This is a genomic window from Fibrobacter sp. UWT3, from assembly GCF_900230125.1.
GTDB lineage: Bacteria > Fibrobacterota > Fibrobacteria > Fibrobacterales > Fibrobacteraceae > Fibrobacter.
In genome coordinates, this window is record NZ_OCSS01000002.1 from 111797 (window position 1) to 169467 (window position 57671).

Here is a 57671-nt window from a genome sequence, read left to right on the forward strand (position 1 = left end):
GGACAGCGATGGGGTTTGCGTTTACCGCATCGACACCCGTACTCTTCTTGTTCTTTACTGCCGCAGGGCTCGGGCTTGCGCTCCCCTACCTGCTGGTGTGCGCCTTCCCCGCCGTGCTGAAGGTCTTCCCGAAACCGGGCCCGTGGATGGTCAAGCTCCAGAAGGCGATGGGCGTGCTGCTGCTCGCGACTGTCGCTTGGCTCCTGTGGATTGTGAACCAGCAGGCCGGCAACACGGGTGTAGTACTATTCCTGGGCATTGTCCTCGTGAGCGGAGTATTCAGTTTCATCATCGGGAAATTCGCTCCGCCGGGTGTTGCGTTCTGGCGCGAAGCGGTCTTGTTTGCCGCGGCGGCCATCGCCCTTGCCACAGGCTGGTTCGCCTTCGCCGCACCGCAATACGAAAAAGTCCTGAGCGACCGCTTCAATGCCCGCATGGCACAGCAGGTTCTCGAAGACGGGTGGTACCGCTACTCCCCGCAGCTCGTCGCCGAATTTGCGAAGGCCGGAAGGACCATCTTCATAGATGCGACCGCCGACTGGTGCCTTACCTGCAAGGCGAACGAGGCAGCCGTCCTTAGCGACCCGGCGCTGTTGCAGAAGCTGGACAGCGCGGGAGTCGTGCGCATGAAGGCGGACTGGACCCGCGAAACGCCCGAAGTGAACGAACTGCTCTACAGCATGGGAAAGTCGGGCGTGCCCGCATACGCCATTTACCCGAAGGGTGACAAGGGCAAGCAGGTCGTACTGCCGGAACTCTTGACGAGCGGGCTGATACTGGAAGCGATTGTTCAATAAGACTAGGGAGGGGCTCGTTCGACGGCCCCTCCCTAAGACCCTCCCAGCGCGCACATAAAAATTTATGTGCACGTGCGCCTTTCGGCGCGTATAACTCGGGGCAACTTCAGTGGGGCTCGTACGTCAGCGCGCCTTCGCGCCGTTCAACTTGTAGCGCTTTTCGCCGTCACGGATAATCACGCTGTTGCGTTCCCTCTGAACGAAGGGAGCGTTTTGCTTTTGCTCAGTACTCGACGGAATAACGCGGGGAAGACCTGTCCGTTCGCATTCTCCCATGAGAAAACTTCCTATATAGGCATCGCTTTCTAAATTGCCCACATAAGGATTTTTATTTGCAAAATGGATGCAATCCTCAGGGTTCTTTTCACTGCAAACTTTTAATTCAACATCCAAACGGACTCCAGACCAGTTCGAAAAACAGCCCACATCCGCCTCGATAGAAAGCTCGTTGTTTCCGTCGAACGTCATCACCGTATCCGCACCCTTGATTTCAATTTTACGGCTATATACCTTCATAAAATCGACATGCTCAAGCGGTTTATTGATATTGAGTGCAGCGATTGTATCTAGCGGTCCGATATTAGTCATTCCGTGAACATATAACGACACCTTCATCTTCCGCGTCAAGTTGCCAAAGCCCACGTTCTGGATGCGCAGTTTCGCACGTAAAATTCCGTCGGCGCCCACCGTATCGCTCAGCCACGATTCGCGCAGCACGAAGCGATAGCCCAGGTGGTCGTTGATATACTTGAATCCCGAAAGCGAATCGACACGCGCCGGGTCATAGTCGAAATCCTTCTGCTTGAACGGCGTCTTTTTCCAGCTGTCAATCAGGTTGTTGTTCCACTGGATGTTCAGGTAACTTGTATGCGTACGGAAGCCCTCGTACGCAAGAAACTCCGGCGTATTGATGACCTCGTAACCGCTCGCCGTTGTGAGAGCCTCGCCACCATAGGGCGTGTTGATGCTGTACTTTTCAAGCCAGGCCACTCCCTCTTCGCGACAGATGGAAGTCTTGCAATCCGCGCCCCAGGTACCGTAATCGTACTGCGTTCCCAAATAGCCGTCGTTGAACATTCCCACGCGATACATCGTATCACCCTTCGCCTTCGCAATCTCCGCAAACTTCTCGCCATCGATGTGGAAGTCTACACCCCAGTTGTCAAAGCCCAAGACCTTCGCGGAGTAGTTTCCTGTGCGGGTCAGAATTTTCAATTCCGGTGGAGTGTTGCGCAGCATCATGTTCACCGCTTCGGCAACGCGATCATAAGTGATGCTCGTGTCGGAATGCATCTCGCCGTAGGCGCCGTGCATGCCCATCTCGAGCGCTACAATCACGTCGGTATTCTTCGAGAGCACAGGAGCGAGCTGTTCCACGTGCTTCAGCACCCACTCGTGAGCCGGCGTCACGTTGCTGCGACCATTGTACCACGGGTCGTAACAGATGCGCACGATTACGTGCCCGCCAAAGCTGCGAATGTTGTCAAAGGTCTGCTGCAAAACATTCAGGGCGTCCTCGGTCAAGTCCTGGCTAACGCCGCGCACCGTATCGCGCTTTCCACCCGTCGTGTCAATCGAGAGCCACGCATTGCTGCTGAATTCCGAAATTTCGGCACGCAAGTGCAACAGCTTGCCATACGGTTTTTCAATCGGCTTGCCGCCCGAAGGTTTTAAATGCAACACCTGCGGCGTATAGAACCCGCGGTCAAAATTTTCGAGCGTCGCCATCGCATCCGTCGTATCGATAGACTGCTTCACGAGGCCAGCCGCAAAGAGCGGTGCCGTCGCAAACAAGAATATGCCGAGCACGGCAATCTGCACGACATTCCGCGTAATCTCAGAAATCTTCTTCATCGACACCCCCTAATAAAAAAAACGGACACGGCATCAAGCCATATCCGTAATATATATTTTTTTCTCTAAAGAAGATGCCCAGTCAAGCCGGGCATGACAATCTTCTAAGTTCTACCCGCTAAATAGATCCTGCTCCTTCGAACCTAATTCAACTAACGCTCTAAAGAGCGAAGTTTCATATATCGATTCCGTGCTTCGCACTTCACTCAGGATGACACGGAGCCTGCCCTGAGCATAGCGAATGGGTGTCACTTGTTATAAATCGCCTCGAGCGCGGCGGCCAGGTACGCAAGCGGCGCGTTCCAGTTGATGGCCACCTCGTTGGTCGCGTAGCTGCAGCGGTCATCGATATAGGCAAGCGCAGGCTTGTCGGCTGCGGCATAGTTCGGGCACTTCCAGGGTTCCTTGCCATCCAGGTTAATGTCCTGCTTACCCAGGTGCGGGCCACCCACGAGCATTCCCGGCACGGGGTCGTCCACGAAATCCGATTCGCTCGGGCGGTGGTGCGGGTTGCGCGGGCTCCTGTACCCGAATCCCGTCACGTAGGTAATGTCCATCGGGTTCTTGCCCAGCAGGTAGTCGAGGCACTGCTGCGCGCCATCCAGGTAACTCTTGTCGCCGGTAATCAGGTAGGCATGCACCAGCACCATGCCGTTGTTCGCCATTGCGCTGTTAGAGCCCCAGTTCCAGCTCCACGGGAATGCTGGCAGGCGGTAGGCGCTCGTGTCGCCCACGGCACGCAGGTTGTTCGCCTCGTTCAACACGGTCTTCTTCGCGGCAGCAACCAGGTCCTTGTCAAAGTTCGCGGAATCGAGCGCCACGCGGAACGCGGCAATCATGTTCATGTCGCCCCACCAGGCTCCATTCGGCGAGAATGCGTTGCCCTTCAAGTCCTTCAGGTAACCAGCGGCAGCCTTGTCGCCCTTCGCGCCCGCAACAGCCTTCGCACGGTAAAGTTCGGCAGCGGCCCAGCGGAACTCGTCCTTGCCGTCTTCGTTACCGGGCGCATAGCTACCCGTGTTCACGTCGGAAGGTTGCTTGTAGAACGCCTTCGGGTTCTTCTTCGCCCAGGCATACGCGCTTTCCGCAGCCTTGAGCATCTTGTCGGCATACGCCTTGTCGAACTTGCGGTACACCACGCTCGCCTGCGCCATCACGCCCGCAAAGTCGAGCGACGCGGTCACGTTCTTGATAATCGCATAGCGCGGGGCCGTATCGTCCTCGGGCTGCACGCTCCCGCAGAACTTGAGCGTAGAGACCTTGTGGTACACGCCGCCGTCCTTGTCCTGCATGGTAAGCATCCAGTCCAGGTTGTAGCGCACCTCTTCCAGCAGCAGCGGGAGATTGCCGAATTCACGCGGGATATTCCAGGAGAGCGAATCCGCATACTTCGGGAAGTTCTCGTATATCTCGAGCAGGGTCCATACGGTAATGCCCGAGTTCACGATGTACTTGCCGTAGTCGCCAGCATCGTACCAGCCGCGGTCCGACTTGATTACCTGCGTCTTCGGATTCTTCGCCACGTTCTTCGCGCCGGTCGCCTCGGCAAACGTCTTCGCCGTCGCCGCATCGCTCCCGTAAACAATCACCTTGTCATCCATGTGGCCCGCGGCGCGCGCCCACTTGCCCGCGTACTGCGGTTCGAGTGGCATGCTTGCACGCTGGTAGTAGAACCACTTGAGGGCAGCCTTCACGAGGTCGCCGTAGACGCCCTTCCCGACCGCAATCGGGTTGCCCACGTAGGCGCCGGAACGGAACAGGCGGTAGGTTCCCGGAGTCTTGATGGCAGAGATGTCGAAGGTCTGCACCTCCTCGCCGCTGTAATCCCAGTCATAAACATCGGGAGCATTGAGGGTCAGCACCGTCTTCCCGTTCATGTCGCGCACCTCGAGGCCGCTCGCGTCGTTACCCGGATACACGACCGTCTTCTCGGCATCGGGGTAATACCCGAGCTGGTTCACGAGAGGGCCCGCGAAGGCAGAAACTGCAGACAACGAAAGCGCGGCAACAGCGACCGCGCGCACATCAGACACATTCTTGTATACACTCATACCCAGAATATACCTAAAAATACCAGGCACCGGAACCGTTCAAGGGCATTTCCCGTTTTCAAGTGAAAACATCTCCCCAAACAAAAGAAGCCCGGCTCAAGCGAGTCGGGTTTCCTTAATTGCCTGGATCCTTCGGCTTCCCCTATCGCTACGCTCCAGGGTCCGCTCAGGATGACACTATCGCATTACTTTTTGCTGCGGTGGCTGTTCTTGATCCATTCGGTCTTGTGGACTTCCGGGATATCGTCCAGCAGGCGGAGCGTATGCGGTTCGGTCGTGTTGTCGAGCACTTCTGCCGGAGTACCCTGGTTCACGATCTTGCCATCGTGCATGATGAAGATACGGTCGCTAACGTAGTTCGCAAGGCCGATATCGTGTGTCACGAACACCACGGTCATCTTCAGCTCGTCTTTCAACTTGCGGAGGTAATCGAGGATGTTTGCACGCACGCAGGCGTCCACCATGGAGGTAGCTTCGTCGGCAATCAGCACCTTCGGGCGGAGCGCGAAGATACGGGCCAACAGCATACGCTGCATCTGTCCACCGGAAAGCTCGAACGGGTACTTGCCTTCGATATCGGCAGGCATCACGTTCACGGCCATCAGGCCTTCGTCCACGCGGCGGCGGATTTCGTCCTTGGAGGGCTTGTCCTTCAAGATGTTCAGGGCGTCTTCCAGCTGGCTACGGATAGTAAAGAACTGGTTGAAGCATCCGAACGGGTCCTGGAACACGGACTGGACTTCGTTCCAGTGGTCCTTCAGGTTCTTGATGGGCTTGTCGCGGTAAAGGAACTGGCCACGCGTCGGCTTGTAGAGGCCGAGCATGATCTTTGCGAGCACGGACTTGCCGCAGCCCGAACCACCCACGATGGAGATGAATTCCTCGTCATAGATATCAAAGGAAACATCCTTCACGGCGGTCTTCAGGCTCTTGCCCGCACCAAAGTCCTTGCTGATGCGCTTGGCAGAGAAAACAACGGGCTTATCACTTAGCATAATCGCACCTCACGTCACGATCGCCGACAACGCGGAGATTCTGAGTGTTCTTCTTAAACTGGCAATCCTTGGCCTTGCTGCAACGCGGGGCGAAGCGGCAACCCTCAATCTTGTTCTTGAGGCTCGGGGGAGCGCCTTCGATAGCCACCGGGTGGCGGCCACGCTGGCTTGCCTCGGTACTGAGCATGGCGCCCATGAGTGCCTGCGTGTACGGATGGCGCGGGTCCTTCACGACCTGTTCCGCAGTGCCCTTTTCCACGAATTCGCCGGCATACATGATTGCAATGTTGTCTGCAACGTGGTACAGGAGCGGAAGTTCGTGGGTAATGAAGATCATCGTGCTGAAGATGCCCTTGTCAAGAAGATCGAAAATCATCTTGATCACTTCCTTCTGGGTCGAAACGTCCAGGGCGGAAGTCGGTTCGTCGGCAATCACCATCTGCGGGTTGAGCAGGGTGGAAATACCGATAACGGAACGCTGGCGTTCACCGGCGGTCAGCTGGATGGGGTAAGAATCGAGCACGCGCTTCGTGTCCATTCCGAACAGGTCGAAACGTTCACAGAGGCGGTCGTAAATTTCCTTGTGGTCGAGCTTCTTGCCGGGCTGCTGGTGAGCGGCAATCACGTCGGCGGCGATGTCCTTAATCTTGCGGACCGGGTTCAGGGCGTTGAACGCACCCTGCGGAATCATCGAGACCTTCTGGGCCAAGACGTTCGCACGGACGTCTTCCACCTTGCGGTTCATGAGCGATTCCATCTTGGTGCCGTTCCACACGCGCACGTCGCTCTTGCCTTCGGGGTAAAGCGGCGGGATGCACATGCCCATAAGGCCAGACACGAGAGTCGACTTACCGCATCCGGATTCGCCCGCGATGCCGAGGATTTCGCCCTGCTTCATGGAGAAGCTCACGTTCGTCACGGCATGGGTCTTATCGCCGAAGCGGCCCAAGTAATACAGGCTGAGGTTATCTACTTCAAAAACATTTTCTGCCATTTCGTTACCTCTTACTTGCGGAGCCTGGGGTTAAACACGCCTTCCATCGAAGTATTGATGAGGTAGAGCGCGAAAACCGTGAGAGTAATAATGATGGTCGCCGGGAGGAACGCAATCCAGATACCGCCGGAAAGCGCACCGTTGTCCTTCGCCTGGTTCAGAATGATACCGAGGGAAGTGGAATCCAGAGGACCGAGGCCAATCATGGAGATGGAGGCTTCGGAAAGGATACCCGAGGACACCTGCATGATGAACACCATGAACACGTACGAAAGCAGGTACGGGAGCACATGCTTCAGCACGATGGTGAGCGTCGATGCACCGTTGATGCGGGCGAGCGCGATGTGGTCGCGGCTACGCAAGGAGGATGCCTGCGCACGCACGGCACGGGCAGACCAGCTCCAGGCGGTAAGGCCGATGATAAGGCCAATCAGCGTGAGCGAACGGCCATCCTTCACGGCAGAGCTGATGAGCACGAGAATCACGAACTGCGGAATCACGATAAAGATATTCGTGAGCATGTTCAGGACTTCGTCAATCCAGCCGCCACGGAAACCGCCGAACAAACCAACAAGCACACCAATAGTCGTAGCGATGACACCGGCAACCAGGCCCACATAGAGCGAGGAGCGGAGACCCGCAATCAGGAGCGACACGTAGTCACGGCCGAGGTGGTCGGTACCGAGCAGGTGGTCTGCGCTGGAACCGGCGTAGGGGCCAGCCATCATGTCGCGAGCGTTGATGTCAACGTGATAGAAGAGAGGTCCAAAGAGCGCAATCAAAAGCGACAGCACAAAAATGGACACGCCGATCACGAACATCGGGGACTTGAGAAGATTTCTAAGAAGTTTACCCATGATTACTTACCTCCCATCTGGAGACCGGCCTTGACGCGCGGGTCAAAGATTGCAATCAAAACGTCGACCGCGAAGTTAGCGACGAGCACGCAGGTCGAAATCATGAGCGTGCAGCCCTGAATCGTGGCGTAGTCGTTCTGCTGGATGGCGGTGAGCATCGCCATACCGAGGCCGGGGTAAGAGAAGATCATTTCGGTAATGAGGGCGCCGCCCACCATGGAACCCAGAGACTGGGCAAGACCGGTGAGCTGCGGAAGCATGGCGTTACGGAACACGTAGCTGATAATCTTGCCTTCACGGAGGCCCAGCCACTTCGCGTACTTCATGTAGTCAGTACCGAGTTCATAAATGGACATGGAACGCATACCCGTTGCCTGGCCCGAAAGAAGAATCGGGAACACAGAGAAGAACGGGAGCACGTAGTAGAACCCGACGCTCTTGATGTTGTTCCAGGTGAAGGTAAGTTCCGGAATATCCGGGCTGTAGGCGCCCATGGCCGGGAACCAGCCGAGCGTGATGGAGAAGAGCGCCACCAGGAGCATACCGAACACGAAGAACGGCACGCCGTTGAGGAACATGGCGCACGGGAAGAACACCTTGTCGAAGATGCCGCGCTTGTATGCAGCGAAGGCACCGAGGAGGTTACCGACAATCCAGCCGAGGATAATGGTCGGGGCCTGGATAGCGAGGGTCCACGGGAGGGATTCCTTGATAATCTCGGTAACCGGCTTCGGGTACTGGCTGTAAGAAAGGCCGAGGTCACCCTTGAAGACGTTCTTGATATAGACAAAGAACTGCGAAAGGCCAGAAGCAAGCTTCGGGTCGGTCTTGAGAACGACCTGATCAACCATGACCGTATCCTGATGCTCGGCCTGGACCTGCTCCATGACGGCGACAGTCTCGACCTTCGCGACCTTCTTCTTGGTCTTCGGGTCCTTCTCCATCACGGGCTTGCCCTTCGCGTCGAGAACCGGCTTCTCTTCGAAAACCGGATTGCCCTGTTCGTCAACCTTCTGGCGTTCGACCATAACCGGGTTGCCCTCGGCATCGACGTCCTTGACCACCCTGAACACGGGCTTGCCACTTTCATCGAGCTTGGGGACCTTCACTGTCTTGACCTGGCCGTTTTCGTCGACCTCAGGTTCATAGACAACGTTGCCTTGATCGTCAAGTTCGGCCATGCCGAATGCCTTGAGCAAGGTTTCCTTCTTGAGCTTGGCCTGCTCCGGAGAGAGCCCCTGGGCGGCCTTACCCATGATGATATCGACGGGGTTGTTTTCACCCATGCGCGGCAGGGTGAAGTTGATTGCAACCGCTACGACAAACGTCAGAAAGTACCAGAACGCCTTCTGCAGGACATAGCGTAGCATAGGATACTGTTTAAGCATTTATAGTCCTTTTATTCCTTTGAATTACTTGAGCTTCAGGTTCCAGAGGACCTTCGTGCCAGAAGCGATCCACGGCAGCTGGGCCGGGGCGTAGGCGTTTTCTGCAGAGGGCCAGTTGGTCCAGACCTTGTCGCTGAACTCGTAGTACTGTTCCGGGAGGTAAGCGAGCGGAATCGCCGGCTGGTCTTCCATGAAGATCTTGTTGAGTTCGCGGTAGGCTTCAGCCTTCTTGGCTTCGTCGGTCATGAGCGGGATTTCGGCGAGGAGCTTGTCCACTTCGGGGCGGAATTCCTTGGTGCCCGGCTGGTTGTAACGGCCGATGTTGGTGCCGGCCCAGTCGCCGAGCTTCTGCCAGTCGCGGCTAGACATGACTTCGTTGAAGCGGCTCCACGGGAGAGACGGAGACACGTCGGCAGTCGGCTTGTGCATGATGAGGTCGAAGTTGCCGGTGCCCATGGCAGGCCAGTACTGACCGCCATCCACGAAGCCTTCACGAACGTCGATACCGGCCTTGCGCATGCCTTCGACAGCGATGTTCACGATGGATTCCCAGTCGGTCCAGCCGGCCGGAGAGGTAATGAAGAGGGTCGGGATCTTTTCGCCCTTGGCGTTTTCCATGTGGTCGAGAGAACCGTCATCCTTGAACACAGACTTGTAGCCGGCTTCGGAGAGCATGGCCTTCACGGTGTTGAGACGTTCGGCCTCGTCAACAATGTCGAGCTTCACGCCGACCTTCTGGTCTTCGGCGTTGATGTACTTGCCTTCGAGGTTCGTCGGCATGATGAGGCCCGGCTGCAGCTGAGAGGTGTAACCGGAAAGGGCGAACTGACGGATAGCGTTGTAGTCGATGGCCGTAGCGAGGGCACGACGGAAGCGCTTGTCGTTGAGGGGTTCCTTCATGGTGTTGATCATGAGCATCGGCATAGCGCCCGGAGTGAAGAACGGAGCGTCGTTCAACCAGGTGTGCACGCCGGCGCTCTTGAGGTCGCCGATACGCGGAATGAAGGACATGGAAGCATCGAGTTCACCCTTGCGGAGAGCGATGGTGTTGTGCTCGTTGCTCTTGTAAATCGGGTGGACGATGAACTTCGGAGCCGGGAGCTTGCCCTCGTGGAGAGCGGCGTTGCCCCAGTAGTCGTCACGACGTTCGAGAATAATCTTGTTCGCGGAGTAGTCCTTGATGGTGTACGGGCCAGAAACGACCGGGTTCTTGTCCATCATGAGCTTCTTCACTTCGTCGAGACCCTTTTCGGCAACGAGCGGTTCAAACACGTGAGCCGGCACGATGCGGATGGCCTGGAGGAGGTCCATCACAGAAAGCGGGTTGTTGCGCTTGTCCTTGGCAACGATGAAGGAAATGCGTTCAGCAACGGGAGCGTCCGCCGCTGCCGGTTCGGCCTTGAGGGTATCCACATGGATTGCGGAAATCTGTTCGGTGGTGTTGATGGAACCGTTCGTGAAGATGAACTTCACGTCGTTGGAGTTCACCTGCTTGCCGTCGCTCCACTTGGCGGCGGGGTTCAGGTCAATCACGATGCTGTCGTTGTTGGAAAGTTCGGGAACCAGCGTGCCAAGAAGGGCTTCGACCTGACCGTTCAGGGTGTTGTAGGTGACGAGCGGTTCGTACACCAGGTTGAAGCGGCCACCCACCGGCCATGCAGCCATCCAGCTTTCCGCGAGCGGGTTGAACGTAGCGGGGGCACCCCACTGCTGGCCAGACAAGTAAAGCGTCTGCTGACGGGGCAGGGCGCCTTCGGCGGCCTGCTGCTCGCTGCTGCTATCACACCCGAAAAGGGCACCTGCTGCCGAAACAACGGCCACAGTCTTGACAATCGATTTAATTCCGATCATGTGTATCCTCTTATTGTAAGCCTATTTACGACTTTTGATGAAATTCGGATTCTAATATAGATTTAAACGTTTTGTTTGTTGCCTCCCCGACCTAAAAATTACGTTTACAAGGCGACACAGAGGCCGGTCCAGGGCACAAGTAAGAACCACCGCACAGGCTATCCACAATTCTTTAACAACACAAATGTTTACAGGAATTTACAAAGTAGAGAAAAGGCCGCTTTCTTGCCACAAGAACATCCGGTAGGCCGTAAACCCGCTACAGGTTTTTCGACAAAAGATTTCAAACAAAGTAAACGCGCGATTTTCACCCGCGAACGCATTACATACAAAAGAAGCGTCCCTTGATAGGGACGCCTCTTTCAGTAATTCTAATGGTTTAAGAAATTACTTGGCCTTCTTGCAGCCGCACTTCTTGGCGGGAGCAGCCTTGCAAGCCTTGCGCGGGTCACCGGCGTACACGGCAGCCTTGCCGAGTTCTTCTTCGATGCGGAGGAGGCGGTTGTACTTGCAAACGCGGTCCGTACGGGAGAGAGAACCAGTCTTGATCTGGCCAGCGGCGGTACCGACGGCGAGGTCAGCAATGAAGGTGTCTTCGGTTTCGCCAGAGCGGTGAGAAACGATCGGAGCATAGCCTTCGTTCTGAGCGCGCTTGATGGCGGCGAGAGTTTCGGACACAGAACCCACCTGGTTCACCTTGATGAGGATAGCGTTGGCGATGCCGGCCTTGATGCCTTCGTCGAAGATGGTCGGGTTGGTAACGAACAGGTCGTCACCCACGAGGTTGATCTTGCCACCGAGCTTGTCGGTCATGACCTTCCAGCCAGCCCAGTCAGCTTCGTCGAGACCGTCTTCAATGGAGAAGATGGAGTACTTGTCGATGAGCTTTTCGTAGAGCTTCACCATGTCGGCAGACTTGACAGTCTTCTTGGTGCTCTTCTTGAAGGTGTAGGTTTCCGGCTTGCCAGCCTTGGTGTTCTTGTCGCAGAATTCAGAAGAAGCAACGTCAAGAGCGATCTTGATGTCAGTGCCGAACTTGTAACCGGCATTGGTGGTTGCAGCCTTGAGGGCGTCGAGAGCCTTTTCGAGGGTCATCACGCCAGTGATTTCGTAACCGAACTTGTTCTTAGCCGGCTTGATACTCACGCCAGGAGCGAAGCCACCTTCGTCACCAACGGTGGTGTCGAAGCCGGCCTTCTTCAGCACAGCCTTGAGGGCGTGGAAGATTTCGGTGACCATCTGGAGGCCCTTGGAGAAAGTCTTTGCGCCAACCGGAGCGATCATGAATTCCTGGAAGTCGATCGGAGCGGAGGAGTGAGCACCGCCGTTGATCACGTTGCACATCGGGCACGGGAGCGTGAGCTTCTTGGTGCCATGGAGCTTGGCGATGTACTGGTAGAGAGGCATCTTGGCGTCGTTAGCAGCGGCGCAGCAAACAGCCATGGAAACGCCGAGGATAGCGTTTGCACCGAGCTTGTTCTTGAGCATGCGGTTGCCGTCGAGAGCGATCATGGCGTCGTCGACTTCGGTCTGCTTGGCCGGGTCCATGCCGATGATCTTCTTGGCGATCTTGGTGTTCACGTTCTTCACAGCAGTGAGCGTGCCCTTGCCGCAGTAGGTCTTCTTGTCGCCGTCGCGGAGTTCGCAAGCTTCGCGTTCGCCGGTAGAAGCACCGCTCGGGACAGCAGCGTGACCCTTCACGCCGTTTTCGAGGGTAACATCAACTTCGAGAGAGGGATTGCCGCGAGAGTCGAGGATCTGGCGGGCAACAACGGATTTGATTTTAGAAGCCATTTTTTAGCCTTTTGGTTTAGTGTGAAAAATTTTGCGGTGTAAAATATAGAAATTAGACGAAAGACGAAAGACGAAAGACGAGAGAAAAGGGGGTAAAAAGGGATGGGTTTTGCCATCAATTATCAGAGGCACACTCCTCCTCCGAAAGTATTTCCATAACCCGTTTGTCGTTTTCGTCCCATTCACAACCATTGTCACAACTGCCAACCCTTTGACACCTATCTGCCGTTACATCTTCATGGCTAAGCCAGTGGTTTCGCTCCACTTCAGGGCAATCCCCCACTATCCTAATGCTAAAAGGCAATACCCTCTTTATGTACTCCGAATTGCAAGTCAGGCTAGCCTCCCAACTACCATGGACAACACCCTCAGCAGGCACATCCTGGAGCCTATCCAAAACAATAATTTCCGGAATACCAATATTCACATCTGCATCTACAGGAACATCCCCGTCGCAAGAAAGTTCCTCGACAAACGGCCCTTTTGAAACCTTTCCATTTTTTCCCAAATCCAGCGTAAAAGTCTTTTCGCTCCGGAAGCCTCCATGGCATATATTCCCCGACTTTCCTTCATAAAAAGTCTGGGGTTCGATATAATCCACATTTTCCACCAACCGCAATTCTAGCGTATCCCCGCGAAGAACGCAATACTCGGCCACAGGAGGGAGCGTATCGCAGAAACCGACAATCTTCGCCTTGAATTTTGCCTCCAGATTAGGGCCACCTTGTAAACTCGCGCTCCAAAGCCCATCAAACTCTTTCCCGAAATAAGTGACAAGAGAATCCTTGGCATCGACCATAGGGAACCTTTTCAACGCCCACGCGTAAATATCATTTTTAAGGAATAGTCTCCGCTCCGGCAGCGGAACCTGTATATCCCTAGCCGAACCTGTAGAGGTACAAATGCCTCCACCTCCGCCACCAATCAATGGACACAATTCGCCCTCTACGCACTTAGTTGGCGGACTTACTCTAAAATGATAATCCCAACGGATACAACGTTCGTGAATCACCTTTGGAATATCCCAAGAAGAATCCCAAGGAATTTCGATATTCTTGACAAGATGAAGGTTGTATGTATTTTTTCCGGTGACAACTGCGCAAAATTCCGCCACATTGGACTCCGACTCGACCCTCTCCGAAGAGCACCCGCAAAGGAGCATCGCCATCAATAGAACCGGCAGCCAACACAATTTCAAAATTTTCATACAGCAATCCCTAATTACCAAACAAACTAGAAAAAAGAGGGTGTTCCTATTTGGAGAATCTTATTCGGACAATGTGAATTTGCGGCAGTATCGGGGAACTCCAGGATATTCTAAAACACTAGATACACTTTGGTATAAACATCCGTTTTAGAAAATAGCCCGTGCAGGCTGCACAATCTATCTTTAAGGCGTATGGGAACATTTTGCGGACGGAAGCCCGCCGGAGGCATTTATGAACAAGTTCCTATTCTCGATGATTCTCGCACCCGTAGCGGCAATGGCATTCCAGGTCGGCGCATGGGTCGGCGGCCCCGGGCAATACCCGCAGCCCACACAGCAGAACGTGCAGGCGTTCCAGGATTTGCAGGGCACACACCTCGACCTCATCAGCTACTTCGCACTCTTCGACATCAACGACTGGAACGCGACCGCGCAGTACGCGAACGTCGCGAAGAACAACGGCTCCACGCTGGTGGTGACCTGGATGGCGAACGGCTACAACGCGCAGGAACTTGTGAACGGCAAGGCCGACAACTACATCCGTGAATATGCAAAGGGCGTCAAGGGTTTCGGCGACGAAATCTGGCTCAGGCCGCTCCACGAAGCGAACGGAGACTGGTATGACTGGGGGGTAGGAAAATCGGGCGCCGGCAATACCGACGCGAACGTCGCCGAGGCGTTCCGCCACATCGTGAAAATCTTCAAGGAAGAAGGCGTCACGAACGTCAAGTGGGTATGGACCACCAACGCCTCGAACCAGGGCAGCGGCACCACGCTCACGGGCAACTACCCCGGCGACGACTACGTGGACTACATCTCCATCGACGGCTACAACTGGGGCAAATGCCAGAGCTGGTCCAGCTGGCAGACGTTCTCGCAGGTTTTCAAGAAGGCGTACAACGCGCTTGCGAACATCGACAAGCCGCTCTTCATCGCCGAAATCTCGAGTTCCGAACTGGGCGGAAACAAAGCCGAATGGATTACCGACATGTTCGAGCACTTCGCCACGGACTTCTCGCGCGTATTCGCGGTGATGTGGTTCAGCCAGAGCAAAGAAGCGAACGAGGGCGACTGGGCACTCAACACTTCGCAGGCCGCCGTTGACGCATGGAAGGCGGGCATCGCGAAGATGAAGGCGATGGCGCCCGAATCTTCGAGCAGCGAAGCGGTTATCGAATCGTCGAGTTCGGTCAGTTCCAGCAGCACCACCGCCATACGCACCGGCGGGATTACAGACAAGTTCTCGTTCCGGCAGCAGGGAGGCAAGTTGCTTTTGCAGATTGACCGCGCCATAACCGCGAGCGTCGTGCAATTCGACCATCAGGGGCGCATCCTGTGGCAGAGCACCGTGCGGCACTTTACCCCGGGCGAGCACGCGCTGGACGTTCCCGAGGCAGGCACGCGCAGCATCTACAGGCTAAACGTACTGCGATAAGGGAATCACTTCCTCACGAACCGCAACCCCGCCCAGACGGTGTGGAGGTTGAACATGCTGTATTCCTTTTCCGATTCGACCGGATTTTCAAACGCGGCGGTCAAGGCGACACCCATGTTCCACCTTTCGTTAAAGGCCCACGTGTGACCGACATCGAAGACGATGCTCTGGGTCAACGTTGAAATTTCCATAGCACCGTGATTACGGTCCCTTACGGCGTTCTTTTCCTCGTCTACCTGGGTTTCGATAATGGAGAAGCCGAACGACGCGCCTGCATGGAATCCCGTCAGGGGCGATTCCTTTTTAGCAAAGGGGTAGAACGTAAAGCCGCCTCCAAGGAACAGCCTCGTTGAAAGGGAATGGAGTTCACTGTAACGAATATACTCCTCATGCTCGACCCAATGATTGTGGAATGCATAGCCGTCATCGTCGCCAGTGTATTCCACGGGCTCCCCCACCACATAGCAGTCAAAATTATGGAACCCTTCGGTGTAAGTCCCCTGAATGACGCCAAATACGGCCAGCTTTTCCCAACCATAACCTACCTTCAGGTCAAGCACGGGGCCATAGCCCACGTACTCCACCTTGTCGCGTGGCGCATATTCCCCGCTGGGCCCCGTATCCTCGCAACCCTCAATGCCGAGGCATTCCCCCACATGGTCATAGGCCTGCTGCAACCTGCGGGGGCGTTCCTGCTCAACATAGTCCGCCTTGGCAATGCCCAAGGAGCCCTCCAGATAAAGCCCTTCGGCCGAAGCGCCCGCCGCAACAACACAAGCCGCCAAGATGCAATTCTTAAAAACGTTTCCCATAAATCCTCCTAATGCAATACAAGTAAAGTAAATCTACAAAAAAACAGATCAAATGCCACGACAACTGTATTTTAGTCTGTACGCTGGCCCCAAAGCCCCAATTTCATCGCAAACAAAGTAATTTTATACAGACCAAACGGGCCCGCAAAGGCATTTTAGTCTGTATCGGGCGCGCCAACAAGGAACTTTCCGCAGGCTTAATGCAAAAATGCGCCCTATTCCTTGTTCCGGATGCAGCGCACGTAGCGGTACGCCTTTTTCCATGCCGGGAGCTGCAGGTCAAATATATCGAAGTTGTACAGGTCAAAACCGAAACGGTAGGCGTGATTCACGCTCTCCTCGGTAGACGACCAGAACCCGACAGTGCTATCGGAGAACGACTCCACCGTCGGGTCGTAGATGCCCGACACAAGAATGCGGAATCCGGAAAGGTCAGACCCTATGGTGATATCGTCACGCTTGCTGTCTTCGGGTTTCGCCATCAGGCTTATATACACGGGTTCGCTTCCATTGTGCTTGTCGACGTAGGCCTCCAGCGTCAGCCAGTCCTTCTGGGTCGGGACAGTCCAGCCTTCCGGGCATATCCCCGGCGACAGCGGGAAGTTCCCCTTGCACATCCAGCCCGGGCCACATTCATTCTCGGCGCGGCCCATCGCCTGGGCATACGTGTACAGGCGCCCGAACTTTTCGCAATTGGCAAGACTGTCCCTGATGCACGCGGACCCGGGAACATCGTAGTCCAGGTTCTCCCCCATCCAGGTCTGCGTCCCGATTGTCACCGTGCAATACGTGTGACCGTCGCGGGCATCCACCAGCGACCCGCATTCACGCTCATACGTGAGGGTGGAATCGCCTGCATCCACGGAACTGGAGGAACTTTCGGGCCGTTCCGCAGGAGCGCTGGAACTGCTGGAAAACTGCGGTTTTGATTCGGAAGATGCGACGCTGCTCGAGGAAACGCCCGACTTTTCGCCAGAAGAGGACTGAACCTTCTCGCTGGAAGAGGATCGCTCGACGCCGCTCGACAAATCTCGCGCAGAACATGACGAGGAAAGCGACGAGCTTGATGAAGAACGCCCGGAACCCGAAGTGTCCGAAAGCGCCTCGCTTGAAGAAGACGCATCGTCCGCGTAGGGATTGTCCAGGACGGCGGTCGTGGAGCCGTCATCGCCGCAGGCAAGCAAGAACGCACTGCAGGCAAAACAAAAGATTACAAATAAACTCTTTTTCATACCACCCAATATAACAAATTAGAATTTGATCGTGACATCCAGTCGCCGCGTATTCCTCGTTACGGCTATGTGTATTACGCTATAGCTCGTAAACCCGACAAAACCCGCAAGCGTTATCCAGCCCACGTCCTTCCAGTCGTACGGCTTGTCCATCGCATACGCAATCGGGAATTCGGCAATCATCGCCGCCAGAGCCGTGAAGGCCCCACCCATAATGCCGCCATACAATCCCCAAAGCAAATCCATTTTCTCGTCCTTATACATGTGGATCGACTTCACAGAATTTATCTGGTCCCCCAGTTGCATGTTTATCCAGCCCCTCCACTGGTCTCTAGACAAGTCCCTAGGCATCCCATCCTTGACGTAGGTGTCCCCGACATCGCTCGCCATTATAGGCTTATCGCCAGCATCAAGGAACTCGATGCGACATTCCGGGTCGGAATCGGCCGATGACCAGCATCTATAAAAGTCGACGACGGTCTCTATAGGGTATCTCGCAACCCCTTCCGCATTCCAATACCACAACAGGGACGCCCTAGAAGACGTGTCCATATTCAGGAACGCTTCACGCGACGCATTGAAGACGTACTTGCGGATTTCAACTTCCTTGCCGTCGATGACTGCCGTATCAAGGACAGGTTCCGGCCTGCGGGTAGCCAATTCGGGATTGTGTCCGAACTGCCCCTCGACAAGGTTTGTGTCCGGCATAATCTCGGCTGCCGCCGGCAAGGCCAGCAACAAGGCGCAAATGACTATGTATAAACTAAATCTCAATGCTCTTTCCCTTTAGGTAACACCCTAAATGTAATTCATTTTTCCTGGGAAAGAACACCCCCCGCCCAACCCGCCGACAACAGGAAAAAACACGGGGATAAAGTGCTTATACAAACCGTTTAAAAACTAAATAACAAGCTGTTGTGTGAGCCAAAAGCGACTCGTATCAACGAGCCGCGATGGCGAGAGCGAGTGAGAAACAGGAAGTTCTCTATCTGAAATGACGAACGAGCGGTCGCTTTAGGAAACCCGCAGGGACTAACAGTCACAAGGGTTTCCTCCCGGTATAAACATTCCTGCTCGTGAAAAAGCAACAAACTATTTTCTGCCGGAGCACTCTCTTGTGTTTCTTTGCGTAGATGAGGACCTTGCAAAGCGAACACTGGAACGAAGTGATTGTGTGAGCGTGCAAGGCCGTCATCGGAGCAAACATTATAAAAACCATAGATCCTATCGCCCTATCGCTACGCTCCAGGGCTCCAGGATGACAATACAGAAAAGGCTCGCTTTGTAAGCGAGCCTCTCTCTAGGATAATTCTGTGCTAAGGCAAGAATTAGAAACGGAAGTGGGCGAAAGCCTTGTTGGCTTCGGCCATCTTATGCGTATCGTTCTTCTTGCGGACAGCGTTGCCTTCACCGTTCTTGGCGGCAACGAGTTCGGCAGCAAGGCGGTCGGCCATGTTGGGTTCGTTGCGGTTACGGGCGGCATCGAGGAGCCAGCGGAGGGCGAGAGCCTTGGCGCGGTCCGGAGCGACTTCCATAGGAACCTGGTAGTTCGCACCACCGACGCGGCGGGACTTGACTTCGACGCGCGGCTTGATGTTTTCGAGGCAGAGTTCGAACTTCTCGAGAGCGGTTTCCTTGCCTTCGAGCTTCTTGTCGAGTTCATCGAGGGCGGTGTAAACGATCTGTTCGGCAATGGTCTTCTTGCCCTGCTTGAGCACGACACCGACGAGTTCGGTCACGAGAGTGGACTTGAAACGCGGATCCGGGAGGATGGAGCGATGGAGAGCCTTTCTTCTTCTAGACATATTCTACTTCCTTACTTCTTTGCCGGAGCGGCGCCTTTCTTCTTAACACCATACTTGGAACGACCGTTCTGGCGACCGTTAACGGCCTGGGTATCCAGGGCGCCACGGATGATGTGGTAACGAACACCCGGAACATCCTTCACACGGCCACCGCGGATGAGCACGATGGAGTGTTCCTGGAGGTTGTGTCCTTCGCCGGGGATGTAAGCCGTAACTTCCATCTTGTTGGAAAGACGCACACGGGCAATCTTACGAAGAGCAGAGTTCGGCTTCTTCGGAGTGCTGGTGTAGACACGGGTGCAAACGCCACGCTTCTGCGGGCAGGACTTCAAGGCCACGGAAGCGGTCTTGTTGCTGATCTGTTCACGTCCGTTGCGGACGAGCTGTTGAATAGTAGGCACTATTAATCTCCTAGATTTTGGAGTGCAAATATAGTTTTTTTTCCAAAGTTTTCAAGTACATGGCCAAAATTAGTCCACATCTTCTTCGTCAGAGGATCCCATATCGAAATCCTGCATCTGGATTCCGGTATCGGAGGAACTGTATTCGGCCTGTACATTCTGCAAACGCCGGCGTTCTTCCATTTCGGCATCGGCATCGGTCACCTGGACGTTCCTCAGGTGGCGGGCACCAGTACCGCACGGAATGAGACGGCCCATGATCACGTTCTCCTTGAGGCCCAGGAGCGGGTCAACCTGCCCTTCGATAGAAGCGCGGGTAAGGATCTTGGTGGTTTCCTGGAACGAGCAGGCAGAGATGAAGCTGTCTGTCGCGAGGGAAGCCTTCGTGATACCCAGGAGCATCGGCGTGTAATCTGCAGGCTGCTTGCCCAGCGCACGCAAACGGTCGTTTTCGGCGCGGAGACGAGCCTTGGAAATTTCCTCGCCCGGAAGCAGGTCGGAATCACCGGAAGCGGTAATGCGGACCTTGCGCATCATCTGGCGGACGATACATTCGATGTGCTTATCTGCGATAGCCACACCCTGCAGACGGTAAACCGCCTGGATTTCGTTCACCAAGTGACGCTGCACTTCTTCAGGACCGAGGATATCGAGGATGTCGTGCGGATCGGCGCTACCTTCGCTAATCTTCTGGCCAGCGCGGACGCGGTCACCCTCGTTAACAGCCAAGTGGACACCGCGGGGAACCAGCACTTTCCTTTCCTCGGTATCGCTCTTGATGATAACTTCCTGGTTGTTGCGAACTTCGTTACCCATAGAGACGAGACCGTCCATCGGGGCAAGAACCGCAGTGTTCTTCGGCTTGCGAGCTTCGAAGAGTTCGGCCACGCGCGGAAGACCACCGGTAATGTCGCGGGTCTTACCTGCGGCACGCGGGAGTTTCGCAACCGTAGAACCGACAGCCACCATGTCGCCGTCCTTAACCGTAAGGATGGCGCCATCCGGAAGCATGGAGTTACCGACCTTGTTGCCGGAAGCGTCGAGGACGGTGATAGCCGGACGGAGCTGCTTTGCGCTGCCACCGTGCTTTTCGCTAATCACGACCCACGTTTCGACGTCGGTGTTCTCGTCGCGTTCTACGCGGAATGTCTTGTTTTCAACGAGGTCGACAAGCTTCACCTTACCGGCCACGTTGGTGATGATCGGGCTGTTGTACGGATCCCATTCGAACATCACCTGGTCCTTCTTGACCTGGGCGTTGTTCTCGACGAACATGATTGCGCCATACGGGATCTGGTAACGACCCTTGTTAATACCTGTTGTGTCGTAAATGACGAGTTCCGCCATACGGCTCGTAACGACCTTCTGGCCCTCGTGTTCGACAGTAACGAGCTGTTCGAGTTCCACGCGGCCGTCCACGATAGCCTTCTTGTTGTTCTCGACAGTCAAGCGAGAAGAAGCACCACCAATGTGGAAGGTACGGAGGGTAAGCTGCGTACCCGGTTCACCGATGGACTGGGCAGCAAGCACGCCGACAGCTTCGCCGAGGTCGACGGGGCGACCGGACGCCAGCATACGGCCGTAGCACTTGGAGCACACGCCGGTGCGGGAATCGCAAGTGAGCACGGAACGCATCTTGATGTGTTCGAGACCGGTTGCGGAAATCTTCGGGAGGTCACGTTCGGTGACGAGTTCGCCAGCCTTCACGATCACTTCGCCCGTAACCGGGTGCTTGATATCTTCGACGGGGGCGCGACCGAGCAAGCGTTCTTCCAGCGGGATCACGGTATCGTCGCCGTCCTTGAAGGCGGAAACTTCGATGCCGTTGGTGGTACCGCAGTCAGCTTCGGTCACGACGAGGTCCTGGCCCACGTCCACGAGACGACGGGTAAGGTAACCAGCATCAGCCGTCTTAAGGGCGGTATCGGCAAGACCCTTACGGGCACCGTGAGACGAGATGAAGTATTCCATCACGTTAAGGCCTTCACGGAAGCAGGACTTAATCGGGTTCTCGATAACTTCCTGACCGCCGAGCTGCTTGATAGGCTTCTGCATCAGGCCGCGCATACCGGACAGCTGCATAATCTGCTGGCGGCTACCACGAGCGCCAGAGTCAGCCATCATGTACACCGGGTTGAAGCCGTCGCGGTCGTGGGAAAGCAAATCCCACTGCTTGGCAGCAACGTCGCTAGTGGTCTTGGACCACACGTCAATAATCTGGTTGTAACGTTCACCGTCGGTAATCACGCCGTCTTCGTAGAGGCTGCGGATTTCGTTCACCTTCTGGGTGGCGGCATCGAGCATGGCCTGCTTCTCTTCCGGAATCACCATTTCGGCGATAGCCACGGAGGAACCGGCGCGGGTTGCCCACTTGTAACCGTTGGCCTTGAGGTTGTCGAGGTATTCGACAGTCACGCGGTTGCCGGTACGGCGGTACAGGTCGTCGATGGACTTCGCGATGACCTTCTTGCCGAAGGTTTCGTTCGCGTAGCCCAGTTCGTTCGGAACGAACTCGTTGAAGATGATGCGACCGACAGTCGTCTTGATAACGTTCGGTTCCTTGAGGGTAAGGAACTTGACCTTTTCGCCGGCCTTGACGTTTTCCTCGATATTGCCGTTGTCGTCAGCGATTTCGCGGACGCACACGCAATCCTTCTCGAGGGCGCCCATGTAGATCTTGCGGCCCGCGGGGAGCTTCAGGTACACGGTAGCGTTCAGGTCGACAACCTCGTTCTCGTAGGCGCGGATGGCTTCGGCAGCATCGAAGAAATGCATGCCTTCGCCCTTGCGGCCCGGACGCGGCTTGGTCAGGTAGTAGAGCCCAAGCACGATGTCCTGGCCCGGCACGGCAATCGGCTGGCCGGAAGCGGGGTGCAGGATGTTGTTCGAGGACAGCATGAGCACGCGGCATTCGAGCTGGGTTTCGAAAGAAAGCGGGAGGTGCACGGCCATCTGGTCACCGTCGAAGTCCGCGTTGAATGCGGTACAGACGAGCGGGTGGAGGCGGATGGCGTTACCTTCGATAAGCTTCGGGTAGAACGCCTGGATACCCAAGCGGTGAAGCGTCGGGGCGCGGTTCAGCATCACCGGGTGGTCCTCGATAATCTCTTCGAGGATGTCCCACACTTCGGGGCGTTCGGCGTCCACGTACTTCTTAGCGGACTTGAGCGTGTAGACGATGCCGTCTTCTTCCAAACGTTGGATGATGAACGGCTTGTAAAGTTCAAGGGCCATGCGCTTCGGGAGACCGCACTGGTGCATCTGGAGTTCCGGGCCCACCACAATGACGGAACGGCCGGAGTAGTCCACACGCTTACCGAGGAGGTTCATACGGAAGCGACCCTGCTTGCCCTTCAGGAGCTCAGCGAGGCTCTTCATCGGGCGTGCGCCACCTGCACGGGCACTGCGGCGACCGCTGTCGAACAGCTGGTCCACGGCCTCTTGCAGCATGCGCTTTTCGTTGCAGAGAATAACGTTAGGGGCACGGATGTCAATCAACTTCTTCAAGCGGTTGTTGCGGTTGATGACACGGCGGTAGAGTTCGTTCAGGTCGGAGGTCGCAAAGCGGCCGCCTTCGAGCGGAACGAGCGGACGCAGGTCCGGCGGAATCACCGGAAGCACGTCGAGAATCATCCAGGAAGGCTGATTCGCGAGAAGGCGAGCCTCGTTCGGGTAATCCCTGCGGAAAGCCTCGTAGGCTTCGGCCAGAACGAAGTCCGGATTCTTGGCTTCGTAATCGGCCTTGAAATCAGCAACGGCTTCAGCGAGGCCCTTGAGCCAAGCCTTACCCGTATCGCGATCAGAAGCAGCCTTCGGGTTGTTGTAGTAGTTGCGGAAACTTTCCATCTGGGACTTGCGGAAGGCATCGACCACCTTGAGGTGCTTGATGGCTTCGTCCACCTTGGTCCTGGAGTTGCTGCGAGCCTGGTCGCGGAGCTTCTTGGAAAGTTCGGTAAGGTCGAGACGGTCGAGCAACAGCTTGATGGCGGAAGCACCCATGCGGGCGTCGAACTTACGGCCTTCGGCGACGAGGTCCTGGTAAGTCGTTTCGTCGATGAGCTGGTTCTCTTCGAGTTCGGCGTCGCCCTTGTCGATAACGACATAGCGTTCGTAGTAGATAACCTGTTCGAGGTCCTTGGTGTTGAGGCCGAGGAGGGCGCCAATCACGCACGGCTGGTTACGGACGAACCAGGTGTGTGCGAGAGGAATGGCGAGTTCGATGTGGCCCATGCGTTCACGACGGACGCGGGAGTGAGTCACTTCGACGCCGCAGCGGTCGCAGATCACGCCCTTGTAGCGGGCGCGCTTGAACTTACCGCAGTTGCATTCCCAGTTCTTGACAGGTCCGAAGATCTTTTCGCAGAAAAGACCATCGCGTTCCGGCTTGTACGTACGATAGTTGATCGTTTCCGGCTTCGTGACTTCGCCGAAAGACCAGTAACGGATAAGATCCGGTGCGGCGAGATGAATCGAAATATCGCCAGCGTTGTCTTGTACTTCCATCATTTCTTCGGACATATTACTTATCTCCAATGGTCTCGATGTCAAGACCCAAAGAATGAACTTCGCGAATCATAACGTTGAAGGATTCGGGGATACCCGGCTTCGGGGTGTTCTTGCCATGGACAATGGCGTCGTACACCATGGAACGGCCCTGCACATCGTCGGACTTGACGGTGAGGAGTTCCTGCAGCGTGTAAGCGGCACCGTAGGCTTCCATGGCCCACACTTCCATTTCACCGAAGCGCTGGCCACCGAACTGGCTCTTACCACCGAGCGGCTGCTGCGTCACGAGGGCGTAGCTACCGATAGAACGGGCGTGGATCTTGTCGTCCACCAAGTGACCGAGCTTGAGGTAGTACATGTAACCGATGGTGACCGGGTTCAGGAATGCTTCGCCGGTACGGCCGTCATAGAGCTTGGCCTTACCGATAATCTTGTCGTGTTCCGGGTCCATCTCGTAGTTCACGATCGGGTTCTTCTGGTAAGCCTTTTCGAGTTCCTTGCAGATATCCTCGAACTTGGCACCGTCAAACACCGGCGTAGAAACCTTGAAACCGAGGGTCTTTGCAGCCCAGCCCAGGTGAACTTCAAGCACCTGACCGATGTTCATACGGGAAGGCACGCCCATCGGGTTCAAAAGAATCTGGAGCGGACGACCGTCTTCGGTGAACGGCATGTCTTCGACCGGAACAATCTTGGACACAACGCCCTTGTTACCGTGACGACCTGCCATCTTGTCACCGATGGAGAGGCAACGCTTCTTCGCGATGTAGACCTTCACGTTCTTGAGAACGTTCGGCTTGAGTTCGTCGCCCTTCGTGACCTTGTCGATTTCCTTTTCCATGGTGCGGGTAAGGGTATCGAGGTTGTCGCGTGCAACGAGCACGAGCGAGAGAACTCTTTCCTGGAGTTCGTCATCGCCAACGACGAAGGTGGACATCGGGGAAACCTTGGTCACGTCGATAGCGGCAAGGTTCTGTTCGGTGTAGGTCTGGCCTTCGCGGATAAGGAGTTCGTGCGTTTCGTTGTCCATCACCTTGCCGGCAGCCTTGCCACCGAGAAGTTCGAACAAGTGTTCGCGGCAGGATTCCTTGATCTTGTCGATCTGGCTCTGGAAGGTAACGCGGATGGACTCGATCTGTTCCTGGTCCTTTTCCTTGCTCTTCTTGTCGCTCTTATCCTTCTTGCTGAAGATACGGGTTTCGAGCACGACGCCCTTCATTCCCGGAGGAGCCTTGAGGGAAGAGTCGCGCACGTCGCCAGCCTTCTCGCCGAAGATGGCGCGGAGCAGGCGTTCTTCCGGAGAAAGTTCGGTTTCGCCCTTCGGGGTGACCTTGCCGACGAGGATATCATCCGGGCCGACTTCGGCACCGACGCGGATAACGCCGTTCTCGTCGAGGTTGCGGAGAGCGTCTTCACCGACGTTCGGAATTTCGCGGGTCAGTTCTTCCGGACCGCGCTTGGTTTCACGCACGTCGATTTCGTAGACTTCGATATGGATGGAGGTGAACGTGTCCTTGATGGCGAGTTCTTCGGAAATGATAACGGCGTCTTCGTAGTTGTAGCCGTTCCACGGGAGGAACCCGATAAGGATGTTCTTACCCAGGGCCAGTTCGCCGTGGTCGGTAGACACGCCGTCGGCAAGCACGTCGCCAGCCTTGACGAAGTCGCCCACGTTCACGATAGGCTTCTGGTTCACGCAGGAATCCTGGTTAGAGCGCTCGAACTTGCGGAGCACGTACTCGTCGATAGGATCCTTGCCGAGGAATTCGTAGTTTTCGCCGAGGCCGGTGAGAGGCTCGAAGTTGCCGTTCACCATGTTGCCGCGCTTCACCGTAATGTTGCGGGCGTCGACAAACGTCACGAGGCCATCGTGCTTGGCACGCACGACCGTACCCGAGTCGAGGGCGGCGCGGCGTTCGAGGCCGGTACCCACCACGGGGGCTTCGGCGCGGAGCAGAGGCACAGCCTGGCGCTGCATGTTAGAACCCATCAACGCGCGGTTGGCGTCATCGTGTTCGAGGAACGGGATGAGGCCAGCAGCCACAGACACAATCTGCATCGGGGCAACGTCCATGAGGTCGATGCGTTCGACATCCTCGTCGCCGATTTCGATGCTGTCCTGACGGAGAACATGCGGGTATTCGCTCTTGTCGCGGACGATGACGTATTCTTCCTTGAAGCGGTTGTCGTCGGTGAGCTCGGTAGAAGCCGGAGCCACCTTGAAGGCGTCTTCTTCGTCGGCGGTGAGGAACGTGATAAAGTCAGAAACGACCTGGTCGATAGCGTCGCTGGCCTGCACATAGTCGGCCTTGCCGCTGAAATCGAACTGTTCGAAGCCGTTCTTGAAGTAGTGCTTGGAGCCATCGGCGTACTTGACCTCGAACACCTTGCCCACGAACATGTCGAACAGGTCGCGCTGGCGGTTGTCAAGGTTCATGCGGATGGAATCCTTTTCCTTGCTGGAAAGTTCCTGCTCGGTAAGGAAGTAGTGCGGGTCGTGCACGAAGGCCTTGAAGATGCCGAAATGCCACTTGGATTCGGGGAACTTCACGATGCCGCCCTGGGCATCCTTGAAGTTGATAAGGCCCACGATGCGGTACGGCGTCTCGATGAAGCCGAAGTGGTTCACGATGGCGTAAGATGCGAGCGAGTTGATAAGACCGATGTTCGGTCCTTCAGGGGTCTCGATCGGGCAGAGGCGGCCGTAGTGCGTGTAGTGAACGTCACGGACCTCGAAGCCTGCGCGTTCGCGGGAAAGGCCACCGGGACCGAGAGCGGAAAGACGACGCTTGTGCGTGAGTTCGGAAAGCGGGTTCATCTGGTCCATGAACTGCGAGAGCTGGCTGGAACCGAAGAACGCGTTCACGACAGAAGAAACCGTGCGGGTATTCACGAGGTCGCGCGGAGTGGTCTGTTCGTCGTCGTTGTGGATGGAGAGGTTCTCGCGGATGACGCGAGACATGCGGGAAAGGCCCACAGAAATCTGGTTAGCGAGGAGTTCGCCCACAGAGCGGGTACGGCGGTTGCCCAAGTGGTCGATATCGTCCTTGGCGTAGCCGTCTTCGCCGTCGTAGAGGCCGACCATGTACTCGATAACGGCAAGGAAGTCCGCCTTGCTCATCGTCGTGCGGGTCAGTTCCGGAAGGGCGAGTTCCTTTTCCATGTTGAACTGTTCGCCGATTTCCTTCAGGAGGGCAATAATCTTCGGCGTGTACACCTTGGCGTTCAGGCGGTAACGGCCAACTTCGCCCAGGTCGTACTTGCGGGGGTCATCCAGGAACAGGTTGTTGAAGAAGTCTTCAGCAACGGTCATGTTCGGGGAATCGTCCTGCTGCTGGTGCGTCACGGAGTAGATAAGGCGGAGAGCCTCTTCGCGAGTCTTCGTCTTGTCGTTCGCGAGCGTGTTGTGGATGAGGAGGTTTTCTTCTTCCTTGGAAAGGAGCGTAACCGTCTTCACGCTGCTTTCGCGGAGACGTTCGAGCTTCTTGTCGTCAATGACGGTATTGGCATCGACGATAACTTCACCGGTAGATTCGTCGATAACATCCTTGAAGATAACGCGGTCGATAAGGACGCAGACGCCATCGTCGTTGTACTTTTCGGATTCTTCGGCGATGTTGACTTCTTCGGACTTCTTGTAGAAGAGGTTCAGGATATCCTGCGTGGTCTCGAAGCCGATGCTACGGAGCATGGCGGTAGCCGCAATCTTCTTCTTGCGGTCGATGACGAGGTACAGGACATCGTTTTCGATATTGAACTCGACCCAGGCGCCGCGATGCGGAATGATGCGGCTCTTGTAGTCAGAACGGCCGTTGGGCTGGAGTTCTTCGTCGAAGCTCACACCGGGAGAGCGGTGCAGCTGCGACACGACAACGCGTTCGGCACCGTTCACGATGAACGTGCCGTTCTCGGTCATGATAGGAAGTTCGCAAATCAAGACATCGTTCTTGACTTCTTCCTTGAGCTTGGTGTCTTCACCGTCCTTCTCGAAAACGCGAAGGGCGAGAGTCGCGTAGAGCTCCATGCTGTAGGTAAGCCCACGTTCGCGGCACTCGGGGATGCTGTATTTCGGTATTCCGAAGTAATACTTTTCGTATTCGAGGGAGAAGAGCCCGTTAGGATCGGTAATCGGGAAGATGTCCTTGAATACGCGCTGCAGGCCAGCGTCCAGGCGCCTTTCCTGCGGGATATCGGCCTGTAAAAATTGCTCGTACGAAGCCTTCTGAACTTCGATCAAGTACGGCAGTTCCAGCTGGAACTTGTTGGAGGAATAACTCTTTCGCTCCGTTGTCATTTGAAATACCTCATCCGGTGAAGAAGATCCTGATTAAGCAAAAAACACCAAAAGCCCGCACTCGCGTGCAGGCGATTGGTAAGAGCAGTTCAAAGAACTGTGAGCATTACTTGAGAGTAACCTTTGCTCCGAGTTCTTCGAGTTTCTTCTTGAGGGCTTCGGCGTCAGCCTTCGGGGCAGCTTCCTTGATGACGCTGTTGGCCGTTTCAACGACCTTCTTGGCTTCACCGAGGCCGAGACCCGTGATAGCGCGGACTTCCTTGAGGACAGCCATCTTCTTGGCCGGATCGACTTCGGCGAGGATAACGTCGAATTCGGTCTTTTCTTCAGCAGCGGCAGCAGCGCCAGCAGCCGGGGCAGCCATTACGACGCCACCAGCGGCTTCGATGCCGTGCGTTTCCTTGAGGTAGTCAGCCAAAGCCTTGGCTTCGAGAAGGGTAAGACCAACGATTTGATCGCCCAGTGCCTTGATATCAGTTGCCATGATGTGTTTCTCCGATTATTCCGTTTAAAATTTTTGGTTTGTGGTTTGTTGTTAAGCTTCCGGTGCAGCGGCAGCTTCAGGGGCTGCGGCTTCGGAACCCGATTCTTTTTCCAGCTTTTCCTGGAGTGCCTTGATCTGGCCAGCAATCTTGCCACCAGGTCCGAGAGCGATGGCGACGATCTGAGCGATCATGCCCTTGCGATCCGGGATCTTGGCGAGGTTGACGACTTCGGAGCCAGGCATGGGCTTACCGTCGAGGTAAACGCTCTTGGCGACCAAGAAATCAGGGTTAGCTTTGTGGAATGCTTCAATTTCGCGGGCAGGCAGAAGAGGATCTTCTTCGAAACCGACCATCACGGATGTTGCACCGTTCAGGAGTTCGTCGAGACCTTCGACCTTGAGAGCGGCGAGCACGCGCTTGAGAAGAGTATTCTTCACAGCGTGGTACTTGACACCCTTAGAAGCGAGAGCCTTGCGCAGGGCGTTGTCCTTTTCGACAGTGATACCCTGGTAATTGAGCAGATAGACGGCGGTTGCGCCCTTGAAGGACTCGACGAGCGAATCCACGGTCTGTTGTTTTTTAACTACAGCTTTCATGGTATCTCCTAGCGCGTCAGTGCCATATCAAGTTTGATGCCCGGGGCCATCGTAGCCGTCAGAGTGAGGCTCTTGATGTATGTGCCCTTAGAAGTTTGAGGCTTGTTCTTCACGACAGAGTCAATCACAGACTTGGCGTTTTCAGCCAGCTGGTCGACAGTGAAGGAGAGCTTGCCAACAGGAGCATGGACGTTGGCGCCCTTGTCGACGCGGTAAGAAATCTTACCTGCCTTGAGTTCCTTGACGGTCTGGGCGACGTTAACGGTCACCGTACCAGCCTTGGGGCTCGGCATCATACCGCGAGGACCGAGGACACGGGCCACCTTACTAATCACCGGCATCATGTCGGGAGTAGCAACGACGGCGTCAAAGTCCAGCCAGCCTTCCTGAATCTTCTGAACCAAGTCAGCACCACCCGCGTAGTCAGCGCCAGCGTTCTTTGCAACTTCAAGGTTGTTGTCCTTGCAAAAAACGAGAACGCGGACCGAACGACCGGTACCATGCGGAAGCACGACAGTGCCACGAACCACTTGGTCGGAATGTTTTGGGTCCACACCGAGATTGAAGTGGATTTCGACCGTCTGGTCGAACTTCAATTCGGACTTTTTGAGTATTTCGATTGCCGCCTTCAGATCGTAGGCTTGATTACGATCAAAAGATTCAGCAATCTTCTTGTATTTTTTTCCTCTGAACATGAAATTTTCCTGTCAGATACGTAACGGTGAATTACCTGCCTCAGTCAACCACATCAATACCCATGGAACGAGCAGTGCCCGCAACCATGCGCATGGCGGCTTCGAGGTCGATTGTGTTTAGATCCGGCATCTTCTTTTGGGCGATTTCCTGGATCTGGGCCTTGGTGATCTTGCCAACCTTCTTACGGTTGGGTTCACCAGAACCACTCTCGATACCGACGGCCTTCTTGATGAGGGCCGGAACCGGCGAAACCTTCGTGATGAAGGTAAAGCTCTTGTCGGCATAGACCGTGATGACGACCGGGACAATCATGCCCTTGTCGTTCTGGGTCTTAGCGTTAAACTGTTTGCAGAACTCCATGATGTTCACGCCCTTCTGACCGAGGGCAGGACCCACCGGAGGAGCCGGGTTGGCAGCGCCTGCGGGAATCTGGAGCTTGATATAACCTGTGATTTTCTTTGCCACTGTTTTATCTCCGTTGCAAAAACCGTAACATTAAGCGGTAGCGGACTCGACCTGGTTAAAGGCAAGCTCGACAGGCGTAGAACGACCGAAGACGGTAACCATGACCTTGATCTTGGTCTTGTCTTCCATGATTTCGTCTACGACGCCCACAAAGTCCTTGAACGGACCTTCCTTGATGCGGACATTATCGCCAATGCTGTACGGGATTTGGATCTCGCCTTCTGTAGAAATTTCAGGATCAACTCCAAGAAGACGATCGACCTCGCTCTGTTGAAGCGGAATAGGAACACGAGAAGCGCGTGTCATTCCGGCGAAATGGGTGACGCCATTGATGGTCGACACCAGGTGCTGGGTGAGCTTGTCCAGCTCCATTTCTATAACGATGTATGCAGGAAACAGGTTCTGCTTAGAAACGCGACGACGCCCGTGGACGTTGCTCACGACTTCACGGGTGGGTACGAGAATCTGACCGAACTTGTCTTGAACGCCCTCGCGCTCAATCATCTGCTCGATGTGTTTCTTGATATTGTTTTCCTGACCGGAGAAGGTATGGATAGCGTACCACTTCTTCATAGTGATTAACCCCTACCCATAATCTTGTCGATGATTACGGAAAACACGACATCAAGACCGGCAATATAGCAGCCCATAATGACGCTGAAGAGCATGACAACGAGAGTCGATCCCTTGAGTTCTTCCCAAGTAGGCCAAGTGACCTTCTTCAGTTCCTGGATGCATTCTTTGACATATTGCTGAATCTTACGCATGATGACTCCGGAGGAAATTCCCAGGTCGAGAGGGACTCGAACCCCCAACCAACGGTTTTGGAGACCGTGACTCTACCAATTGAGCTATCGACCTAAGCGGATTTCCTTACTTGGATTCCTTGTGAACAGTATGCTTGCGGCAGAAGCGGCAGTACTTCTTGTATTCCACGCGGGAAGGGTGAAGACGCTTGTTCTTGTCGCAATCATAGTTGCGCTGATTGCATTCTGTGCATTCGAGCACGATGAGTTCTCTAGGCATTTTTAATCCTGATTACTTGATGATTTCGGTTACGGAACCGGCACCAACCGTGCGGCCACCTTCGCGGATAGCGAAGCGGAGCTGCTTTTCCATGGCGATCGGGGCGATGAGGTTCACGTGGATCGTGACGGTGTCACCCGGGGTCACCATTTCGACGCCTTCCGGAAGCTGAATCGTGCCGGTCACGTCGGTGGTGCGGAAGTAGAACTGCGGACGGTAGCCGTTCATGAACGGCGTGTGGCGGCCACCTTCGTCCTTCGTGAGGACGTAGATTTCTGCCTTGAACTCGGTGTGCGGAGTCACGGACTTCGGGGCGGCGAGAACCATGCCACGGACGATGTCCTTCTTTTCGGCGCCACGGAGGAGAAGACCGACGTTGTCACCGGCCTGGGCGTCGTCGAGGAGCTTGCGGAACATTTCCACGCCCGTGATGACGTATTCGGTGGTTTCACCGAGACCGATGCGTTCGACCTTGTCGTTGAGGCGGACGATACCGCGTTCGATACGGCCAGTAGCGACAGTGCCGCGGCCGGTAATGGTGAACACGTCTTCGATCGGCATCAGGAACGGCTTGTCGGTATCGCGCTGCGGGAGCGGGATGTAGGTATCGCAAGCGTCCATGAGTTCCATGACCTTGTCCTGCCATTCGGCTTCGCCTTCGAGGGCCTTGAGAGCAGAGCCACGGATGATCGGGGTGTTGTCACCGTCAAATTCGTACTTGGAGAGAAGTTCGCGGACTTCCATTTCGACGAGGTCGAGGATTTCGGCGTCGTCGACCATGTCGACCTTGTTCATGAACACGACGATCTTCGGCACGCCCACCTGGTGAGCGAGGAGGATGTGTTCGCGGGTCTGGGGCATCGGGCCGTCAGTAGCGGCCACGACGAGGATGGCGCCGTCCATCTGGGCAGCACCGGTCACCATGTTCTTCACGTAGTCGGCGTGCCCCGGGCAGTCGACGTGAGCGTAGTGACGGTTAGCAGTGGTGTATTCGACGTGAGAAGTGTTGATCGTGATACCACGAGCCTTTTCTTCAGGAGCGTTGTCGATTTCGTCGAAACGCTTGGCGCTGGCGAGGCCGCGGGCAGCGAGAGTCGTGCAGATTGCGGCGGTCAGAGTGGTTTTACCGTGGTCAACGTGGCCGATGGTGCCAATGTTGCAGTGCGGCTTGCTTCTGTCAAAATGTTCTTTTGCCATGATTCTATCTCCAATTAGTGAGAGCCCAGATCGGGAGTCGGACCCGAGACCTCTTCCTTACCAAGGAAGTGCTCTACCACTGAGCTACCTGGGCATAAGCCCTATGGCACCTTTCAGCACCATAGGGCGTTGTTGCGTGGGCCGTCGTGGATTCGAACCACGGTAGGCGTAAACCAACGGATTTACAGTCCGTCCCCATTAACCACTCGGGCAACGACCCATTATGTTCAAGCCAAAGATAGGAATCGAACCTACGACCGGCTGATTACAAATCAGCTGCTCTACCAGCTGAGCTACTTTGGCATGCCTCCTAAATCCGCATAGATATAAGAGTGTGCCAAATTTAATAAGTTTTATGCCGTTTTGTCAATGAAAATCAAGAATTTAGAGCAAAAAAATTGATTTTTTTTCCTTTTCGACAAAAAAGACGTACACAAAATGAGCTAAAAGTGTGAATAGATTGTTGATAGTTTGAAATGGAGCAAAAAACTATATTTTGGACATGGAAAAGAAAGGCATAAGCCATACCTGCAAAATCGAGGTCCGCTACTCCGAAACCGACGCCATGGGGGTGGTCCACCACGGGTCGTACCCCATCTGGTTCGAGCAGGCCCGCATCGACTTCTTCAAGGCGATAGGCGCGCCCTACACCGAAATTGAGAAGGAAGGGTTCGAAAGCCCCGTGCTGGAACTGGTCGTGAAGTACAGGAAGGCCTGCAAGTTCGGCGACGTGGTCGACATCGAGACCGAATTCTCGCAGGTAGGCAGGTACAAGTGGAAATTCAACTACAGGGCCTACGTGAAGGGCGAACTCTGCACCACGGGTTCCACGCTGCACGCCTTTACCAAGGGCGGCGAGCCCACCGCCGAGAAGCCCGAATGCTTCAAGCGCGTAGAAAACCGCCTGTTTCCTAGTGATTAGTTAGGTGATCGTGTGAGCGTGCGAAGCATGCGCGGAGCCAACACTATATAAAAGAGCTCTCTAGCATGGGCTATTCACCAAACCACATGTCTTCGAAGGATGTCGCGCCGGCAAGGAAGGCGGGGCACGCGTAAATTTCCATCCCCTCCCTGAGATCTTCCAGGTTATCGCCAATCGACCTGTAGGTAATGGTACTGCCGTCGCACGTCACGTCGGCCCTCTCGCTATCGTGACGGTACGCGAAGCAGACATCTTCAAGAGTCTCGGCATCCACGCCCGCGTAGATTTCCTGCATGTACACATCACCACCAACATCGTACGCCTCGATGGAGACCGACCTGTCCGGATACCCTATCAGCATAACGAGGGTATCCACCTTCTGGTCGACAATGCAGTGCTCCGCCGGCTCGTAATCGCCCTCGCCCATATCGGAAGCCTTCACCTGCTCTATGTAGTAATCGCACTGTTCCTTCATCGCGTCGACTGCAGTTTCGTAGGCGCCCGCCAGCTTTGCCGGGGTCGAGGCAATTTCCATGGACGCATTGACCTCCGTAGACGAGCAGGTTACCGAGCCGCCCTTCGGTTCATATTCTTCCTTAAGCCCGGCGCAGTTGGCCTCCATGCTTTCCTTGAAAATATTCGAGTTCGAAACAAACACGTCGGACACCGTTACCGAAGAAGAACCCAGCTTGATCGTGGACGTGTATTCCATGGTACCGAGCCCCGACACGATCTGGTCGAACACCATCGTGATGCGCTTGTCTTCCACATAGACGCTGCAACGGCCCGTAATGGAACTGGCCTTGGCGCTGAGATCGTACACCAGGTCGCCGCGGGAATCGTCGCCAGACGACGTGGATTCAGTACAGGCAAGGAAGATAAACGGGATGAGCAATAATGCAAGCGTGCCGAGTTTCATGTGAGGCTCCTTTCTTTATGGCATAATATAATTCTTTTTTGCAATAAAAACAGGCACGGATTTAAAATGTATATTTGTGGCATGGAAACTTGCACATTCAAGCATACCGCGCGCGTCGAAGTGCGCTACGCGGAAACCGACCAGATGGGAATCGTTCACCACTCTGTTTATGCCGTGTGGTTCGAGCAGGCACGTACCGAATACTTCCGCGAGGCGGGCGCAAGCTACGCCGACATGGAGGCCGAAGGGTTCTCGAGCCCGGTGCTCGAACTGAACGTGCAGTTCAAGGCGCCCACGCACTACGGCGAATTCGTGGATGTCGAGACCACCATGATTCGCGTAGACAAGCTGCGCATCCGTTTTGAATACAGGGCGAGCGTGAACGGCAAGCTGTGCACCACGGGCCACACGCTCCACTGCATGCTCAAGAACGGGCGCCCCACGCGCGAACTGCCCGCAAGTTTCAGCAAGTTCGAATTCGTTAGCGAGGAGAAATAGACGCATGGAAAATCAGGAAGAGACCGTCCAGATTCACATCAGGTCGCTGGGCAAGACCGTAGACTTCCCCGTCAGGAGTTCCAGCCCGTGCAAGCGATGCAAAGGCACCGGGATAAAGGACAAGAAGCCTTGCCCGATATGTTGCGGTTCCGGCAGCATCAAGATGCTCGACTGCATCCGCTGCAACGGCACGAAGCAGATTGAAAACGGCCTCAAGTGCAATATCTGCAAGGGCGAAGGGACTATCTCCGAAGCAAAGACAAACGAGTTCCTCCAGGCCCGCCAGTTCTGCGAAGAATTCCAGAAGAAACCGGCAAAGACAATCCTGATTTGCCTCGCATGCCTCATCGTGCTTGGCGCGTGCTCCTTTTTTATTTCAAGTTACCTGTTCGTAGACCTCCGGATGATACAGTCATTGAACATCTACGTTCCGCTATTGCTCGGGCTCGGCGCCGGTTTCTACGTGCTGGTAACCCTCCACAAGATGCACGTGGGTTCGTACCTGCCCGCACCCAAGAAGTTCATGATTTCAGCCGCAGTCATCGCCCTCGGTATTGCGGCCATCGCCATTCCGGGCCCCGTTGCCGGGCGCTACCACTGGATGGAAAGCGAAGCGAAGGAAATCATCAGCGAAGCCCTTGCAGAAGACAACCTTTCTTGCCAGAGCGTCAAGGTATCCAGCCACGACGGCAACGACTATCACGGAATCGCGACGATTTCTGATGGCGATAAAATCAAGATAATCATCCACTACAAGAAAGTCGAAGAAACGAGCCGCGAAATCGGCTACTCCATCGAAGTGGAACCCGTGGAATAAACTATGGACCAGCCGCTCGCCGAAAGACTGCGCCCGCAGAACCTGGATGAATTTTTAGGCCAGAACAAGATTCTGGGCGAGCAGAGCCTTTTGCGAAAAAGTCTCGAGAACGACAACGTTCCGAGCATGATTTTCTGGGGCCCGCCGGGCTGCGGAAAGACGAGCCTCGCGCACGTGATACGCCAGCACACGAAAAAGGCCTTCGTGGCGCTCTCGGCCGTTGCAAGCGGCGTGAAGGAAGTGAAGGAAGTTTTAGCCGACGCCCGCAAGATGAAATCGATGTTCCAGGACACGATTCTCTTCATCGACGAAATCCACCGTTTTAACAAGGGCCAGCAAGATGCGCTGCTGGGTGCCGTCGAGGACGGCACGGTGACGCTCATAGGCGCCACCACCGAGAACCCCGGGTTCGAGGTCAACAGCGCCCTCCTGAGCCGCTGCCAGCTAATCCTTTTTGCCCCCCTCAGCAAGGAAGACCTGCGCACGCTGATTTTCAGCGCACTGCGCGACCACCCGCGGGGCCTGCAGCTCAAGGACGTGGAAGTCGAGGACGCAGTTGTAGACAAACTAATCGCACAGTCCGACGGCGATGCACGTTTTTTGCTGAACCAGATTGAATGGATTGGCAAGAACCTCGGCGACCGCAAAATCATCAACGAAAAGCTTCTTGAAGAGTTCCAGTACAAGAAACCGCTCCGTTACGACAAGAGCGGCGAGGAACACTACAACCTGATTTCGGCGCTGCACAAGTCGGTACGCGGGAGCGACCCGGACGCAGCCCTCTACTGGATGCACCGCATGCTGCAGGGTGGCGAAGACCCGCGGTTCATACTGCGCAGGCTGATGCGCATGAGCATGGAAGACATCGGCCTTGCAGACCCGAACGCACTCTTGCTCGCGACCGCCGCCCGAGAGGCATACGACTTCATGGGCATACCCGAGGGCCTCATCGCGCTCGACGAACTTGCGGTTTACCTCTCGCTTGCGCCCAAGAGCAACAGCCTGGAACTTGCCGGAATGAAGGCAGACTCCATCGTGAAGCAAACCGGGACATTGCCCGTACCGCGCGCATTCCGCAATTCGGTGACGAAGGTCGGCGAAAAGCTGGGCTACGGAATTGACTACCAGTACGACCACGACAGCCCTGGCGCATACTCCGCGCAGGAGCATTTGCCCAAGCAACTCGAAGGCACCGAGATTTACCAGCCCAAGCCCTACGGCAAGGAAAAGGCTCTGGGCGAGCGGCTCGCGCAGCTGAAGCAGATAAAAAGAGAAAAGAAACAGGCCGGAAAATAAATAATTTTTACACAAAAATACGCCAAAATACAACATTTAAACATATTTTAGCATATTCATAGAATTACTTTTACACACTTTCAACACGGAAACAGCACGCCGGGAGGGGCAAAACCTAGGATTTCCGGGCGTAAAAACCTATTTCTAGCATAGCATCAAAACTGGAGTGTGTTATGCAGAAAAAGTGTATGGGATGGATAGCCGCGGCAGCGCTCGCGGCAGGGATGGGGGCAACGGCCTCCGCAGCGGAAGGGGACGCCTACACATGGCCCGCCTACCGTTCTGACCTCGATTACGACACCAAGTCGAACCTGGGCGAAATCAAGCCGCCCACCAAGTTCAACAACAACTGTTCGGGCGTGACCGGCAAGAAGGCCGGCAAGTGGTGGGCCTTCTACTGGGGCAAGGATCGCGACAGCCGCATTACCGACGTGACTATCGACAGCATCCTCAAGAAATACGATACCGATTTCGAGTACCTCTATAACGAGATGGGGTGGGCCCCGGACGCACAGGCGCAAGACGGGCAATACAGTGCCGTGTACTACTACGGCTCGGGCACGTGCGCGGGCGGAGCAAAGACCGACACCACCGGCGGATGGCAGACATGGGTCGCGGGCTACACGGCCGTCGCGGCATCGTTCTACCCGCTGTACAGTTTCAACACGAGCTGCCCCTACCGCGATCGCGTGGCACAGATGGACGCGATGATCCACGAGGGCATCCACTCGATGACGAACGGCTACCCCGGCGCCAAGGAGGCGCACTGGTTCCAGGAAGCGGGCAACACGTGGATCCAGCAGGACATGTTCAGCCACCGCGAAGGCGTCTATAGCGGCATGGGATTCCTGAACGCGGCGACGGTGATCGCGCCCTTCATGCCCATCGAATGCTACTCGGGCTGGCTCATCGACGGTACCTTCGGCGGCCCCGGCGCTCAGGGCGTTACCGGCAAGAACCAGCGCTACCTTCTGGGCGGCGCGCAGTACAGCAACATATTCCCCACGTTCATGGGCACATGGCTCGGCACGGGGTCCGTGCGCTGGGTGTACGGCCACGCCTACGGCAAGACTACCTACCTGCTCGAAACCTACGGGCTCGACATCGGCCTCGGCGACGAGGGCGTGCGCAGGCTTATCACGGAATTCCGCGCAAGGCTCGCCATGCTCGACATGAAAAAATGGTCCAACGAAATCAAGGCGCTCCTGAACAACAATTTCGGCGGCGACACCTACTGGGAACAGGACATGTGGGACAACAACAGGAAAAGCTACACCTGGAAAATGACTCCGTACCAGAGCGTAACCGTAAGCAACGGAGACTGGGTGCCGAACCAGGACCTGACTCCGGGATGGTCGGGCTCGAACGTAATCCCGCTCAAGCTCAAGGACGGCGCGACGCAAATCAGCATGACGCTCTACCCGAACGGCACGTACTCCACGAACGACAACATGCGACTGGTGCTCGCCTACCGCGCCACGGACGGTACGCCGGTGTACAGCGAACCCGTGAAGGGCAACGAGACTGCAATCCTCAAGATAGCGAAGACCCCGAGCAGCACGGGCGGCAGCAAGATGGCCTTCGCCATCGTGGTGAACACCGACTACAACTACTCGAAAAACCCCGACATGCGCACCTACCACTACGATTACCGCCTCAAGCCCGAGGAAGGAATCAACGGCGCAGGTGACGCGAACACGAAATACTACAACGACTTCAAGCTTGACTACAAGTGGCCCGAAATCGGCGATGCGCCCGTCGCATCGAGCAGCAGTGTTGCGCGCAGTTCCAGCAGTGTAACGCCCGCAAGTTCCAGCAGCGTGAAGCCGGTTTCTTCGAGCAGCATCTCTTCTTCGAGCAGCGAGAAGCCCGCGAGTTCGAGCAGCATCGCACCGGCGACGGTCGCAGCGACATACGAAATCAAGGTGACCCTCCCCATCGACGACAACTACGCAAGCGTCACCGCCACCTTCGACGTCGCCGAAGTCGCAAGCAAACTCGGACTCACCGCGGCAAGCCTCTCGAAAGCGACCTTCTTCGCGCAGGAACCGGACGGAAACAATGTAACCGAATCTACCGCGAACGCTCCCGGCCACTGGTTCGGCAAGGCGGGCAACGTGGTGGAATGGGGCGAGAACGCCTACGTGTTCAGCGAAGCGGATATCCCGAAGGGGACTCTTGCCATCGGGCACTACCCGAACCGCGTGAATAACGGCGATACATACAAGTTCACCCAGGGACTCGAGTACAACGGGAAAACGGTACTCTTCAAGGTGACAGTCACGCTCACGAACGAGCAGGGCAGCGGAGCCGGCGAATCGACCACAGCACTGATGTATGGCCTCAAGGGAATCGCGACGCACATGGAACTCTCCCTTGCCCGCAGGAACCTCAGCGTGCGCTACTCGCTCCCGAGCCGCGACAACGTGAAGATAAGCCTGTTTACCGGATTCGGCGCGCTAATCGACCAGAAGGTGACGGGAATCCAGAACGCAGGCGGGCACGTGCATACCTTCGACATGAGCGAGATGCCCGCGGGCACCTACATCGTGAAGGTATCGACCGGCAGCTACCACGAGGCGCGTCCGATAAACATCACCAAATAACTGACTCCTCATTCCACACCAACAGGGATAAGGGAAGGCGACCGCCCTCCCTTATCTTTTTATACCCAGCACTCCAAAAATTCCTTCGCGTCACGGCTCACGACCATATCGCCAAGTAGACGGCGCAGCCTTTCGAGCACGGGGGATTTTTCGGGTTCAAAGACCACCACCTTCTTGAAGCGTTCACGGTGCCGGAGCAAGAATTCCAGGTTGTTCATGTCCGTCTTCGGGAAACCGTAACCCAGGAAGTATATCTCCTGCGCATTCTTGAGGTAATAATCCGCCTTGCTCCAGAGCAGGTTGAAGAGGCTCCCGCGCAAGAAGGATTCCTTCGCATGCGCCATCGGGATGTAGATGGGCGTGTCTTCGCGGTAGATGGGGAAACTCCGGTCGCAGGGTTCCACCTGGCACACGTTCTTCAGGTCGAGCGGGTCCGAGGCTCCCTTCACCGGGTACCAGTTGAGCGAACCGTGCAACTTGATGAGGTCAACCGTGAGCGTCCGCGGGGCACGAACCGCACTCCGGTCCGCAGGGTCAATACGCACGCCGTAATCCACCGCCACGCGCGAACTCATCTCCGGGTCGGCAGTAATCACATCTTCGACAAGCGTATCGTAGTTGAACGATAGCAGTAGCGTATCGCGCACGCCCTCGCCCGGGCAGTTCTCGCAACCCGAAAGGAACTTGCGGAGCACCGCCGCGCAGTCCGCGTCCACGCCCTTGTCGTGCCGGATTTCGCTCGCGATAAACCGCAAAAGCTCGAATCGCAGGCTCGAATGGTACAGGCTTTCTCGCACCCCCGGGAAAATCTGCGCCGAAAGTATTGAGGTCGAAAGCCGCTCGATGTCCAGGTAATCCGGCTGGCCGTTACACAGTTCTAAAAAACGCGTGCAGTACTCGCGCAGGTGCGGGAACTCGTTCGGAATGCCGAAGGGAATACGCTCGTTCAGGTCGCGGAGCGTGGGCATCTGCGGGCAGAAAGACTTGCTGAAGCCGGAGCCCAGCACAAAAATACGGCGGTATGTGCCCGATGTAGTTTCCATAGCCTACTCCTTTAGTCGTCCTTAATGCAACGAACTGCGTTCAAAGTTCTTTTTACCACATAATCTTTAAACTTGAGGGAATATTTCTTGTCAAACACAACAGGATAGGCGTTGGGCTTACTATACGAGACTGGAGTCGACTGCCAGAATGTCGCGAGTTTGGTCCTGTCAGAGACGGCACTCACCGTGTCGTAGGCAAGTGACGAATCTCTCCCTACAGTGAGCGTCCTTTGCATATAGAGGTTAAGCCCAATAACATCATCATCCTCGTAGAAGTCGCTATAATTCGCATAGTATGTCCGGACATCTAGGTCAAAATAATACATCTCCGTATAAGAAGGCAAATGCCACCCCTCCATACAGATTCCACGAACAGTTTCACTATCGAAAAGGCTATCCGTATATTGTCTATCATACTCTTTATCGAGCCCCATTGCCGTAGACCAGGAATAATACACCGTGTCGTTATCGCCAATCGTCTCGACAGGGTACGGGCTGTTTGCAGTATAGGCATAACCGACCGTAGGCAAGTAGGCCAGGTTCTCTGCCATCCACGTCTTTCCAAGAATCGTTATGGCGGCATAGACTCTACCATCTCGCTCATCCGTCACATGGAACGTGTCGGCAGGGACCCACTTAGAATTATGGCAAACGCTGTTTGTCAAGCCATTAGGCTCAACAAGCCCTTCATTCTCCTCGTTACAAGGGGGCATGTAGTTGACCTGACTTTGCGTCTCCCATGAGTAATACGGGTATCCTGAATCCACGCACCGCTTATGGACGCCATTCCTTAATGTAACTTCCTTGCCCTCAATTTCTTTACTGCAATAAGTCCCTGCCAGCGAATCCGCCTGAGTAAACAAAATCCAGCTACTTTTTCTGGCCAGAGTGTCACAAATGAATCTCTTTCCAAGGTAGACCGTGTCTTTCCCGTGAGCCTTTCTATCGCAATTTCCAAAAAGGTGCGAATAATGCGAATCGTATGATTGACCTACACTGATATTCCCAATACTACATTCATATGTCAAATTGTCTGTAAAGTACGTGAAATCTTCATCAGGAGTACAAACCTTATATTCCAGTTCCACGGGGTACAGCTTTCTTTTTTTCCATGTATCATGGTAGCAGGTAAAGACAGAATCTTCCGTCACCCGAACAAACGAGGAGTCACTAGTGCAAAGGCCAAACCTCCTTTCATTTTCATTCAGCACGTATTCTGACCAGCTGCCCCTTTTGCAAGTGTATATGGCGGTATCTTCCACAATACTATAGGTCGTATCGTCAGCGCAAATACCGTATATCTTTTCATATTTATTCAACGCTCTTCCCGACCAATAGCCATCGTCGCAAGTGTATAATTTATTATCTCGGATAACCTTATAAAGCGTATCAAGCATGCAAAGGCCAAGTTTCTTTTCATATTCATCCAGTTCCCGTTTCATCCACCCTCCATCCATACAGATATAGGTGGCTGTATCTTCGGTTATCACGTATGCCGTATCCCGTTCGCAAAGTCCGTACTTCAATTCAGCCTCTGACGCCGTTTTGAAGGTGTATAATTTTTGATTATTCAACTTGCATATATATTTCTGGTCGCGGTCCGTGTATATCTTGCCGTATTCCTCGATCGTGCACGATACGGAATCCGCACGTTCTTCAAAAAGCCGGTGCTCAATTTCTTGCCAACTTTGGGCGAGGTGATTACACAGGTATTCCTTATGGCCCACAAATGCCGTTGTATCCCACCGGGTAGAATCGCACCGGGGCAGCAAACTCGTGTTATTGTAGAAGGCCCACCTATTACTTGACAGACACACGGCGTAGCGGTCATCGTAAACAACTAATTCATCAACGCGGTCATTCGTGCAGAAGCCGTGCTCGTGATTGACACCATCTTCGTCCGACTCCCACATATAGAATATATTCTCGACGTGTTGACCACTTTTAGTATTACAGAAATACTGGATGGTATCGAGCTTGACTATGGTGCCGCTCATGGATTTCAAACAAAACCCGTACACATCAAGGACCGTAGCACGTTGCCATTCCGCCGTATTCCTGCAGACAAACGTCGTATTGGAATCGGCCTTGGCAATAGTCCCAAATGCCCCAGAATAACATTCGCCCAGTACCGAGGCGGGGTATTGCAGGGCTACCCAGCCGGAATCGGAACAGGCATACCGCGTCCCGTTCATGGTCACGTCCTCGTGCCTATTGCCACTCAGGCAGGGCCTGCCGATATCTTCCAGCCCGGCCAGCGTCCACATTCCCTTGGAGCAGGTGTACAGGGAATCCGACCGGCCCTTATAAAGGTACTTGTCGCCAGCTTCGCATACGGTATAGTTTCTGGTAGATTCCCACCCGCCCGCAATGCAGTCAAAGGCAGAATCACTTTCAATGACATAGACAATACGGCCGTCATTGAGTTTTGAGCATGCGGGCAAGTCACCCTTCTTCTCGGTAATCGATTTCTGCTTCATGCAACGCACGCTGCCAAAGCGCCCGTCGTCCTTCTTCACTACCCACTGGCCCTCTTTGGGGACTACGACGATACTGTCGTCGCGCGTCATGTAGAATGCCGTGTCGTTGATACCCGTACAGGTAAGCATGTCGTCCCTGCCCTTCACGCAGCTGCCGGCATATACAGGCTTGTAGTCGTCCTTGGATTCAAGCAGCAGCCTGTAGTCCGCAGCACGGGGCACCTCGTAACCGTCGGGGCAGAGCGCGGCCGCATCGTCAACCTCGAGGTACAGCCTTCCGTAACCCTTGCACAGGGAATCCGCATAGTCATAGCAGGTGCTTGTCGGGTGCGTCGCCTTGCTGTCGAGATTTTCGAGAGTCCACACGTCAACTCCCGAAGTCATCAGGGTGTAGACCTTGCCGCCATCCTTGTCCACAACGGCGCTGCCCTGGCCGTATTCGCTCAGGTCGATGGAGTCCGTCTCGCTGATGGGGCCATCCTGCACGTCGACAATGGTCTCGACGCTGCTGCTGGAGCCCTTCGCGTCGGTCCCCTTCCCGGCGCTACTGCTGCTTTCGGATTCTATGTCGTCGCGGTTGCTCAAAAATTCAGAATCGTCGTCACCGCAGGCATAGAGCGCCATTGCCATTGCAATGCCACACGAGGCAAGGAGTGTCTTCTTGATAGTATTCATTACCTGCCCTCCCCGACGTTCAATTGTAGGCGATATGTGCTAGGATCCTTGAACCTGCGCCAGTCCTCCTGGAGGCAGATGAACTTTTCGCCATCGAATTCCTTGACGGTTTCATCGTTATTAGTGTTACACACGCCATATTTTGCTTCAAGGGCCGATATATTGCGCCAGCCCTTTTCGGTGCAGGTGACGCGACCATAGTCCTTCGACGTGGCGAGTTCCCCGATGTTCTTTGTCGTACACAGGGGCAGGTCATCGAAGAAATCGTGCCAGTAACCGGCACCTCCACAATAGTACCGCGCGGTCCCTGTTTCGGGGTAGACCTTGCCCTCGTCTTCCTTATAGCATTTAGGTAACTGTTGAAACCAAAGCCCAGCAGACGATTTAAGCGTATCGTAATAACATGTTGAAATCGTCGTATATGTTTCTTCGGGATTGTCATAACCGCCCACTATGTGCCTGTTGTTTTTCTTGTTACAGACCATCACGCTGTCATAGGTATTTTCCAATGTACCTACGTACATCCACCCTGAAGATCGGCATATACTATAATAGTCGCCAGACTTGACGATTGTCCCGGTCATAGTAGAATCACATTTGCCAACTACGACCTCTAGCGAGTATATGACCCAGCCCGTAGAGTCACAGATGTACTGCATTTTTGCGCTATTGTAGGTGCCGTTTTCGAACATGAACAATTTTTCGGGGGTGCATGCGCCAAAGCGTTCTTCCAGTTCGGTGTAACGCGACCAACCATTCCCGCGGCAAATATACCGCGTGTTCTTGAAGTCAATCGTGTCGTTCATGTGCACCGAGGAACTGTCGTCGCAGCTCCCTACATAGTCGCTGAGTTCCGCCTTTCTCCATTCGTTGCTGTCGCAGTGGTACAGCTCTATATTGATACCCGCAATCACCGTGTCGTTGACTCCGGCCCTCCGCTTGTTGCAGACCCCGATGGAATCCTCCAGCGGCGTGAGGTTGCGCCAGGATTCTCCCGTGCAGTAGTAGTTTACGCCGTTGAACCACATCAGCGAATCCTTGGTCTTGGCGTTACACGTGTCGGGTGAATACTCCAGGTCCGCCACCTGCCAGATACCGTCCAGGCAAATCATCATCGTGTCGTTATAGACAATGGACTTGCCCTTGTCGGGGCAGCTTTCGCTAAAGTCCGGGAGCCACCCCTTTTCCGGATAGCAGCGGTAGTTTTCCTTTTCGCTGAACACGTAGACACGCGTCGCCGGATTCTGCCGGGTGGTATCGCAGGGGGGCAGTTCCTTTTTCGACTCAACAAAGTCAGGGTAGCCCACGCAGCGGATATTGTAGTAGCTGGAATCCTTCGCCTTGAGGAACGAAGCCTTTTCCTTGCCCTTCTTCCTCATGTAGACCTTTCCGTCCGATGTCAGGTAGTAACCGGTCGTATCGATGTTTTTGCACCTGAGGACGCTATCCCTTTCGCAGGAGCCACCATACTTCAGGTCCATCAGCGTATCGATTACGGCATACTTGGCGCGGTAACTTTCCAGGACGTTCCATTCCTTTGTCGTGGGCAAGCGCGTGCTGTCGGGGCAGGCCTGCTCGGTCTTGCTATCCGTCGCCGGGAACAAGCGCCCGTAATCGCTGCAGTTGCCGTTCTGCTCGCCGTAGCAAACGCTCTTGTCCCCGTCCACACTTTCAGTCACCCTCTGCGAGTACCATACGATGTTGCCCGTACGTATCCTGTAGGTATAGGAACCCGTGTACCTGTCATACACCGAGTCTATCGAGAAATCCCCGGTCGCCTCCAGGTTCGACTTGATATAGTATTCCTTGTCGGTCGTGTCCCTTTTCTCTTCGGGTTCCGACTTTGCGCCCGGCTCTTGCTTATCGCCCAGTTCCTGCTTTTCACCAGGCTCCTGATTGTCGCCTGTGTCCGGGTCCTCGTTCCCTGAAATTTCCGCATCGGCGGGTTCGCTCGTTCCGCCGAAGTCGTCCGACTCATCTGAACCGCACGCCCAAAAAGCCAGGCATGCAGCCAGCCCTAGCCAAGAAATTCTCATCCTCACTCCCTTGCCCTTTTCGGGGGCAACAAGTTTCCTATAGATAAGATAACAAAAACGGGCGCGCCCCGCGAACGTTTTTGTCGTCCCCACTGTCATTCTGGAGCCACGTAGTGGCGATAGAATCCATGCGCCGAATTACTGGCAACTAAAGCCCTGCAGTTCCAGGCCCGCACGCATCTCGCCGTAGGTGGACGTGCGCTTCATGTCCATCGCCTTCATAAAACGGCAGTTGTTGTCGATATGGATGCGGAAGCCCGTCATGGTGGGTTCCACCTCGCCCTTCCCGCTCGAACGCACATGTTCCATCATCTGCACGCGCTGGCTTTCCATCGCCGGCGGCACAAACACGTCCGTCACGATGTCCACGTTCTCGATTTCGTAGTCGCCGAACACGAAGGAGATGGTCACCAGGTTTTTGAGACCATTGAACTGGCCCGGAGTCTTGCACACCATGTTGCGTTTCGCATTCTTGACCTTCTTCTGCTTCGCGGCGGGTTTTGCCAGCGGACTCGGCGTGTATTGCAAGGCCGCAAGCAGTTCCTCTTCTTTCACCGCGCCCACCAGCTGGTTTACAATCTTGCCGTCGCGCACCATGAAGAACGTCGGGAACGCGCGAATCGGGAGCGTGGCCTTGATCTTGTCGATACCCGGTTCGTCGATGCCCACCGTCGCAATCTTGATGTCGGGATAGTTCTTCGCGATACCGATGAGCGTGGGGATCATGATGAGGCACGGCGGGCAACTCGTAGAAGTGATATCCAGGATGACCGGCTTCTTGGAATGCAGAACCTCACTCTCGAAGTTAGCGTCGTTCACCTTGACAATCTTGATATCCTCGGCCGCGAACGCCGCCACGGCCATAATGCAAAGCAAAAATGCGAAAAGTCTTTTCATGATGTTACCTTCTACACCGAAAAGATACAACTTTTTGCACCGGGCGGTTGTTATAGGATTTTCTGATAACCGATTTACTCAGCAACTTGCTGAGTAATTGAAAAATTTTCATTAACCCTATTGTCAACCCTATTGTTAACCCTATTGTTAACCCGCTTCAACTATTTCGCGTAGCCCACGGGGTTGTTCAGCAAGGGCTCCTGCGAGAATATCGGGGCACTGCATGCGACTTGATTCAGCGGAACTACTGGACTTAGCCGAGCTGCTCGAATTATCTTGGCGGGAGCTCGAAGAAATCTTGGTAGATTCTTCGACACTGGAGGAGGATTCCTCTTCGTCGTCATACTTGCTCCCTATTGTAGAAAATATATATACGTTTATCAATACACATTACAATACATGTTGTAATTCTACCCCTCCCGTTTCTTCAACTTCAATTTATTTATTACCTTCGAAACCTCCAACACCACATCCGTGTACTTTGACTTTTTCGTGTCGAAGCAAAGGTCTTTATCTACGTCAATGAATCTTATGCAATTTCCTCCGGGGAATCGCAAAGAATATGACACCCCCTTATATGTACTGCATATCTCTTCAAAGAATTCTACAATCTTGCGAGATTCATCTTTTTCTTTTTGCAACGGCGTAAAAATTCGCTCTATTTTATCGTACAATTTTTGTTCTTCTTCAGTGATGCCGCTTTCACCATCAGCATATTGTCCCCAGTAATACATCATTTCAACTTCTTGTTCTGTAAATGTATAGTTCATTTTTTCCTCGTTTTTATGATTAAGTTTACAGTTTTTGGATGCGTCCAAAACATTATGATGTTGCTCTTTTTTTTAAGTCCTATTCTAAAACTAAATCCACGGCTATGCCGCGTCAAGAGCTTGAACTGTTACTCAATTTTAGAGTACGTTTTCAATTATTTCCCAATATCCGGTTTTATTACTGCCGACTCTCTTCAGAACACCCAATTTCTGTAGTTTCGTTATACTTCTGGTGACAGAGACACGGTGAAGATTTAGCTGTTCGGCAATTTCAATTTGAGTAATTATCGGATTACTCAAGATTTTTTCAAGAATTTTCTTTTGACTATCGGTCAGTTTTATTGTAGCGTTTATTGTAGCGTTTGTTGTAGCGTTTGTTGTAGCCTTTACAGTCGGGTTTATTGTCAGCTGCCCTTCATTCAATTCAAACGGGGTCACGTTAATCCTATTGAACGGAATCGTCACCACGATGAAATTCTTTTCAATTTTTATGGATTCGCGGCCATACGCCCCAACAATCTTCGGAACGCCGCGCCCCGACCGTTCACTCAGCCGCAACTGCAAGAACATCGAGGCGAGAATTTCGTTGACAGGAATGCTCACACCCTTGTAAAAGCCTTCCAAATCCTGCTCAAGTCCAAGACCGCCATGCGAGAGAATCTCTATGCGGTCAGTAAAGACACTAATCATAGGGGCGTTCATGCCCAACCACTTGTTGTGAATAAACGCATTCAATACCGCTTCATGGAATGCCTCGTAATCAAAGAGGGGTATATCCTTCCGTTCAGAAATGCGACCGCGTTCATCTGCCTGGATGATGTTGATGGCATCGCCGTATTCCAGGATCTTATCCATCGCATACAAAATGCAAGTGTTCCCATATTCCTTAACCGAGAAAAGCGTATCAGCCTTGCTTTTGCCACTAAAAACGGACACGCGAATCGGGATATCATTCGCATCCGAAAGCAGCAACGCCATGATATTGTAGCGTCCGTCGGCAGTTAAAAGCTTGAGCGACTTCTTGAATGTTTCCTTTCGCAAAGCAACCCCTTTCGCGCCATAATACATGAACAATTTTTCAAAAGTCAGTTCCTGGGCGTAATCAGGAGCCGCCATACTGACAATCGTCGGAATGCCATTAGACAAAACGTTCAAAAGACGAATTTCCCATTCAGGGAACTTCGAAAGTTTCTCTTTGCTAGAACCAATTCGGATAAAAGCCTGCGACAGGAACTTCGTCGGAACAGATTTCGCCGCAGGGACAGACAACAAAACAAGACGTTTGCCATCAATCTGAGCCTCTTCGACCTCAAAAGCGACGCTCGGCTTTAAATTCCGTGCTAAATAATGCTTGAAAGGTTCATGATCGACGTCCTTGTCAAAATTTACGGTCGTGCCTATTATTTCGTGAGTTGAATTATGGATTCCCCACACGATATAGCCAAATTCCCGGCCACACAATGCAGCCCCGTTCGAAATCGCCGAAATGTACTCGCCAATCTCGTCCTTTGAAAACCAGCTTTCCTTAAAGTCCAACCACTCATATTCATGCGGAAGGGCCACCAAGTTCTTTATAAGGTCCTCTGATTTTGCCATATAGCCTCCAGGTGGTCACAATTTGTGACCGGTTGATGTTAGAGGCGCCCCCTTTATTCCGAAAATCGGGATAAAAAAAGACGCATTTTTCCATTAGACGGAAAAACACGTCGGGCATTAATGTACCTAATATTCAGAAAACTGGCAAGAGGGGCAAGAAAATTTTACAGAGTGAACTATTCCTAACGCAAAAAGTATATATTCTATTACATGATAACGTTTATAGTCATTCTCGGTGTTTTTGTCTTTTGCATGTGGTTCTTCCAGAACCAGATTGTCGGGCACATCGGCGAGAAGCACACGGCAAACAGAATCCGCGCCATCAGCAAGGGAACCGTCTTCAGGGATGTCTATGTGGAAGGGAGCCATGGCGTACAGCAAATCGACATTATCGCCGTGACCGAGAAAGGCATCCTCGTCGTAGAAAAGAAGACATACATCGGGCTGATTGTCGGCAGCGCCTACGACAAACAATGGACGGTAATCGTGGGCTGGGGCAAAAAGAAGTACTCGATGAAGAATCCGCACCACCAGAACTACGGGCATATCATGGCCCTACATGAAAAGTTCCCGGCACTCAAGGACAAGTTCATCGACCTCGTGATATTCGGGAACAAAGCGAAACTCGGCGACAGAATCCCCGAAGGCACCATCTGCGACAGGGATTTCAAGAAGTTCTACAGGAACCTGCCGACACGAATGAACACCCAGGAAATTGAAAGCGCCGCCCGAAACATTGCCTCCCTTAGCAGCGACAGGGCAAGGCTCAAGGCGATGCACAAGCAGAAAATACGAGGAATGAGGAAAGGCTAATGACCCAAAAACTCTGGAACAAATGCAAGAAGTGCGGCTGCGACAAGCCCGAAGACACCGAAAAACTTTGCGAGCAGTGCAAGGCAAACCGGAAGCAATTCTGGAGCGACCTCAAGAAAGTCGGCGGCGTGGCTGCAGGCGCGTTACTGGTGGTGATTGCCGGCGGAAAGCTGAGGAAGAGATAAGAACCATTTTGCCCTACTCAAGTTGCGCTATTAACAAGAATTGATAGTTGTGGAATCATCGTCACCAAATTTACGCCCAACGTAGTGATATCTATCGCTGCATTTTTTATCGACAACCCGATCTTTTTCATATCCATTTTTTTCATTTCAGGAGATAAAGACTTCAGTTTTCGGACAACATCCGTCTTAAAGTCTTTATTATCTACAGAATAAACTTCAACCATCAAATCAACGTAATACGGAACAGGGATCTGCAAAATCTTTCCATTTAATTGGATTTCTATAGGTTCGCCCTTATCCTCTAAAAAATCTTGAATATTAGCAAATAGCCAATTATCCGAAACATTCATTATCACCCGTTTTTTATCAGGATCATATTTGGCTTCATCCGAAATCTGCAAAAATTGCTTTCTCCAATCATATTCACTATTTGGATAAACCAATCTCTCTTTCAGCTTTAAACCACGTATTTTTTGAGGCGTTATACCTAATTGGCAGGCCAACTTAAAATCAGAAAGGTTAATTTCATTTACAGCATATCCATTGCTATGTTGTGCTCTCAACTTTTTTATAAAAAAATGAAATACATATAATTCAACATCACTTTTTGACAGAGAGCCGAAATTCTTTTGATAGAATTTATCGTAAAAAAACTGAAAGAATTCATCCTTTTCAGTTTGGCTAAAATCAGACAATTTCATAGTTACCCTTAAGAATCATAAGATGTGGATTTGTAGTTTTTTTAATAGTGGGTTCATGAACAACCATATTCATTACCGGTTAAGTTAAAATATATCCTTTTTTCTTGTTAAGTGGTATACCCTTGTGGTCTAGGCAGCCTGTTTTGACAGCCTATATTCCACCGGTGTCATGTAACCGAGCGAACTATGGAGCCGTTTCCGGTTGTAGAACAGCTCGATGTACCTGAAAACGGCCTCCCGCACGTCTTCGATGTCCTTGAAGTCTCGCCTGTAGGCCATCTCCTTCTTGAAGCTTGCGAAGAAGCTTTCCATGCAGGCGTTGTCGTAGGGGCAGCCCGGGGCGCTCATCGAGGGCGTTATCCCATTCTCCGAGAGCATCGTGCGGTAGCCCATGCTGCTGTACTGCACGCCACGGTCGGAATGGAAGATTAGTCCGTCGTGATGGCCGCGTTGCATGATGGCATTGGACAACGCGCGCTTGACAAGTTCCGTGTCGATGTTCTTGCTCACGGCATAACCCACCGCCTCCTTGTTGCATAGGTCAAGTACCACGGCAAGGTACACCCAGCCAAGCGTAGTCTTGACGTAGGTGATGTCGCCGGCCCAGACGGCGTTCAGACTGTCGGGATCGAACTTCCGCTGCACCAGGTTCTCGCTGTACATGGAGTCACATTTGCCCTTGCGGTAGGGTTTCCATTTCTTGAGCGTGACCGGATAGAGACCGTTCTCGCGCATGATGCGGCGCAGTTTCCACACCTTTACCTCGACACCCTTGTCTTGGAGTGCCGCCAGCATCTTCGGGCAACCGTACACGCGGTGGTTTTCTTCGAAGGTGTCGCGGACCTTCTGGACAAGCCGTTCTTCACGGGCCTTGCGTTCGGCCCTTGCCGTTTCCTGTTTTGACCACTGGTAGTAGGAACACTGCGGTATTCCTAGAGCTCTGCACATCTTCCTGACTGAGTATTTCTTGCGGTTCACGTGTATCGCCTCGCATTTCAGTCGTGTGGTCGCATAAAGATGTGCAGGGATTTTTTTAGGATCTCTACCGTCTCCTTCTCGTCCGCGAGTTCCTTTTCGCGTTTCTTCAGGAGCTTCTCCAGTTCCCTGTTCTTGGCGGCGAGTTCCTCGACGGACACCTTGCGGATGCGCCGTTCCTCGCGATAGCTCGGCAGGTTGTGTTCCTTGCGGTACTCGTTTACCCACCTACCGACCGTATTTGGCCCTATTCCGAGTTCCTTGGCTATCTGATTTGCGGACTTTTCGCCTTTCAGGACCAGTTTGATGACTTGTTCCCTTGTCTCGGAGTTGTAGTTGACTTTTGCCATTGTTTTACCTTTTTGGGGTTGCGCAATGAATATAGTAGCTTATGCTACCCTCTTATTAAACTCCTGCATGGTCCAATGATTTTCAGGAAAAAATAAAAAAAATAACTTGTCACAAACATATTAATTTGTTATTTCTTAACAAATTTGATTATTAAGTGACACAAATGTATAGAGTGTTTTTTCTGCATTACTAATTAATTCTTACAGATTATTCTCATCCGCAGCTATCTTAGCAACCAAATAATTGGCGCATCCAACCCTATAAGTTCCAGAATCTTCTAGGAAATTTTCAGGAAGAATCGAAATTTCCACTTTTTCATTATTTGTCCCTCCTACAAAAATTACCCTATAATTTTCCTGGTGTTCTTGAGCAAAGATGTATTCCCGGGCACTCATATAGAACAAACATTTTGTTTGTTCAGAACTTTTCACTTCAATATAAAAAACATCGTTGTCGTTTTCGTCTTTTATTAAAATATCATAGCCTAGCGAATCATCTCCAGAATCATCTCCATTCAATGCAGAGTTGCCAGATACCCACGACACGGTCTTTCCATCAAAACTAAAAGGAAATTTGTCTCGTAAATCCGAAGCATCAGTTTTAAGTTCGTCTAGAACGATTTTTTCAGCATTTCTTCCATTTAGGCTTCTTTTTATAGAAGTTTTTATTTCTCCCACAACTGTTTTCGCTACTCTTGATGAACCAGGGCCCTTACGCTTTTCTCCGTTTCGGGGAACGTCAATGATTTCAACCTGAATATCTTTCTCTTCTTCTAATATGGAATCTAATGAAATATTGACATCTTCAGGTTTTCTTTCCACAGCTATTTTACTTTTAGGGGATTTTTGTGGTGGAGGAACATCATTAAAAGTGTTATTTTCTCTTTGTTCTTTCTTCTTTTTCCATGCGAGAAACTCTTTCAGATCCGCTTCCGTTTTTAGGCCAGCCCTTTCTAACCTTTTCGCCCAATTTATCTTTTCTTTTTGTTTTTCCGTCAAATTAGAATCATTGTCTTTCTTTTCCCGTGTTTCTGGAACTTCAAGAAATGCTAGTAATTCTTGAGCAGACTTTGATTTCACATCATAATTCCGTTCCAAGCTCTTTACAACTGCAATTTTTGCAGAGATAAAATTGTCTTTTGAATTTATCAGCCACTTTTTATTTTTCAACATTTCAGTTTCAAGGGATTCGTAATTCGAAAACTGTTCTCGTCCCCAATATTTGTATCTGGTGCGTCCTGTAAACAAATCATGGACACCATAGCCAGCGTTTATACATTCAATTATTACAGACCATAATGTTTTTGAGGCGGTTTTGTCCTTTTTGTTTATAATACAATCCAGAATTTCACGACAACCATCTAAGCAAGTTTCTTCCCAAGAAACAACAGCACCCCTTTTGATCGAAAGCTTCCGACTGGCAAGTTCTTTTTCTGATATTATTCGCGATACTCTTCTTGGAAGAGTCCTACACCCTAGTTTTTCAAAGAATTCCTTAAGCAATTTCCAATTTTTCCGATCATTCTCGGACTTATAAAACTGCAAATCTAAAAAACAGGTTGACGGTTTATATTTGAAATATCTTTTTAAATTCTCTGTTGGATAATACAAATCAGATGCCGCATAATAAATGGTTTCTGAAGCACCACCTAATTCATTAACCCCTCTCAAAAATTTTAATCCCTTTATATCCGCAATAAATTCCTCCATATCCTCTTGACTACATTCCCTAAAACGATTGAAGAAAATATTAAAGCAAGAATCAAGATCTGCTTTTCCCTCTTCGATTTCTGGCAATATGATGTTGTTCACCAAGTCCTTTAATTGCGGTTTTTCAATGCCAACTTTCTCAACAAATTCTCTTATTGAATTTGTCCCTTTTTTAGTTGAAAATCCAGGTCTCCAACTGGTGTAAATCTAGGCTATTAGCGCTTCATTGTCAAGTAATTTCATGCTCTTTTCCCGAAGTTTTTCGACAAGTTCGGGGATTTCCGCATAGCCGTCCAACCGTCTCCAGTTCTTTTCGCGGTGGAGGACCTCAGCGGCCATCCAGCGTTTGAACATTCCAATGTCCCTGTAGCGCTTCACGTTCTTCTCGATGGCGTCGAGACCGTTGAAGGTGGACTCGATTATGTTGGTCGTTATGAGCGACTTGCGCAGGAGCGCGGGGATGCCCAGCCGGTGGACCGTAAGCAGCCTCTCGCCGCCCTCGGAAAGCGATTTGGCGGCACTCGTGTTTATGCCTTCGAGCCACTCGTGGACCTTGAGAAGTTCCCTTCTCGCGTCCTCGTAGCCCACCATCCCGATGGCGTTGTTGTAGCGCCTGTCGAACTCGGCCCGGTACATCTCGGGCAGATGGGACTCGACGTTGCGCCTCTTGTGGATCACGCAGCGCTGGTGCTTGAGGTCCTTGCCGAAGCGGTCCTTGAGGGCGCGGTTGAGGCCCGTCCCGCCGTCGGTCACGAAGATGATGTCGGGGTGCAGGGCGAGGCCCCTGCTCTCCATGTCGGAAAGGAACGAACGGCACATTTCGGTGTTTTCCGAACTGCCCTGCCAGAGGCCAAGCACGCGCTTGTAGCCTTCCGCGTCAACGCCTATGGCGGCCATCACGACCTCGCCGCAGCGATGCATTGCGTCCATGAAGACGGCAACCGCCTCGAAGTCCTCCAGCCTGCGCTCGTTCAGTTCCTTCAGTTTCCTTGTGCATGCGGCAACGACCTTGCGCGACACCGACGACTTGCTTACGCCGAACGCCTCCCCGGCAGTCGAGAACACATCCTCGTAACGCCTCCCGGACAGGCCTGAGAGGCATGCGTGCAGCAGGTGCTCGGAGAACGCGTCGGGGTCTTTCAGACGGGCGTAGATACGCGATTTGACCTCGCCGTTTTCGTCCCTGAGCCTGGGTACGCGCACCTTCGCCTTGCCACCCGCGATGTACACGGAACCACCCTGGCTGGACCACTTCTTGAAGCCCTTCCTGGGGTGGTATGCTGCACCGCCGAGCTGTTCCCTTTCGGCCAGGAGTATCGCCTCCACGAGCCTTGCGCCCATCTCCCTCGACAGCGCGTCAAGGCAGCTTTTCCCCTGTTCGGCAAGGTCGGCCAGAACCACCCCGACACTGGTCGAAATGTCGATTTCTTCGCGGCGGACGATTGACAGTTTGGGGGTTCTTTTTGTACTTTTCATCATGGTGGTTATCCTCTTGCTTGGTGTTTTTTTGCTGAACCAAATTTACAAGTTGGAGACCACCTTTTTCTTTTTGGTTGCAGAAATTTCAACTAACTTTGGGGCATCTTCCTCTTATTTCAGGATCTTCGAGAAAATCCTGAAATACATAGTCATAATTTCCGGCATTATTTTCATCCGCAATGAACAGGATATTCTTTCCATTTGCGTCATACGCGGCAATAGCTTTCTTTTCTTGATTTAAAAAAATCGGTTTTTTCTTTACTTGCTTAATCCTAGAATCGGTCTCTCCTAGCCATTTATATAAGGAACTAAGCCATTCGAAACTTTGACGATCGATAAAATTTTCATCTATTTTTTTTATAATTTTCGATTCATCAAGCCAAAGGGGAACGATTGAATTAATGTATTTAGCAACTTTTCGATTACTTTTTTGATATTCGTCTCTCCCTAGCGAAGGGAAGACCCATTTCAAATTTGGATGATTAAACAATACAGAAATATGAGACGATGTAAACAATTCCGTCAAGCGAGAAACAGAGGCCCAGCAAGCATCATCGGCACAACAAAAGCCATCACTCGTAGGTAAAATATCCTCTCTTGACAAGCAATCCTTGATTTTTAGATAAAAAGGTTCAAAGGAAATCTTCTTCTTCTCATCAACCTTGTAAAGCGATTCATCATAGGGCAGTATAGCGAAAAACTTATCATCAATTAAGTTCACCCCCTTTGAAATCCCTATTTTCTTTAAATAGATTAAAGAATCTGCTGCTAATTGAGCAAGTAATTCTACAAGTTTTTTATTATGAGCTTTATTCGCAAATATATTCGCGCGGTTATCCGTCAACAAGAAAGGCGCTTGGATAACAAAATTGAGTTCCGTAGATTCCATTGTAAGAAAGAAACAGAATGCAGGTTCTTTTACCGGCTTTAAATGCCCATCTTCGGTTAAAAAGAATCCAACTGAATAAGAATACCCTTCTAATGCATCTCTGCTAAACAACCAAAGGCGATCAACAACTTCTGTATCATTTCCCTTATTACTTTGACATACAAGTTCTGCTGTGACATCCCCAAAATACAATTTATCTTCTATTTCCTTACTATATTCTATTCGCTCATTGTCACATTCAAAATAAATTTTAGAAAGATGTGGCATAAATAAGACCGGATACTTTAAGTCTTTCAAAGTCTCTCGAATCTCTTTATACGCCTCATTTTGAGGCATTTGTTCGTGATTAAACGGAAGAACAAAAACTGTTTCTCCAGGGTGTCTGCCATCATAATCAATCAAGATTTCACATGGCACAAAGAATCTTTCTATTCTAAAGAAAAAATTATCGTCATAAATTTCTGGCGTTGATGTGTACTGAAATACGGATTTAAAGCCAATGCCAAATTTGCCTATCGTTTTCCCCACATCATCATCACTTCTTTTACTAGAATTACCAACGGAGGTAATCGCATTTATATCACCCAAGCAATGGTTTTGAGCGTCATCGGCTTCTGTGCGATAGTCAGTAATAGAAAAGTGCCTGGATCCATTATGAACGAAAACGATCTTATCAGGATATAAAGTAAACTTGGCATATGTAGCACCAGCATCATCTGCATTCTGTAGGAGTTCATAGACAAAATGAGCTTGGTCGGAATACTTTTCAACGACGCTCTTTTTCACGCCCGCCATAGATTGTTTATCTAGCACATCCGCGCTTTCTATTCTATCCTTGCGTAATTCGTTGAATAATATTCGTTCTTGTTCGTTCATTTTACGATTCTTTCAGAATGAAAATAGATTTATAGATTAAAAAATTTTGCAAACAGCACTACACCTTTTTCTTCATGCGTTCTAGAACACTTTTTAAGAATTCATCTTTAATAACACTTGTTTTGCGATTTCTTACCTGATCAAGGTCGTACGAATCAAAAACATATCTAAAAGCATCAATGAAAGTTGAGTCTGTTATTTTAAAGGGGGTATTTTTTCTTCCTTCTTTTTGTATTGCAATTTTCTGGCCATCATATTCAATCACCTCATTTACTACAAACCATAAAATTGGCTCTTTCTTACTCTTCAAATGTCCGTCCTTATCAAGATGTACTTGCAAACACAAATCTCCCTCTTTAATGCTGGAGCCCACATCATTATAATTTTTCAGTGAAACAAC

48 protein-coding genes and 4 tRNA genes (1 of these 52 cut by a window edge) are annotated in these 57671 nt (G+C 52.8%); 9 read left to right on the forward strand and 43 right to left on the reverse strand.

What is annotated here, in order from left to right; translation table 11 throughout:
• On the forward strand, nt 1–797 hold the 3' portion of the coding sequence (locus CRO08_RS08110; RefSeq protein ID WP_255252296.1) for a protein-disulfide reductase DsbD. The gene continues 445 nt to the left of window position 1, outside the view; 797 of the gene's 1242 nt are visible here — the last part of the coding sequence; its start codon lies off the left edge, out of view; it ends in the stop codon at nt 795–797.
• Nucleotides 798–920: 123 nt separating this feature from the next.
• Here CRO08_RS08110 and CRO08_RS08115 read toward each other — a convergent pair whose 3' ends face one another.
• The 9 genes from CRO08_RS08115 to CRO08_RS08155 all read right to left on the reverse strand — a co-directional run bounded on the left by CRO08_RS08115 (nt 921) and on the right by CRO08_RS08155 (nt 13788).
• The gene (locus CRO08_RS08115) at nt 921–2651 is read right to left on the reverse strand and encodes a DUF4832 domain-containing protein (RefSeq protein WP_097035843.1); all 1731 of its coding nucleotides are present in this window, start codon (nt 2649–2651) and stop codon (nt 921–923) included.
• Between the two features lie 248 nt (nt 2652–2899).
• Nucleotides 2900–4702 (reverse strand): glycoside hydrolase family 9 protein, encoded by a 1803-nt coding sequence (locus CRO08_RS08120; RefSeq protein WP_255252297.1) that lies wholly within the window; start codon nt 4700–4702, stop codon nt 2900–2902.
• 185 nt (nt 4703–4887) lie between these two features.
• Nucleotides 4888–5697, reverse strand: a complete 810-nt coding sequence (locus tag CRO08_RS08125; RefSeq protein WP_097035844.1) for an ABC transporter ATP-binding protein — start codon at nt 5695–5697, stop codon at nt 4888–4890.
• Nucleotides 5687–6691: an ABC transporter ATP-binding protein gene (locus CRO08_RS08130; protein WP_097035845.1), complete on the reverse strand. Its 1005-nt coding sequence runs from the start codon at nt 6689–6691 to the stop codon at nt 5687–5689. Before CRO08_RS08130 ends, CRO08_RS08125 begins: the two co-directional genes overlap by 11 nt.
• Nucleotides 6692–6702: 11 nt before the next feature.
• Complete coding sequence (locus CRO08_RS08135) at nt 6703–7548, reverse strand: ABC transporter permease (RefSeq protein ID WP_072809570.1); 846 nt, start codon at nt 7546–7548, stop codon at nt 6703–6705.
• Between the two features lie 2 nt (nt 7549–7550).
• A complete protein-coding gene (locus CRO08_RS08140) occupies nt 7551–8936 on the reverse strand; it encodes an ABC transporter permease subunit (protein ID WP_097035846.1) in 1386 nt (461 codons plus the stop codon).
• Nucleotides 8937–8960: 24 nt separating this feature from the next.
• Nucleotides 8961–10787, reverse strand: a complete 1827-nt coding sequence (locus tag CRO08_RS08145; RefSeq protein ID WP_097035847.1) for an ABC transporter substrate-binding protein — start codon at nt 10785–10787, stop codon at nt 8961–8963.
• Between the two features lie 387 nt (nt 10788–11174).
• Nucleotides 11175–12581 carry a phosphopyruvate hydratase gene (eno, locus tag CRO08_RS08150; protein ID WP_097035848.1) on the reverse strand — a complete coding sequence of 469 codons (1407 nt, stop codon included), beginning with the start codon at nt 12579–12581 and terminating at the stop codon, nt 11175–11177.
• Between the two features lie 115 nt (nt 12582–12696).
• Nucleotides 12697–13788 carry a hypothetical protein gene (locus CRO08_RS08155; RefSeq protein ID WP_097035849.1) on the reverse strand — a complete coding sequence of 364 codons (1092 nt, stop codon included), beginning with the start codon at nt 13786–13788 and terminating at the stop codon, nt 12697–12699.
• A 232-nt stretch (nt 13789–14020) separates the two neighbouring features.
• Here CRO08_RS08155 and CRO08_RS08160 point away from each other — a divergent pair, with 232 nt between their 5' ends.
• Nucleotides 14021–15223 (forward strand): glycoside hydrolase family 26 protein, encoded by a 1203-nt coding sequence (locus CRO08_RS08160; protein WP_097035850.1) that lies wholly within the window; start codon nt 14021–14023, stop codon nt 15221–15223.
• 5 nt (nt 15224–15228) lie between these two features.
• On the opposite strand, the gene CRO08_RS08165 is transcribed toward CRO08_RS08160, so the two are convergent.
• The 19 genes from CRO08_RS08165 to CRO08_RS08255 all read right to left on the reverse strand — a co-directional run bounded on the left by CRO08_RS08165 (nt 15229) and on the right by CRO08_RS08255 (nt 33041).
• Nucleotides 15229–16035, reverse strand: a complete 807-nt coding sequence (locus CRO08_RS08165; RefSeq protein ID WP_097035851.1) for a hypothetical protein — start codon at nt 16033–16035, stop codon at nt 15229–15231.
• Between the two features lie 215 nt (nt 16036–16250).
• On the reverse strand, nt 16251–17267 hold the full coding sequence (locus CRO08_RS08170; protein ID WP_097035852.1) for an FISUMP domain-containing protein: 1017 nt from the start codon (nt 17265–17267) through the stop codon (nt 16251–16253).
• Between the two features lie 18 nt (nt 17268–17285).
• Complete coding sequence (locus CRO08_RS08175; protein WP_097035853.1) at nt 17286–18041, reverse strand: hypothetical protein; 756 nt, start codon at nt 18039–18041, stop codon at nt 17286–17288.
• A 554-nt stretch (nt 18042–18595) separates the two neighbouring features.
• Nucleotides 18596–19072, reverse strand: a complete 477-nt coding sequence (gene rpsG, locus CRO08_RS08180; RefSeq protein ID WP_073115195.1) for a 30S ribosomal protein S7 — start codon at nt 19070–19072, stop codon at nt 18596–18598.
• An 11-nt stretch (nt 19073–19083) separates the two neighbouring features.
• Nucleotides 19084–19473, reverse strand: coding sequence for a 30S ribosomal protein S12 (gene rpsL, locus CRO08_RS08185; RefSeq protein ID WP_072809591.1), 390 nt, complete (start codon nt 19471–19473; stop codon nt 19084–19086).
• Nucleotides 19474–19542: 69 nt separating this feature from the next.
• Complete coding sequence (rpoC, locus tag CRO08_RS08190) at nt 19543–23991, reverse strand: DNA-directed RNA polymerase subunit beta' (protein ID WP_097035854.1); 4449 nt, start codon at nt 23989–23991, stop codon at nt 19543–19545.
• A gap of 1 nt (nt 23992) precedes the next feature.
• Nucleotides 23993–28273 (reverse strand): DNA-directed RNA polymerase subunit beta, encoded by a 4281-nt coding sequence (gene rpoB / locus CRO08_RS08195; RefSeq protein WP_097035855.1) that lies wholly within the window; start codon nt 28271–28273, stop codon nt 23993–23995.
• Between the two features lie 106 nt (nt 28274–28379).
• Nucleotides 28380–28757 carry a 50S ribosomal protein L7/L12 gene (rplL, locus tag CRO08_RS08200; protein ID WP_072809599.1) on the reverse strand — a complete coding sequence of 126 codons (378 nt, stop codon included), beginning with the start codon at nt 28755–28757 and terminating at the stop codon, nt 28380–28382.
• Between the two features lie 51 nt (nt 28758–28808).
• On the reverse strand, nt 28809–29354 hold the full coding sequence (gene rplJ / locus CRO08_RS08205; RefSeq protein ID WP_072809601.1) for a 50S ribosomal protein L10: 546 nt from the start codon (nt 29352–29354) through the stop codon (nt 28809–28811).
• Nucleotides 29355–29362: 8 nt separating this feature from the next.
• A complete protein-coding gene (gene rplA / locus CRO08_RS08210; protein ID WP_072809603.1) occupies nt 29363–30049 on the reverse strand; it encodes a 50S ribosomal protein L1 in 687 nt (228 codons plus the stop codon).
• 40 nt (nt 30050–30089) lie between these two features.
• A complete protein-coding gene (gene rplK / locus CRO08_RS08215) occupies nt 30090–30515 on the reverse strand; it encodes a 50S ribosomal protein L11 (RefSeq protein WP_072809606.1) in 426 nt (141 codons plus the stop codon).
• A gap of 30 nt (nt 30516–30545) precedes the next feature.
• Nucleotides 30546–31088, reverse strand: coding sequence for a transcription termination/antitermination protein NusG (gene nusG, locus CRO08_RS08220; protein WP_072809608.1), 543 nt, complete (start codon nt 31086–31088; stop codon nt 30546–30548).
• Between the two features lie 5 nt (nt 31089–31093).
• Nucleotides 31094–31282, reverse strand: a complete 189-nt coding sequence (gene secE / locus CRO08_RS08225; protein ID WP_072809610.1) for a preprotein translocase subunit SecE — start codon at nt 31280–31282, stop codon at nt 31094–31096.
• Between the two features lie 21 nt (nt 31283–31303).
• Nucleotides 31304–31376, reverse strand: a tRNA-Trp gene (locus CRO08_RS08230).
• Between the two features lie 12 nt (nt 31377–31388).
• On the reverse strand, nt 31389–31541 hold the full coding sequence (rpmG, locus tag CRO08_RS08235) for a 50S ribosomal protein L33 (protein ID WP_014545993.1): 153 nt from the start codon (nt 31539–31541) through the stop codon (nt 31389–31391).
• A gap of 12 nt (nt 31542–31553) precedes the next feature.
• Nucleotides 31554–32738 carry an elongation factor Tu gene (gene tuf / locus CRO08_RS08240; RefSeq protein WP_097035856.1) on the reverse strand — a complete coding sequence of 395 codons (1185 nt, stop codon included), beginning with the start codon at nt 32736–32738 and terminating at the stop codon, nt 31554–31556.
• A 22-nt stretch (nt 32739–32760) separates the two neighbouring features.
• Nucleotides 32761–32832: transfer RNA gene (locus CRO08_RS08245), tRNA-Thr, on the reverse strand.
• A gap of 43 nt (nt 32833–32875) precedes the next feature.
• Nucleotides 32876–32958 (reverse strand) — tRNA-Tyr (locus CRO08_RS08250).
• 10 nt (nt 32959–32968) lie between these two features.
• Nucleotides 32969–33041 (reverse strand) — tRNA-Thr (locus tag CRO08_RS08255).
• Between the two features lie 199 nt (nt 33042–33240).
• Between CRO08_RS08255 and CRO08_RS08260 the strand changes: the two genes are divergently transcribed.
• Complete coding sequence (locus tag CRO08_RS08260; RefSeq protein WP_097035857.1) at nt 33241–33660, forward strand: thioesterase family protein; 420 nt, start codon at nt 33241–33243, stop codon at nt 33658–33660.
• A 70-nt stretch (nt 33661–33730) separates the two neighbouring features.
• On the opposite strand, the gene CRO08_RS08265 is transcribed toward CRO08_RS08260, so the two are convergent.
• Nucleotides 33731–34579 carry a hypothetical protein gene (locus CRO08_RS08265; protein ID WP_097035858.1) on the reverse strand — a complete coding sequence of 283 codons (849 nt, stop codon included), beginning with the start codon at nt 34577–34579 and terminating at the stop codon, nt 33731–33733.
• Nucleotides 34580–34660: 81 nt separating this feature from the next.
• Between CRO08_RS08265 and CRO08_RS08270 the strand changes: the two genes are divergently transcribed.
• The 4 genes from CRO08_RS08270 to CRO08_RS08285 all read left to right on the forward strand — a co-directional run bounded on the left by CRO08_RS08270 (nt 34661) and on the right by CRO08_RS08285 (nt 39796).
• Nucleotides 34661–35077 (forward strand): thioesterase family protein, encoded by a 417-nt coding sequence (locus CRO08_RS08270; protein WP_097035859.1) that lies wholly within the window; start codon nt 34661–34663, stop codon nt 35075–35077.
• Nucleotides 35078–35081: 4 nt separating this feature from the next.
• Nucleotides 35082–35894: a hypothetical protein gene (locus tag CRO08_RS08275; RefSeq protein WP_097035860.1), complete on the forward strand. Its 813-nt coding sequence runs from the start codon at nt 35082–35084 to the stop codon at nt 35892–35894.
• Nucleotides 35895–35897: 3 nt separating this feature from the next.
• Nucleotides 35898–37190, forward strand: a complete 1293-nt coding sequence (locus CRO08_RS08280) for a replication-associated recombination protein A (protein WP_097035861.1) — start codon at nt 35898–35900, stop codon at nt 37188–37190.
• Between the two features lie 173 nt (nt 37191–37363).
• The gene (locus CRO08_RS08285) at nt 37364–39796 is read left to right on the forward strand and encodes a DUF4859 domain-containing protein (RefSeq protein ID WP_097035862.1); all 2433 of its coding nucleotides are present in this window, start codon (nt 37364–37366) and stop codon (nt 39794–39796) included.
• A 59-nt stretch (nt 39797–39855) separates the two neighbouring features.
• Here the strand turns inward: CRO08_RS08285 and CRO08_RS08290 are convergent, their stop codons facing one another.
• The 7 genes from CRO08_RS08290 to CRO08_RS08315 form a co-directional block, all read right to left on the reverse strand.
• The gene (locus CRO08_RS08290; protein WP_097035863.1) at nt 39856–40839 is read right to left on the reverse strand and encodes a hypothetical protein; all 984 of its coding nucleotides are present in this window, start codon (nt 40837–40839) and stop codon (nt 39856–39858) included.
• 11 nt (nt 40840–40850) lie between these two features.
• Nucleotides 40851–43994, reverse strand: coding sequence for an FISUMP domain-containing protein (locus tag CRO08_RS08295; RefSeq protein WP_097035864.1), 3144 nt, complete (start codon nt 43992–43994; stop codon nt 40851–40853).
• A complete protein-coding gene (locus tag CRO08_RS08300) occupies nt 43994–46030 on the reverse strand; it encodes an FISUMP domain-containing protein (RefSeq protein WP_176495104.1) in 2037 nt (678 codons plus the stop codon). Before CRO08_RS08300 ends, CRO08_RS08295 begins: the two co-directional genes overlap by 1 nt.
• A gap of 138 nt (nt 46031–46168) precedes the next feature.
• Complete coding sequence (locus CRO08_RS08305) at nt 46169–46927, reverse strand: co-chaperone YbbN (RefSeq protein ID WP_097035866.1); 759 nt, start codon at nt 46925–46927, stop codon at nt 46169–46171.
• A 147-nt stretch (nt 46928–47074) separates the two neighbouring features.
• Entirely contained in the window at nt 47075–47311 is a 237-nt protein-coding gene (locus CRO08_RS16710) for a hypothetical protein (RefSeq protein ID WP_141398287.1), read from the reverse strand.
• Between the two features lie 26 nt (nt 47312–47337).
• The gene (locus CRO08_RS08310) at nt 47338–47697 is read right to left on the reverse strand and encodes a hypothetical protein (RefSeq protein ID WP_097036315.1); all 360 of its coding nucleotides are present in this window, start codon (nt 47695–47697) and stop codon (nt 47338–47340) included.
• Nucleotides 47698–47835: 138 nt separating this feature from the next.
• Nucleotides 47836–49293: an RNA-binding domain-containing protein gene (locus CRO08_RS08315; protein WP_097035867.1), complete on the reverse strand. Its 1458-nt coding sequence runs from the start codon at nt 49291–49293 to the stop codon at nt 47836–47838.
• 210 nt (nt 49294–49503) lie between these two features.
• Here CRO08_RS08315 and CRO08_RS08320 point away from each other — a divergent pair, with 210 nt between their 5' ends.
• Both CRO08_RS08320 and CRO08_RS08325 read left to right on the forward strand, forming a co-directional pair.
• Nucleotides 49504–50106, forward strand: coding sequence for a nuclease-related domain-containing protein (locus CRO08_RS08320; RefSeq protein WP_097035868.1), 603 nt, complete (start codon nt 49504–49506; stop codon nt 50104–50106).
• Nucleotides 50106–50291 (forward strand): hypothetical protein, encoded by a 186-nt coding sequence (locus tag CRO08_RS08325; protein ID WP_097035869.1) that lies wholly within the window; start codon nt 50106–50108, stop codon nt 50289–50291. The genes CRO08_RS08320 and CRO08_RS08325 overlap by 1 nt, the downstream gene beginning before the upstream one ends.
• Before the next feature lie 17 nt (nt 50292–50308).
• Here the strand turns inward: CRO08_RS08325 and CRO08_RS08330 are convergent, their stop codons facing one another.
• The 7 genes from CRO08_RS08330 to CRO08_RS08360 all read right to left on the reverse strand — a co-directional run bounded on the left by CRO08_RS08330 (nt 50309) and on the right by CRO08_RS08360 (nt 57581).
• Complete coding sequence (locus tag CRO08_RS08330; RefSeq protein ID WP_097035870.1) at nt 50309–50992, reverse strand: hypothetical protein; 684 nt, start codon at nt 50990–50992, stop codon at nt 50309–50311.
• A 129-nt stretch (nt 50993–51121) separates the two neighbouring features.
• A complete protein-coding gene (locus CRO08_RS08335; RefSeq protein WP_176495016.1) occupies nt 51122–51970 on the reverse strand; it encodes an IS3 family transposase in 849 nt (282 codons plus the stop codon).
• A gap of 17 nt (nt 51971–51987) precedes the next feature.
• Nucleotides 51988–52317, reverse strand: a complete 330-nt coding sequence (locus CRO08_RS08340) for a transposase (protein ID WP_073321178.1) — start codon at nt 52315–52317, stop codon at nt 51988–51990.
• 201 nt (nt 52318–52518) lie between these two features.
• On the reverse strand, nt 52519–54129 hold the full coding sequence (locus CRO08_RS08345; protein ID WP_141398288.1) for a DUF3883 domain-containing protein: 1611 nt from the start codon (nt 54127–54129) through the stop codon (nt 52519–52521).
• Nucleotides 54130–54234: 105 nt separating this feature from the next.
• A complete protein-coding gene (locus CRO08_RS08350) occupies nt 54235–55506 on the reverse strand; it encodes an IS256 family transposase (RefSeq protein ID WP_097034567.1) in 1272 nt (423 codons plus the stop codon).
• 85 nt (nt 55507–55591) lie between these two features.
• Nucleotides 55592–57271, reverse strand: a complete 1680-nt coding sequence (locus tag CRO08_RS08355; RefSeq protein ID WP_097035872.1) for a sacsin N-terminal ATP-binding-like domain-containing protein — start codon at nt 57269–57271, stop codon at nt 55592–55594.
• 58 nt (nt 57272–57329) lie between these two features.
• The gene (locus CRO08_RS08360) at nt 57330–57581 is read right to left on the reverse strand and encodes a hypothetical protein (RefSeq protein ID WP_176495105.1); all 252 of its coding nucleotides are present in this window, start codon (nt 57579–57581) and stop codon (nt 57330–57332) included.
• Nucleotides 57582–57671: the final 90 nt, after the last annotated feature.

Bases quoted from the DNA above. Each gene is read 5' to 3' on its own strand.
- CRO08_RS08330 (WP_097035870.1), bottom strand. From the start codon at position 50,992: ATGAAATTGTCTGATTTTAGCCAAACTGAAAAGGATGAATTCTTTCAG.
- CRO08_RS08270 (WP_097035859.1), top strand. From the start codon at position 34,661: ATGGAAACTTGCACATTCAAGCATACCGCGCGCGTCGAAGTGCGCTAC.
- CRO08_RS08155 (WP_097035849.1), bottom strand. From the start codon at position 13,788: ATGAAAATTTTGAAATTGTGTTGGCTGCCGGTTCTATTGATGGCGATG.
- CRO08_RS08125 (WP_097035844.1), bottom strand. From the start codon at position 5,697: ATGCTAAGTGATAAGCCCGTTGTTTTCTCTGCCAAGCGCATCAGCAAG.
- CRO08_RS08135 (WP_072809570.1), bottom strand. From the start codon at position 7,548: ATGGGTAAACTTCTTAGAAATCTTCTCAAGTCCCCGATGTTCGTGATC.
- CRO08_RS08115 (WP_097035843.1), bottom strand. From the start codon at position 2,651: ATGAAGAAGATTTCTGAGATTACGCGGAATGTCGTGCAGATTGCCGTG.
- CRO08_RS08275 (WP_097035860.1), top strand. From the start codon at position 35,082: ATGGAAAATCAGGAAGAGACCGTCCAGATTCACATCAGGTCGCTGGGC.
- rpsG (WP_073115195.1), bottom strand. From the start codon at position 19,072: ATGTCTAGAAGAAGAAAGGCTCTCCATCGCTCCATCCTCCCGGATCCG.
- CRO08_RS08285 (WP_097035862.1), top strand. From the start codon at position 37,364: ATGCAGAAAAAGTGTATGGGATGGATAGCCGCGGCAGCGCTCGCGGCA.
- CRO08_RS08120 (WP_255252297.1), bottom strand. From the start codon at position 4,702: ATGAGTGTATACAAGAATGTGTCTGATGTGCGCGCGGTCGCTGTTGCC.
- tuf (WP_097035856.1), bottom strand. From the start codon at position 32,738: ATGGCAAAAGAACATTTTGACAGAAGCAAGCCGCACTGCAACATTGGC.
- rplJ (WP_072809601.1), bottom strand. From the start codon at position 29,354: ATGAAAGCTGTAGTTAAAAAACAACAGACCGTGGATTCGCTCGTCGAG.
- rpoC (WP_097035854.1), bottom strand. From the start codon at position 23,991: ATGTCCGAAGAAATGATGGAAGTACAAGACAACGCTGGCGATATTTCG.
- eno (WP_097035848.1), bottom strand. From the start codon at position 12,581: ATGGCTTCTAAAATCAAATCCGTTGTTGCCCGCCAGATCCTCGACTCT.
- secE (WP_072809610.1), bottom strand. From the start codon at position 31,282: ATGCGTAAGATTCAGCAATATGTCAAAGAATGCATCCAGGAACTGAAG.
- rplL (WP_072809599.1), bottom strand. From the start codon at position 28,757: ATGGCAACTGATATCAAGGCACTGGGCGATCAAATCGTTGGTCTTACC.
- CRO08_RS08350 (WP_097034567.1), bottom strand. From the start codon at position 55,506: ATGATGAAAAGTACAAAAAGAACCCCCAAACTGTCAATCGTCCGCCGC.
- CRO08_RS08310 (WP_097036315.1), bottom strand. From the start codon at position 47,697: ATGAACTATACATTTACAGAACAAGAAGTTGAAATGATGTATTACTGG.
- nusG (WP_072809608.1), bottom strand. From the start codon at position 31,088: ATGAAGAAGTGGTACGCTATCCATACCTTCTCCGGTCAGGAAAACAAT.
- rpoB (WP_097035855.1), bottom strand. From the start codon at position 28,273: ATGACAACGGAGCGAAAGAGTTATTCCTCCAACAAGTTCCAGCTGGAA.
- CRO08_RS08295 (WP_097035864.1), bottom strand. From the start codon at position 43,994: ATGAATACTATCAAGAAGACACTCCTTGCCTCGTGTGGCATTGCAATG.
- rplA (WP_072809603.1), bottom strand. From the start codon at position 30,049: ATGTTCAGAGGAAAAAAATACAAGAAGATTGCTGAATCTTTTGATCGT.
- CRO08_RS08140 (WP_097035846.1), bottom strand. From the start codon at position 8,936: ATGCTTAAACAGTATCCTATGCTACGCTATGTCCTGCAGAAGGCGTTC.
- CRO08_RS08130 (WP_097035845.1), bottom strand. From the start codon at position 6,691: ATGGCAGAAAATGTTTTTGAAGTAGATAACCTCAGCCTGTATTACTTG.
- rpmG (WP_014545993.1), bottom strand. From the start codon at position 31,541: ATGCCTAGAGAACTCATCGTGCTCGAATGCACAGAATGCAATCAGCGC.
- CRO08_RS08300 (WP_176495104.1), bottom strand. From the start codon at position 46,030: ATGAGAATTTCTTGGCTAGGGCTGGCTGCATGCCTGGCTTTTTGGGCG.
- CRO08_RS08340 (WP_073321178.1), bottom strand. From the start codon at position 52,317: ATGGCAAAAGTCAACTACAACTCCGAGACAAGGGAACAAGTCATCAAA.
- CRO08_RS08290 (WP_097035863.1), bottom strand. From the start codon at position 40,839: ATGGAAACTACATCGGGCACATACCGCCGTATTTTTGTGCTGGGCTCC.
- CRO08_RS08325 (WP_097035869.1), top strand. From the start codon at position 50,106: ATGACCCAAAAACTCTGGAACAAATGCAAGAAGTGCGGCTGCGACAAG.
- CRO08_RS08280 (WP_097035861.1), top strand. From the start codon at position 35,898: ATGGACCAGCCGCTCGCCGAAAGACTGCGCCCGCAGAACCTGGATGAA.
- CRO08_RS08265 (WP_097035858.1), bottom strand. From the start codon at position 34,579: ATGAAACTCGGCACGCTTGCATTATTGCTCATCCCGTTTATCTTCCTT.
- CRO08_RS08355 (WP_097035872.1), bottom strand. From the start codon at position 57,271: ATGAACGAACAAGAACGAATATTATTCAACGAATTACGCAAGGATAGA.
- CRO08_RS08145 (WP_097035847.1), bottom strand. From the start codon at position 10,787: ATGATCGGAATTAAATCGATTGTCAAGACTGTGGCCGTTGTTTCGGCA.
- CRO08_RS08320 (WP_097035868.1), top strand. From the start codon at position 49,504: ATGATAACGTTTATAGTCATTCTCGGTGTTTTTGTCTTTTGCATGTGG.
- CRO08_RS08260 (WP_097035857.1), top strand. From the start codon at position 33,241: ATGGAAAAGAAAGGCATAAGCCATACCTGCAAAATCGAGGTCCGCTAC.
- CRO08_RS08165 (WP_097035851.1), bottom strand. From the start codon at position 16,035: ATGGGAAACGTTTTTAAGAATTGCATCTTGGCGGCTTGTGTTGTTGCG.
- CRO08_RS08160 (WP_097035850.1), top strand. From the start codon at position 14,021: ATGAACAAGTTCCTATTCTCGATGATTCTCGCACCCGTAGCGGCAATG.
- CRO08_RS08170 (WP_097035852.1), bottom strand. From the start codon at position 17,267: ATGAAAAAGAGTTTATTTGTAATCTTTTGTTTTGCCTGCAGTGCGTTC.
- CRO08_RS08305 (WP_097035866.1), bottom strand. From the start codon at position 46,927: ATGAAAAGACTTTTCGCATTTTTGCTTTGCATTATGGCCGTGGCGGCG.
- CRO08_RS08315 (WP_097035867.1), bottom strand. From the start codon at position 49,293: ATGGCAAAATCAGAGGACCTTATAAAGAACTTGGTGGCCCTTCCGCAT.